General features: G+C 66.0%; 62 protein-coding genes and 2 tRNA genes (2 of these 64 running past the window's edge). 28 read left to right on the top strand and 36 right to left on the bottom strand.

The genetic code is table 11. The features are described 5' to 3' along the window. A protein-coding gene (locus tag MU553_RS06045) for a potassium channel family protein (RefSeq protein WP_247376742.1) crosses the window boundary here: on the top strand, positions 1-82 show its 3' portion. The gene continues 587 nt to the left of window position 1, outside the view; only the last 82 of its 669 coding nucleotides appear in the window; the start codon falls outside the window, past its left edge; it ends in the stop codon at positions 80-82. Between the two features lie 148 nt (positions 83-230). Here MU553_RS06045 and MU553_RS06040 read toward each other — a convergent pair whose 3' ends face one another. Beyond that, the gene (locus MU553_RS06040; RefSeq protein ID WP_247376739.1) at positions 231-1625 is read right to left on the bottom strand and encodes a glycosyltransferase family 2 protein; all 1395 of its coding nucleotides are present in this window, start codon (positions 1623-1625) and stop codon (positions 231-233) included. 179 nt (positions 1626-1804) lie between these two features. Here MU553_RS06040 and MU553_RS06035 point away from each other — a divergent pair, with 179 nt between their 5' ends. Further along, entirely contained in the window at positions 1805-2887 is a 1083-nt protein-coding gene (locus MU553_RS06035; RefSeq protein ID WP_247376737.1) for a putative sulfate/molybdate transporter, read from the top strand. Positions 2888-3009: 122 nt separating this feature from the next. Further along, positions 3010-3495, top strand: coding sequence for a DUF7384 family protein (locus tag MU553_RS06030; protein ID WP_247376735.1), 486 nt, complete (start codon positions 3010-3012; stop codon positions 3493-3495). 18 nt (positions 3496-3513) lie between these two features. Here the strand turns inward: MU553_RS06030 and MU553_RS06025 are convergent, their stop codons facing one another. The 6 genes from MU553_RS06025 to MU553_RS06000 all read right to left on the bottom strand — a co-directional run bounded on the left by MU553_RS06025 (position 3514) and on the right by MU553_RS06000 (position 7312). After that, complete coding sequence (locus MU553_RS06025) at positions 3514-3687, bottom strand: hypothetical protein (protein WP_247376733.1); 174 nt, start codon at positions 3685-3687, stop codon at positions 3514-3516. 97 nt (positions 3688-3784) lie between these two features. Continuing rightward, positions 3785-4432 carry a non-canonical purine NTP pyrophosphatase gene (locus MU553_RS06020; RefSeq protein WP_247376731.1) on the bottom strand — a complete coding sequence of 216 codons (648 nt, stop codon included), beginning with the start codon at positions 4430-4432 and terminating at the stop codon, positions 3785-3787. 149 nt (positions 4433-4581) lie between these two features. Then, the gene (locus tag MU553_RS06015; protein WP_247376729.1) at positions 4582-4854 is read right to left on the bottom strand and encodes a DUF5808 domain-containing protein; all 273 of its coding nucleotides are present in this window, start codon (positions 4852-4854) and stop codon (positions 4582-4584) included. A 346-nt stretch (positions 4855-5200) separates the two neighbouring features. Continuing rightward, complete coding sequence (locus tag MU553_RS06010; protein WP_247376727.1) at positions 5201-6850, bottom strand: bifunctional N(6)-L-threonylcarbamoyladenine synthase/serine/threonine protein kinase; 1650 nt, start codon at positions 6848-6850, stop codon at positions 5201-5203. 8 nt (positions 6851-6858) lie between these two features. Further along, the gene (locus MU553_RS06005) at positions 6859-6993 is read right to left on the bottom strand and encodes a 30S ribosomal protein S27ae (RefSeq protein WP_247376725.1); all 135 of its coding nucleotides are present in this window, start codon (positions 6991-6993) and stop codon (positions 6859-6861) included. A gap of 1 nt (position 6994) precedes the next feature. Further along, entirely contained in the window at positions 6995-7312 is a 318-nt protein-coding gene (locus MU553_RS06000) for a 30S ribosomal protein S24e (RefSeq protein ID WP_247376723.1), read from the bottom strand. Between the two features lie 211 nt (positions 7313-7523). Here MU553_RS06000 and MU553_RS05995 point away from each other — a divergent pair, with 211 nt between their 5' ends. Then, positions 7524-8141 (top strand): hypothetical protein, encoded by a 618-nt coding sequence (locus MU553_RS05995; RefSeq protein WP_247376722.1) that lies wholly within the window; start codon positions 7524-7526, stop codon positions 8139-8141. Here MU553_RS05995 and MU553_RS05990 read toward each other — a convergent pair. From MU553_RS05990 to MU553_RS05970, 5 genes are read right to left on the bottom strand one after another with little or no spacing between them, the layout of a single operon-like run. Then, on the bottom strand, positions 8138-8731 hold the full coding sequence (locus MU553_RS05990; RefSeq protein WP_247376719.1) for a GTP-dependent dephospho-CoA kinase family protein: 594 nt from the start codon (positions 8729-8731) through the stop codon (positions 8138-8140). The two genes, MU553_RS05995 and MU553_RS05990, sit on opposite strands and share 4 nt — an antisense overlap. A 4-nt stretch (positions 8732-8735) precedes the next feature. Further along, complete coding sequence (gene spt4 / locus MU553_RS05985; protein ID WP_345893365.1) at positions 8736-8936, bottom strand: transcription elongation factor subunit Spt4; 201 nt, start codon at positions 8934-8936, stop codon at positions 8736-8738. After that, positions 8936-9505, bottom strand: a complete 570-nt coding sequence (locus MU553_RS05980) for a DNA-directed RNA polymerase (protein ID WP_247376715.1) — start codon at positions 9503-9505, stop codon at positions 8936-8938. Before MU553_RS05980 ends, spt4 begins: the two co-directional genes overlap by 1 nt. Position 9506: 1 nt before the next feature. Then, on the bottom strand, positions 9507-9878 hold the full coding sequence (locus MU553_RS05975; RefSeq protein WP_345893362.1) for a PIN domain-containing protein: 372 nt from the start codon (positions 9876-9878) through the stop codon (positions 9507-9509). Positions 9879-9886: 8 nt separating this feature from the next. Continuing rightward, complete coding sequence (locus MU553_RS05970) at positions 9887-11119, bottom strand: translation initiation factor IF-2 subunit gamma (protein ID WP_247376712.1); 1233 nt, start codon at positions 11117-11119, stop codon at positions 9887-9889. A 187-nt stretch (positions 11120-11306) separates the two neighbouring features. Between MU553_RS05970 and MU553_RS05965 the strand changes: the two genes are divergently transcribed. The 3 genes from MU553_RS05965 (at position 11307) to MU553_RS05955 (ending at position 15606) form a co-directional block, all read left to right on the top strand. Then, on the top strand, positions 11307-12494 hold the full coding sequence (locus MU553_RS05965) for a substrate-binding domain-containing protein (protein WP_247376710.1): 1188 nt from the start codon (positions 11307-11309) through the stop codon (positions 12492-12494). Between the two features lie 106 nt (positions 12495-12600). Then, positions 12601-14586 carry a methyl-accepting chemotaxis protein gene (locus MU553_RS05960; protein WP_247376708.1) on the top strand — a complete coding sequence of 662 codons (1986 nt, stop codon included), beginning with the start codon at positions 12601-12603 and terminating at the stop codon, positions 14584-14586. A 48-nt stretch (positions 14587-14634) separates the two neighbouring features. Then, positions 14635-15606, top strand: a complete 972-nt coding sequence (locus tag MU553_RS05955) for a DUF5787 family protein (protein WP_247376706.1) — start codon at positions 14635-14637, stop codon at positions 15604-15606. Here MU553_RS05955 and MU553_RS05950 read toward each other — a convergent pair. Genes MU553_RS05950 through MU553_RS05940 form a run of 3 tightly spaced genes read right to left on the bottom strand, consistent with a single transcriptional unit; the run spans position 15603 to position 18764 of the window. Next, the gene (locus MU553_RS05950; protein ID WP_247376705.1) at positions 15603-16466 is read right to left on the bottom strand and encodes a DMT family transporter; all 864 of its coding nucleotides are present in this window, start codon (positions 16464-16466) and stop codon (positions 15603-15605) included. The two genes, MU553_RS05955 and MU553_RS05950, sit on opposite strands and share 4 nt — an antisense overlap. Positions 16467-16524: 58 nt before the next feature. After that, the gene (locus MU553_RS05945) at positions 16525-17349 is read right to left on the bottom strand and encodes an MBL fold metallo-hydrolase (RefSeq protein WP_247376703.1); all 825 of its coding nucleotides are present in this window, start codon (positions 17347-17349) and stop codon (positions 16525-16527) included. Between the two features lie 50 nt (positions 17350-17399). Beyond that, positions 17400-18764: an ATP-binding protein gene (locus tag MU553_RS05940; protein WP_247376701.1), complete on the bottom strand. Its 1365-nt coding sequence runs from the start codon at positions 18762-18764 to the stop codon at positions 17400-17402. A gap of 230 nt (positions 18765-18994) precedes the next feature. Here MU553_RS05940 and MU553_RS05935 point away from each other — a divergent pair, with 230 nt between their 5' ends. Together MU553_RS05935 and MU553_RS05930 are read left to right on the top strand one after the other, a co-directional pair. Next, positions 18995-20149: a thiolase family protein gene (locus MU553_RS05935; protein WP_247376699.1), complete on the top strand. Its 1155-nt coding sequence runs from the start codon at positions 18995-18997 to the stop codon at positions 20147-20149. A 481-nt stretch (positions 20150-20630) separates the two neighbouring features. Then, positions 20631-21644, top strand: coding sequence for a BtrH N-terminal domain-containing protein (locus tag MU553_RS05930; protein WP_247376698.1), 1014 nt, complete (start codon positions 20631-20633; stop codon positions 21642-21644). On the opposite strand, the gene MU553_RS05925 is transcribed toward MU553_RS05930, so the two are convergent. Further along, positions 21637-22296, bottom strand: a complete 660-nt coding sequence (locus tag MU553_RS05925; RefSeq protein WP_247376696.1) for a helix-turn-helix domain-containing protein — start codon at positions 22294-22296, stop codon at positions 21637-21639. The two genes, MU553_RS05930 and MU553_RS05925, sit on opposite strands and share 8 nt — an antisense overlap. A 228-nt stretch (positions 22297-22524) precedes the next feature. On the opposite strand from MU553_RS05925, the gene MU553_RS05920 reads away from it, so the two are divergent. Continuing rightward, positions 22525-22992, top strand: coding sequence for a PaaI family thioesterase (locus MU553_RS05920; protein WP_247376694.1), 468 nt, complete (start codon positions 22525-22527; stop codon positions 22990-22992). On the opposite strand, the gene MU553_RS05915 is transcribed toward MU553_RS05920, so the two are convergent. The 4 genes from MU553_RS05915 to MU553_RS05900 form a co-directional block, all read right to left on the bottom strand. Continuing rightward, positions 22989-24014, bottom strand: coding sequence for a DUF4352 domain-containing protein (locus MU553_RS05915; protein WP_247376693.1), 1026 nt, complete (start codon positions 24012-24014; stop codon positions 22989-22991). The two genes, MU553_RS05920 and MU553_RS05915, sit on opposite strands and share 4 nt — an antisense overlap. 55 nt (positions 24015-24069) lie before the next feature. Continuing rightward, positions 24070-25755 (bottom strand): aldehyde ferredoxin oxidoreductase C-terminal domain-containing protein, encoded by a 1686-nt coding sequence (locus MU553_RS05910; protein WP_247376691.1) that lies wholly within the window; start codon positions 25753-25755, stop codon positions 24070-24072. A gap of 299 nt (positions 25756-26054) precedes the next feature. Then, positions 26055-26126, bottom strand: a tRNA-Thr gene (locus tag MU553_RS05905). Positions 26127-26184: 58 nt separating this feature from the next. After that, the gene (locus MU553_RS05900; protein ID WP_247376689.1) at positions 26185-26910 is read right to left on the bottom strand and encodes a DUF7114 family protein; all 726 of its coding nucleotides are present in this window, start codon (positions 26908-26910) and stop codon (positions 26185-26187) included. Between the two features lie 61 nt (positions 26911-26971). On the opposite strand from MU553_RS05900, the gene MU553_RS05895 reads away from it, so the two are divergent. Next, entirely contained in the window at positions 26972-27655 is a 684-nt protein-coding gene (locus MU553_RS05895; protein ID WP_247376688.1) for an enoyl-CoA hydratase/isomerase family protein, read from the top strand. 93 nt (positions 27656-27748) lie between these two features. Beyond that, positions 27749-28411 (top strand): hypothetical protein, encoded by a 663-nt coding sequence (locus MU553_RS05890; RefSeq protein WP_247376686.1) that lies wholly within the window; start codon positions 27749-27751, stop codon positions 28409-28411. Between the two features lies 1 nt (position 28412). Here MU553_RS05890 and MU553_RS05885 read toward each other — a convergent pair whose 3' ends face one another. Continuing rightward, positions 28413-29267 (bottom strand): NAD+ synthase, encoded by an 855-nt coding sequence (locus MU553_RS05885; RefSeq protein WP_247376683.1) that lies wholly within the window; start codon positions 29265-29267, stop codon positions 28413-28415. 169 nt (positions 29268-29436) lie between these two features. Continuing rightward, complete coding sequence (locus MU553_RS05880; RefSeq protein WP_486860560.1) at positions 29437-30381, bottom strand: DUF4397 domain-containing protein; 945 nt, start codon at positions 30379-30381, stop codon at positions 29437-29439. Positions 30382-30716: 335 nt separating this feature from the next. On the opposite strand from MU553_RS05880, the gene MU553_RS05875 reads away from it, so the two are divergent. After that, positions 30717-30787: transfer RNA gene (locus tag MU553_RS05875), tRNA-Gly, on the top strand. A gap of 74 nt (positions 30788-30861) precedes the next feature. On the opposite strand, the gene MU553_RS05870 is transcribed toward MU553_RS05875, so the two are convergent. Then, positions 30862-31122, bottom strand: a complete 261-nt coding sequence (locus MU553_RS05870) for a hypothetical protein (RefSeq protein ID WP_247376679.1) — start codon at positions 31120-31122, stop codon at positions 30862-30864. A 343-nt stretch (positions 31123-31465) separates the two neighbouring features. Between MU553_RS05870 and MU553_RS05865 the strand changes: the two genes are divergently transcribed. Then, positions 31466-32662 carry a sensor histidine kinase gene (locus MU553_RS05865; protein ID WP_247376677.1) on the top strand — a complete coding sequence of 399 codons (1197 nt, stop codon included), beginning with the start codon at positions 31466-31468 and terminating at the stop codon, positions 32660-32662. 26 nt (positions 32663-32688) lie between these two features. Here MU553_RS05865 and MU553_RS05860 read toward each other — a convergent pair whose 3' ends face one another. The 5 genes from MU553_RS05860 to MU553_RS05840 form a co-directional block, all read right to left on the bottom strand. Further along, positions 32689-33135: a DUF8057 family protein gene (locus MU553_RS05860; protein ID WP_247376674.1), complete on the bottom strand. Its 447-nt coding sequence runs from the start codon at positions 33133-33135 to the stop codon at positions 32689-32691. Continuing rightward, positions 33132-33818: an RAD55 family ATPase gene (locus MU553_RS05855; RefSeq protein ID WP_247376672.1), complete on the bottom strand. Its 687-nt coding sequence runs from the start codon at positions 33816-33818 to the stop codon at positions 33132-33134. Before MU553_RS05855 ends, MU553_RS05860 begins: the two co-directional genes overlap by 4 nt. A gap of 105 nt (positions 33819-33923) precedes the next feature. Then, entirely contained in the window at positions 33924-34643 is a 720-nt protein-coding gene (locus MU553_RS05850) for an Nmad3 family putative nucleotide modification protein (protein ID WP_247376670.1), read from the bottom strand. A 36-nt stretch (positions 34644-34679) separates the two neighbouring features. Next, the gene (locus MU553_RS05845) at positions 34680-34949 is read right to left on the bottom strand and encodes a DUF7577 domain-containing protein (RefSeq protein ID WP_247376668.1); all 270 of its coding nucleotides are present in this window, start codon (positions 34947-34949) and stop codon (positions 34680-34682) included. A 491-nt stretch (positions 34950-35440) separates the two neighbouring features. Then, positions 35441-36349 (bottom strand): acyltransferase, encoded by a 909-nt coding sequence (locus tag MU553_RS05840; RefSeq protein ID WP_247376667.1) that lies wholly within the window; start codon positions 36347-36349, stop codon positions 35441-35443. Positions 36350-36537: 188 nt separating this feature from the next. On the opposite strand from MU553_RS05840, the gene MU553_RS05835 reads away from it, so the two are divergent. The 3 genes from MU553_RS05835 (at position 36538) to MU553_RS05825 (ending at position 38349) form a co-directional block, all read left to right on the top strand. Beyond that, complete coding sequence (locus tag MU553_RS05835) at positions 36538-36906, top strand: cytochrome c maturation protein CcmE domain-containing protein (protein ID WP_247376665.1); 369 nt, start codon at positions 36538-36540, stop codon at positions 36904-36906. Between the two features lie 61 nt (positions 36907-36967). Then, positions 36968-37672 carry an ABC transporter ATP-binding protein gene (locus tag MU553_RS05830; RefSeq protein ID WP_247376663.1) on the top strand — a complete coding sequence of 235 codons (705 nt, stop codon included), beginning with the start codon at positions 36968-36970 and terminating at the stop codon, positions 37670-37672. Continuing rightward, the gene (locus MU553_RS05825) at positions 37669-38349 is read left to right on the top strand and encodes a heme exporter protein CcmB (protein ID WP_247376661.1); all 681 of its coding nucleotides are present in this window, start codon (positions 37669-37671) and stop codon (positions 38347-38349) included. The genes MU553_RS05830 and MU553_RS05825 overlap by 4 nt, the downstream gene beginning before the upstream one ends. Here MU553_RS05825 and MU553_RS05820 read toward each other — a convergent pair. The 3 genes from MU553_RS05820 to MU553_RS05810 are packed head-to-tail and all read right to left on the bottom strand — an operon-like array spanning position 38346 to position 42350. Continuing rightward, entirely contained in the window at positions 38346-39506 is a 1161-nt protein-coding gene (locus MU553_RS05820) for a hypothetical protein (protein WP_247376659.1), read from the bottom strand. The genes MU553_RS05825 and MU553_RS05820 overlap by 4 nt on opposite strands. A gap of 1 nt (position 39507) precedes the next feature. Beyond that, positions 39508-41883, bottom strand: a complete 2376-nt coding sequence (gene ccsA / locus MU553_RS05815; protein ID WP_247376657.1) for a cytochrome c biogenesis protein CcsA — start codon at positions 41881-41883, stop codon at positions 39508-39510. Then, positions 41880-42350 (bottom strand): thioredoxin family protein, encoded by a 471-nt coding sequence (locus tag MU553_RS05810; protein ID WP_247376656.1) that lies wholly within the window; start codon positions 42348-42350, stop codon positions 41880-41882. The genes ccsA and MU553_RS05810 overlap by 4 nt, the downstream gene beginning before the upstream one ends. A 241-nt stretch (positions 42351-42591) precedes the next feature. Here MU553_RS05810 and MU553_RS05805 point away from each other — a divergent pair, with 241 nt between their 5' ends. The 4 genes from MU553_RS05805 to MU553_RS05790 all read left to right on the top strand — a co-directional run bounded on the left by MU553_RS05805 (position 42592) and on the right by MU553_RS05790 (position 45495). Then, on the top strand, positions 42592-43845 hold the full coding sequence (locus MU553_RS05805) for a c-type cytochrome (protein WP_247376654.1): 1254 nt from the start codon (positions 42592-42594) through the stop codon (positions 43843-43845). A gap of 38 nt (positions 43846-43883) precedes the next feature. Next, complete coding sequence (locus MU553_RS05800) at positions 43884-44576, top strand: cytochrome c biogenesis CcdA family protein (protein ID WP_247376652.1); 693 nt, start codon at positions 43884-43886, stop codon at positions 44574-44576. Between the two features lie 68 nt (positions 44577-44644). Beyond that, on the top strand, positions 44645-45376 hold the full coding sequence (locus MU553_RS05795) for a cytochrome c biogenesis protein (protein WP_247376650.1): 732 nt from the start codon (positions 44645-44647) through the stop codon (positions 45374-45376). Beyond that, positions 45376-45495 carry a CcmD family protein gene (locus tag MU553_RS05790; RefSeq protein ID WP_247376649.1) on the top strand — a complete coding sequence of 40 codons (120 nt, stop codon included), beginning with the start codon at positions 45376-45378 and terminating at the stop codon, positions 45493-45495. Before MU553_RS05795 ends, MU553_RS05790 begins: the two co-directional genes overlap by 1 nt. Before the next feature lie 16 nt (positions 45496-45511). On the opposite strand, the gene MU553_RS05785 is transcribed toward MU553_RS05790, so the two are convergent. Continuing rightward, a complete protein-coding gene (locus tag MU553_RS05785; protein WP_247376648.1) occupies positions 45512-45718 on the bottom strand; it encodes a hypothetical protein in 207 nt (68 codons plus the stop codon). Between the two features lie 89 nt (positions 45719-45807). Continuing rightward, positions 45808-46020 carry a hypothetical protein gene (locus MU553_RS05780; RefSeq protein WP_247376646.1) on the bottom strand — a complete coding sequence of 71 codons (213 nt, stop codon included), beginning with the start codon at positions 46018-46020 and terminating at the stop codon, positions 45808-45810. Between the two features lie 83 nt (positions 46021-46103). Between MU553_RS05780 and MU553_RS05775 the strand changes: the two genes are divergently transcribed. Next, positions 46104-47153, top strand: coding sequence for a CPBP family intramembrane glutamic endopeptidase (locus MU553_RS05775; RefSeq protein WP_247376644.1), 1050 nt, complete (start codon positions 46104-46106; stop codon positions 47151-47153). Here MU553_RS05775 and MU553_RS05770 read toward each other — a convergent pair. Continuing rightward, positions 47141-47362, bottom strand: a complete 222-nt coding sequence (locus MU553_RS05770; protein WP_247376642.1) for a hypothetical protein — start codon at positions 47360-47362, stop codon at positions 47141-47143. The two genes, MU553_RS05775 and MU553_RS05770, sit on opposite strands and share 13 nt — an antisense overlap. Before the next feature lie 83 nt (positions 47363-47445). Between MU553_RS05770 and MU553_RS05765 the strand changes: the two genes are divergently transcribed. Then, positions 47446-48498, top strand: a complete 1053-nt coding sequence (locus MU553_RS05765) for an aldo/keto reductase (protein ID WP_247376640.1) — start codon at positions 47446-47448, stop codon at positions 48496-48498. Positions 48499-48870: 372 nt separating this feature from the next. On the opposite strand, the gene MU553_RS05760 is transcribed toward MU553_RS05765, so the two are convergent. Beyond that, complete coding sequence (locus MU553_RS05760) at positions 48871-49224, bottom strand: hypothetical protein (protein WP_247376639.1); 354 nt, start codon at positions 49222-49224, stop codon at positions 48871-48873. Positions 49225-49318: 94 nt separating this feature from the next. On the opposite strand from MU553_RS05760, the gene MU553_RS05755 reads away from it, so the two are divergent. The 3 genes from MU553_RS05755 to MU553_RS05745 all read left to right on the top strand — a co-directional run bounded on the left by MU553_RS05755 (position 49319) and on the right by MU553_RS05745 (position 52036). Continuing rightward, complete coding sequence (locus MU553_RS05755) at positions 49319-50425, top strand: tRNA (guanine(26)-N(2))-dimethyltransferase (protein ID WP_247376637.1); 1107 nt, start codon at positions 49319-49321, stop codon at positions 50423-50425. Between the two features lie 32 nt (positions 50426-50457). Then, complete coding sequence (locus tag MU553_RS05750) at positions 50458-50691, top strand: hypothetical protein (protein WP_247376635.1); 234 nt, start codon at positions 50458-50460, stop codon at positions 50689-50691. 157 nt (positions 50692-50848) lie between these two features. Next, positions 50849-52036: an RNA-guided endonuclease InsQ/TnpB family protein gene (locus MU553_RS05745; RefSeq protein WP_247376632.1), complete on the top strand. Its 1188-nt coding sequence runs from the start codon at positions 50849-50851 to the stop codon at positions 52034-52036. 285 nt (positions 52037-52321) lie between these two features. On the opposite strand, the gene MU553_RS05740 is transcribed toward MU553_RS05745, so the two are convergent. Then, entirely contained in the window at positions 52322-52720 is a 399-nt protein-coding gene (locus MU553_RS05740; RefSeq protein ID WP_247376631.1) for a hypothetical protein, read from the bottom strand. Between the two features lie 244 nt (positions 52721-52964). On the opposite strand from MU553_RS05740, the gene MU553_RS05735 reads away from it, so the two are divergent. Beyond that, entirely contained in the window at positions 52965-53369 is a 405-nt protein-coding gene (locus MU553_RS05735; protein WP_379813773.1) for a hypothetical protein, read from the top strand. Then, positions 53366-53979 carry the 5' portion of a phosphatase PAP2 family protein gene (locus tag MU553_RS05730; RefSeq protein WP_247376629.1) on the top strand. 283 nt of this gene lie beyond the right edge of the window, so 614 of the gene's 897 nt are visible here — the first part of the coding sequence; the start codon lies at positions 53366-53368; its stop codon lies beyond the right edge, outside the window. Before MU553_RS05735 ends, MU553_RS05730 begins: the two co-directional genes overlap by 4 nt.

Raw genomic sequence — 53979 nt, 5'->3', positions numbered from 1 at the left:
CGACAGCGTCGCGATCATCGCACACCCGGATTCGCTGGCAGGCGTCAGAGAGCAACTGCGCGGCGAAGCCGCGGCTGCGTGACCTGAACGGACGATAGGAAAGGGTGGGGTGGGGTCAACAGTGTCCGGGCGCGCCGGGAGGATGGGAGACTGAGGCCGTCTGCTGCGCGCCCGTACTCCAGCAGACGGGAGGAAGCCACTTAAAATCGCGTCAGACAACCGTCATACCGTCAGTCAGAGGGTGACTCTGCGCTCTTGTTGCTGTTGTTCGCGCCGGCCTGCGAGTCGACGCGAGCCGTCGTCACGTAGACGCTCGGCCGACCGAACACGACCTCGTCCATGAACGAGACGACGTACACGACGCTCTGGAGCGCCAGATAGAACCAGAGGGTCGCCGGCGCGAGGTACTCGCGCCAGTCGTGGGAGAACCCGTCGCGGTAGTCCTGAACGAACACGCATCCGACCGCGAGGGCCGGCGTCACCGCCAGCAGTCGCCACAGCCACTCGCCGTAGGGCAGGTACGTGTCCGTGTTGACGCCGAACAGTTCCAGTCCGAGTATCGGGATCGTAAAGGCGACGAACACCGGAACGAGCGCGTAGAAGAACGTGAATGCCGAGTCGAGGCGAGCGATCGTGGAGACGTTTTCGCTGCGCGGGAGCCGAGTCAGGTACCGGAACGCGACCTGCATCCAGCCGCGCGCCCAGCGCTTGCGCTGGCTCCACCACGACTGGAGCGTCGCGGGGTTCTCCTCGAAGGTGACGATCGAGGGGTCCACGTGGAGGCGTTTGCCGTGCTCGTGGATCTTCGACGACATGTCGATGTCCTCGACCAGCACGTCCTCGTCGAAGTCGCCGAGTTCGTCGAACAGTGTCGCGCGGAAAAAGGCCTGCCCGCCGCCGAAGATGGTGAAGCCGCCGAACACTTCGCGCGCGAACAGATCGCCTTTCTCCGCGATGTGGCGTTCGACGGTCGCGTGCAGCGACAGCAGCGAGTCCTCGGCGTTGTCCCCGTAGCAGCGTCCCTTCACGCACCAGATGTCGTCGTCCTGCTGGAACCAGGCGACGGCGCGGCGGATCGCGTCGGGCTTGAACCGGTGATCCGCGTCGATGCTGGCGATGATCTCGCCAGTGGCGTACTGCAGCGCGTAGTTGGTCGCCTTGGCCTTGCCACCGCCGGGCTCGTCGCGCTCGACGGCGACGAAGCGATCGTCGTCTGCGGCGGCCGCCTTACAGATGGCTTCGGTGTCGTCGACGGAGTCGGCCTCGTAACAGAGGACGATCTCCAGTTTCTCGGCGGGGTACTCGAGGTTCCGACAGGCGTCGATGGTGGCCGGAAGGACCGCGGCCTCGTTGTACGCCGGGATGACGACGCTGACGTCCGGGAGTTCCGCCTGGCGGTCGAGTTCCGGTGTCGCTGGCTGCGCGAACGCTAACACTGCCGAGAGCAGTGCGCGACCGGTGAGTCCGAGGAGCGCAACGAGCAGCACGGTCGTCAACACTCGGATCCACGACGGCGCGAAAACCGCCGGCACGTATAACAGCCCCATGATACAGAGCGTCGCGGCGAGGTATCGGACCCCCTCCCGTATCGAGAACTGTTGGCTCTCTGCTGTCTCCACTTCCATGACCATTAGTGTATAGGTTATAGACAAGTATCTGGTGATTTAGGGAATCCATACCATCAGTATGTGGTTCCTTGGCAACGGAGACCGTTACAGCAGCTGAGACAGTTACGAGGGCGAGAGTCAGTAACCGCACGCAGTTACTGCGAAGATTGATTGCCGACGGTCACGATCCCACGAACGTGGCCGTCACGTCCCGCTTCGACTTCGATGGCAGGCTCGAACTGTCCCTCGGCGAGGTGACCGGTGCGCTAGGTGATTCAGTTACCGTCCTGCCGATCGTCGTCGCACTCGGGACGCTCACTCCGGTGTCGATCGCACACGTCTTTCTGTTCTTCGGGCTGTTCCAGATCGTCTGGGGAGTCCGGTACGGGCTTCCGCTGTCGGTCGAGCCGATGAAAGCGCTCGCGGGGCTGGCGATCGCCGGTGCGCTCACCTACGGCGAACTCGTCGCGGCCGGGTTGCTCGCGGGGACCGTTCTCCTGGTCGTCGGTGCGACCGGGACGCTCGGCTACGTCGAGCGCTACGTCGGCCAACCGGTGATCCGCGGCGTGCAACTGGCCGTCGCGCTCCTGCTCGTGGAAGCCGGCCTCGACCTCTCGATGGGACGGCCGTCGATGGCCGTCGCCGGCGGCGCCATCGCCGTCGTCATCGCTGCCGTCGGGTACTGGCGGTTCGCCGGCCTGGCCGTCCTCGGCGTCGGCACGCTCTGGACGCTAGTCGTCGCACCCCTGCCGGCGCTCTCGCTCCCGACCCTGACTGTGTTTCCGACGGGCGACCCCGCGTTCACGGTCGGGGCGGTCGAGGGAACGCTCGCGCAGCTCGCGATGACTGTCGGGAACGCGGCGGTCGCCACGTCGCTGTTGCTCGGCGACTTCTTCGACGCCGACGTGTCGGCCGACCGGCTCTGCCGGAGCATGGGCACGATGACACTCGCGGCCGTCCCGCTCGGTGGGTTCCCCATGTGTCACGGCAGCGGCGGGCTCGCCGGCAAGTACGCCTTCGGCGCGCGAACCGGCGGGGCGAACGTCGTCCTCGGCGTGCTGTACCTGGGCGCGGCCCTCGTCGCGGGTCTGTGGCTCGGCTTCCCGCTGGCGATGCTCGGTGCCCTGCTGTTCGTCGTCGCCGCGCAACTGGGCCGGGTCGCGGCCGACACCGACCACCCGGTGTTGGTCGGCGCCATCGGCGTCCTCGCGGTCGTGACCAACGTCGGCGTCGCCTTCCTCGGCGGCCTGGCCTACTGGCTCGTCACACAGCGCGCCTGACCGGTGGACTTTCCACCGTCCCGGCCGTCTCCCGACCATGACCTGGGCGGCACTGTTCGAGCGTGCGATCGACTACGAAACCGACGTCGAGACCATCCAGCAGGCGCTCGCGGAGCGACGCGATGACTGAGACGCCGCCGGACCCGAACCCGGCGCGGTTCGTCGCCGACGCCGACGTGCTGGCCGCGGACCTCCTCGTCGGCGGTCCCGCCCGCGAGGCGCTCGACCTGGCACGCGACCACTCCTGGGTGACGCTCGTCGCCAGCGACGCGCTCCTCGACGACGCCGCGGCGGTCATCGCACAGTGTTCGACGCCCAACCTGGCCGCCGACTGGCGCGAGCACGTCGAGACGCTCCGCGAGCCGGTCGACCAGCCCGAGGGCGACCATCCGGCGTTGGCCTCAGCCTACAACGGGGACGCGGTCCACCTGCTCTCGTTCGACGACCGCCTCGGCAGCGCGCAAGCCGGCGCGAGCCTCCGGAAACACATGGACGTCAGCGTTCGCGAACCGCGGGCGTTCGTGACGTTGTTCGATCCCGAGTCGCTGTACGAGGTAGTGGTCGGCGGTGAGTACCCCGGTCCGGACCAGGACGCCCGCGGAAACTGAGTTTCGTACTCGCCCGGGCTACTGCGGCCATTCGACGGCGACGAGCGCGTGCCCCGTGTCTTCCTGATGGACGGTAGCGATCGCCTCGATTTCGGCGCGGCCGATGGCCGTCTGTTCGAGAGTGCAGTCCTCGCACTGCACGAGGAACTGCTTCGATTCCTCTTTGTCCGAAGCCGGTTCACTCGTGGCCATATCGCTTGCTCACCGTCGTCTCCCTTGAGAGATGGCCCAAAAGGATTAGGCTCAGTCGACGGCCACGGACGAACCGCGTCTCGTCCAGTTCCAGTCGCTAGCGCTCCTGGAACCACTCCGCGAACTTCGCCAGCGCTCGCCCGCGGTGGGAGACGGCGTTTTTCTCCGCGGCGTCCATCTCCGCGAAGGTCGTTCCGTCGTGCTCGAAGATGGGGTCGTAGCCGAACCCGCCCTCCCCGCGGGGCGCGACGAGTTCGCCTGGGACGTACCCCTCGAAGATCTTCACCGGGAGGTCGCCCTCCTGGACCTGGTCGTCGGTCGTCGCCGTCGCGCGCTCGTCGGCCGCCTGGTCCTGTCCCCTCCGCTCGCGATTCACCGGTTCCGGCGTCGCCGCGAAGTCCTCGCCGTCGCAGTAGGCGATGACGCTCCGGAACGACGCCGACCGGTCCGATTCCATCTCGGCGAGCTTCCAGACGCGTTCGATCCCGAGCGTGTCCTCCGCGTACGCAGAGTACGGCCCGGGGAACCCGTCGAGGGCGTCGACGAAGAGTCCGGAATCCTCGACGATGACTGGCTCGTCGACGTGCCGATAGGCCTGGCGGGCGCTGTGGGCGGCGACGGCCGCGATGTCGTCGGCCTGGATCTCGGTGGTGTCGAAATCGAGCTGTCGGACCTCGGCGTCGGCCCCGAGGTACTCGCGGGCCTCCCGGAGTTTCCCCTCGTTGGTGGTGACGAACCGGAGCATACGCCCCGCTCGGTGTGGCGGGACAAAAGAGGCGTCGCTTCACGTGCTGCCGGACAGACTCGTGGGTCGTTCAGGACATCTCCCGGCAGATACACCTCGACAATCGGTTTCTACGCGGCCACCGGCTGTGAAAATCCTGTCCGGCAGTATCAGTCGACGATGACTTCGACGGGCTCGTCCTGTTCGGTCTCGCTGCCACCGTCGTCGCCGCCGCGCTGCTGCCAGAAGAGTGCGCCGGCGACCGCCACCACGATCCAGGACCGCCAGTTCGCGAGATTCAGCGTATAGCCGATGCCGAACGGCTTCTCGACGAGCATCCCTTCGCCCGGCCGCCAGTACGACGAGAGCAGGCGCTTGATGGACGGTCGCTCGAAGTTGTACGGCACGCCGAAGATCTCTCCGGACTGCGGTTTGTCAGCCATGTGTGCAGTTATGATTGGGCGCGTAATGAACGTTTGTCCCCCACTTTTTACAGCACGGGGGTGTCCTCGGCCTCAGGCCTGCGGGCACCCCCGTCTGCAAAACCTGTTCCCGTGAGCTTGCGAACGGGAGCTTGGAAGACGAGCAACGCGAGTCTTCCGGTGGACTAAAACACCCTCCAGACTAACTTCGTTCGTCTGGAGTGAACCGCGCCGCTCCGCGGCGCGGATGCTGGTGTGTTCACTCCACAACCTGTACTTATCACCAGTATCCGCGCGAGCAGAGCGGGACCGGAGGTCCCGCAGGCCCGTAGGACCGAGGATACCCGACTTGGAAAAAGATGGCGGGCTACTGATATCGACCGCGACCCTCGACCTCGCGCAGATGCGCGAGCACCGCCTCGTCACCGACAGCCCTGTACGCGTCCTCGGCGGCCTCCAGCAGCGTCTCGGGGTCGTCGGCCGTGCCCGCGAGCGACTGGGCGAACACGTGGAGGTCCATCGCGTAGTCCTCGACGTCGTCGGTGTAGTAGCCCAGTCCGAAGTCGATGAGATACGTGCGGTCGTCCGCGGCGTCGTTGCCGAGCCCGGCGACGCGGACGTTCCGCGTCGTCGGATCGCCGTGGACGAACCCGGCCTCGTGGATCGTCGCGAGGTGGCGACCGACGTTGCGAACCCGCTGCTCGGTCAGCGCCCCCCGCAGATCCGTCTCGCCGACGCGCTCGAAGACGATCGTCGCCTCCTGGGGATCGACGTCATAGATGGCCGGCGTCGGGACGCCGTGCTGGCGCGCCTCGCTCGTGAGCCGCGTCTCCTCGCGCGTGCGTTCGATTCGGAGTCGCTCGTCGAGCGCAGGATGGCGGTACGAACGCGGCACCCGCCGTTTGACGACCCGATCCGGTTCGATGGTGACCGTCGCCTCCGCGCCCTGCACCTCGTCCTCGTCGGTGACTGGCTGGGAGACCGATTCGCCCGACCGCCACGTCACTGGCACCTGGTCCGGGCGGAAGTTCGAATCGATCTGCGAGTCCTCGATCGCCAGCGTGTCGCCGGCCGCGTACATCTTCGCGCCCAGGACGGCGATCATCCCGGCGTTGTCCCGCAGGAACCGGTTGTCGGGCGCGTAGAACTGGGCGCCACGTTGGGCGCACATCTCGCCGAGCATCTCTCGCAACCGTTCGTTCTGGCCGACGCCGCCACCGAGGACGAGTTCGTCGCTGCCAGTCAGCGACAGCGCGCGCTCGGCGACCTCCGTCAGCATCGCGAAGACGTTCTCCTGTAAGGCGAAACAGACGTCTTCGATCTCCTCCCCGCGGTCGTACGCCTGCTTGGCCGCGCTCATGATGCCCGAAAAGGAGAAGTCCATTCCCTTCACGACGTACGGGAGGTCGAGGTACTCGCCGTCTTTGGCGGCGTTCTCGACCTTCGGCCCGCCGGGATGCGACCAGCCGACGTGGCGGGTGAACTTGTCGATGGCGTTGCCGACGCCGGTGTCCATCGTCTCGCCGAGGACGCGGTAGCGACCGTTCCGGTAGCCCAGAATGTGCGCGTTCGCGCCGCTGGCGTTCAGACAGACCGGCGAGGCAAAGCCCGACTGGTGACGACCGATCTCCAGGTGGGCGACCATGTGGTTGACGCCCACGAGGGGTACGTCGAACCGCTGGGCCACCGAACGGGCGGCCGTGCCGACGATCCGGAGACACGGCCCGAGGCCGGGGCCGCGCGAGAACGTGACGCAGTCGACCGGTGGATCACCGTCCTCGTGGGTGGGGTCCTCGGCCGCGAGGTCGCGAGCGTGCGCGAGTGCAGTCTGGACCACCTCGGGGACGTGCTCGCCCATGTGTTCGGCGGCCTCGCGCGGGTGAATGCCGCCGCTCTCGGGCTGGTAGGCGTCGGTCTCGATGAAAACGGACTCGTCCTCGGATTCCGAATCGCCTTCGCCGTCGTAGACGGCCGCGCTGGCCGCCCAGGCTGTCCCTTCGATACCGAGAACGCGCATCTAGGGGTCTATTTCCACTCGGTGTAGCTGCACCGACCGCAGTGGAGGCGGTCGCCGTGGTCGGCGAGGAACGCGTCGCCACAGCGGGGGCACTGCTCTTTCTCCGTGGTGCCGTCGTCGTCGTAGAACTCGTGGCGGGGCATCTTATGCCTCCTCTGCCTCTTCCTCGGCCTCGTCGGCGTCGGCCGTGATCTTGTTGCGCTCGAGCATGTGGTCCTGCTCGACGTCCTTTGCGTCCTCGGGCGAGTCGTAGACCTTCGCGTAGCCGACGGTCTTGCGCATCCCATACTTCGTGTCGAGTTCGTGGACGACGACCTCGTCGGAGTCCTTGTTCAGTTTCGCCGCGAGACTGTCGCGAACGGAGAGACGAGACGGCGTTGCGTCCTCGTGGACCATCTCGAACCGGACGTCGGTCCGGTGCAACATCGGGTTCTCGTCTTCCTCGATGATATCGATATCCATGGTTCGTTGCCCTTACGTCTCCGCGAAACGAGTAAAAGGATTTCGAAGGGACCGCTACACGTCGACAGTCGATCCGGCACCGTCCGTGAGGCCCCCGGGGAGCCACGGTTTTCAATATTGAGCATTGGTGCCATGCCACGCAGGTATCGGCCCGTTAGCGTCGACTGCAGGGATAACTGATACATATCATGGGTGATAACGTCCGGTATCGATGGGCAGGACCACGCACGGCTGGGTCGAATATCGCCACGTGGACTGGTCGGACGATCAGTTCGAGGGCGACGGCTGGCGCGCGCTCGTCAACCTCCAGGAGATGATGGGCGGCCGCGCGCCGTTCTCCGGGTATCTGTTCGGCGTCGAGAACGACGCGAAGTTCGAACCGATCGCCCCCGACCGTGGACTGCCCGACTCGATGAGCCGCGTTGCCCGGCTCGACTACGAGGACGTCTCGAGCGACGACGCGTCCTGGGTCTCGCTGCGCGAACTCGAACGCGCCGACTGGGACGCGGTGCCGGAGTTGACGGCGGTCACCACCCGGGAAGAGTGGGAGGCGGCCGTTCGTCGCACCGAGAAGTTCACCCCGCAGGGGCGGCTCGTCGAACGCGACGTCGATGCCTGGACGGAACTACCAGCGGACACCGTGGAGACGCTCGCGACCGAACAGACGATCCGGTACGACGACTACGTCTACCGCGTCGTCCCGAAGCGGCTGCGCGAACTGGCCACCTACGACTGGCCGACGCTGTGGTCCTGGCTCACGGAACTCCGCGACCGCTGGGAACTCGATTCAGAACACGTTCGGCTCGTCGTCTGGTTCGTCGAGGATTAGTCCGCGACGCCGAGCAGCGACCACAACCGGTCCGCGTCGCCGTCCATGCGACCGAGGAGGTCTCGCATTCGCTCGACTGACTCGCCAGTACAGGTGACCAGCACCATCCCTTCGTCGGGCTGTCCGTACACGACGCTCGCGCCCGTCGGCGCGGCGACGACGGCCGGCAACGCAGCCAGATCTTCTTCGCCATCGACGACGATCACCGTCGAGGTACCGTCCGCTGTGCCGTCGAGTGCCGCACGCAGCGCAGTCACCAGCGGTTCCGACAGCGTCGCTGCCGGATTCGAGACGTGTCGTTCCCGGTCGAACGCGTCGCTGTCGATCGCGTTCTGGATGTGATCGTCGACGGCCGAGCGTTTCGTCCGGCCGTCGACGAGCGCCACGTCCGGCGTCCGATCGGCCTGCATCAGGTGGTAGGTGACGATGTCGCCGACGGCGACGAGCGGCTCGGCGGCGTCGGCCAGGAGCGCCTCCGTGTCGGTGTAGATCGGGCCGACGGGCTCTTTGAGCTCTGAGCGGAGTGCAGCCTGCAGCTCGACGACGACCGCCGTCTCGTCGCCGTCCGCACTGGAGTGGTCGTCTGTCACGGCCTCAGCGGACTTTCAGGGCGTACTTGCCCGGTTCGGTGACCTGCATCTCCGAGGCGATCTCGCTCTCGTCGGGGTGGCTGATGATGACGTAGCCGGCCCAGTCCTCGGTCAGCGACGACGAGCCACACGCCACGCAGGCCTCTTCCTCACCGGACGACTGGACGCGGTGACACTCACGGCAGACGAGTCTATCGGCCATGATTACTCACCTGCAGTCGCCTCGCGCTCTTTGCGCTCCTCGTCGAGCCAGCCGTGCTTGCCGAGCCCGACCTGTTTCGCCGTCAGGCCGATCTTCGAGTCGCGGGGGTTGCGTTCGTCGATGCTCTTCGTGACGATGCGCGCCCGCACTGCGTCGCCCACGCCGAGCGTGCGATTCGAGTCTCGGGAGGCGAGCTGTTGGTTCTCCTCGTCGTACGCGAGGTACTCGTCGGAGATCTGGCTGACGTGGAGCAGACCGTCGACCGGTCCGATACCCACGAAGGCACCGAAGTTGACGACCTCGACGATCTCGCCGTCGACGACCTCCTGCATCTTCGGATCGAAGGTGAGTGCGTCGAACTCGGCCTCGTAGTAGACGCCAGGCTGGTTCGGCAGGACTGCACCTTCCCCGATGTCGTGCACCTCGATAACCGAGACGACGCTCCCGACGTCTTCGTCCATGCGTCCCTCCAGCTTGTCCTGGAGCAGGCGCTTGACGAGCCCGGGAGTTACGTCAGCGAGGTGCTCGGGCGGCACCTCGACCGTGTCGCGAAGTTTAACCCGTTTGTACATACTATGGTTGAGTGATGGCGAGTTTGTGCTGACCCCTTAAACCAATTACTGGAACGCCTCGTTCGAGGAGGCGGTCTCGCAAGGGGTGGTCTCTCGTGACGACGTAGTCACACTCGCCTGCGGCGGCGAGTTCGACCAGCGCGTCGTCGGCGTACGATTCCTCGTGCTCGAGTATCCGGCAGCGCTCGGTCGCCAGGTCGTGCCCGACGCTCGCTGCCGTCCCCTCCGCACCGTTGTTGCCGTCTGCGAGTTTCGCCAGCTCGTCGACGACGGCCCGCGGTGCGGCGAGGTCATCCGTGGTGAGCAGCCGATCGAGTTCCTCGAACACCCGCACGTTGCATTCGACCGGCATCATCAACGCGCTGGTGTCCATGCAGACCGTCATCCACGCAGCGTACCGACGCCGATCAGCCGCCAGCGCGCACCGACCCGGCGGTTGATGGCGATCTTGGCGCCGTCCTGGGCGCAGACCGGCCGCTTCAGTGCGACTTCACATTCGCCGGTGCGCGCGCTCGTGACCGATCCGACCGTCGTGGCCGTGCCGACCGTCAGCATGAGCGGTTCGCCGGTGCTGATCTCCTCGACTTCCTCCTCGACGTCGCCGACGATCCGTTCGAGCAGTTCCACGTCCATCGTGAACTGCTCGTGGACCGGCGGCAGCGTGCCGGGCGGGCCGGCGACCTGCCCCGCGAGGGCGTCGCCTTTCGTCAGCGACGGGTCCAGTCCCGTCCCGACGCCCAGGAGGCCGCCGGGCGAGGCTTCCTCGACGTCCTCGCCGCCGGCCTGGATCGACCTGACGGTCGTCTCGACGGGACGCCACTCCGTCTGGCCGCCTTCCTCGACCTCGCGGCCGGGACGGAGTTCGAGGTCGTCGCCAGCCTCGAGGCGGCCCTGCGTGAGGCTCCCGCCGAGGACGCCGCCCATCAGCGAGTCCCACGTGGTACCCGGGCGGTTGATGTCGAAGCTGCGCGCGACGAGCATCTGCGGATCTTCGCTCGGGTCGCGGTCGGGCGTCGGGATCTCCTCCTCGATGGCGTTGATCAGTACGTCCATGTTGACGCCCTGCTGGGCGCTCGTCGGGATGATCGGGGCGTCTTCCGCCACCGTCCCGGACACGAACTCCTTGATCTGTTCGTAGTTCTCGGCGGCCTGTTCGCGGTCGACCAGGTCGATCTTGTTCTGGGCGATGACGATGTTGTCGATGCCGATGATGTCCAGCGCCATCAGGTGCTCTTCGGTCTGTGCCTGCGGGACGGGTTCGCTGGCCGAGACGACCAGTACCGCGCCGTCCATCAGCGAGGCGCCCGAGAGCATCGTCGCCATGAGCGTTTCGTGACCCGGTGCGTCGACGAACGACACAGTCCGAAGCGGTTCGCTCGGCGAGCCGTCCGGACACTCGTCCTCGACCGTGTACTTGTCGGGTTCGTCGAGGTCAGGGCAGTGCCGGAACGTCGCGTCGGCGTAGCCGAGGCGGATCGAGATTCCGCGCTTCATCTCCTCGGAGTGCTGGTCGGTCCACTCCCCCGAGAGGGCCTGCACCAGCGTCGTCTTGCCGTGATCGACGTGGCCGACGAGTCCGATGTTCACCTCCGGTTGTCGGTGTTCGTCTGTCATTTCGGAAGTAATCTTATCGTGTCTTCGCCGCCTGCGGGTGATAAAGTTGCTGTTCTCCCTTCCGCAGTGACAACGGTCGCACCTGCCCCGCCACGGCGTCTGTCAGTGCTGTCGTCACCCGGACAGTCGGCCTGACGTGCAGAGAAATCAACAAGACGAAATGACAGCGCTGAAAACCTCACTGCTGATGTCCGATTCACCTCCAAATCGGCGCGAGTTCCTGCGCGCGACGGGACTCGCGGCCGCCCTGACCGGCATCGCCGGCTGTGTTCAAGACCGTGCGCCCGGCACGGCCGAACCGAACAGCACGACAGCAACGGACGAGCCAACTGCCACCGCGACGGCCCCCGAGAGCACAGACGCACCAACCGCAACGGAGACCGAGGTCGAAGAGACCACCGAGGCGGAGACGACGGAAGAAGAACCCACCGAGTCGATCCCCCCGCTCACGGCGGACGGGTCCTCCACGATCTACCCGATCGCGAACAAAGCGGCATCCTACTGGAATTCGAACGTGCCCGCTGACGACCGAGAATACTGGCCTCACGCCGAGTACGGCATCGAGACCGACGAGAACCTCGCCGACTACTGGGCCGGAAAGAATGGTTTCGAACCGACCGGCGAGCGCTCGACGCCGCCGTACGTCGTCAACGTGGGGTTGAGCCACTCCGAGAGAGGCGTCAAGAGCGTCCAGAAAGGCCGCGTCGACATCGGGAACTCCTCGGCGCCCGTCGCGGCCGAACTCCCCGACGCCGATCAGTCCACGCTGGATTCGTTCGTCGATCACGTCGTCGCCGTCGACGGCCAGCCGATCGTCGTCTCCCGCGAGATCTACGACGCCGGCGTCACGAAGCTCACCGGCGACGAACTGAAGAAGATCTACACGAAGGAGATCACCAACTGGAGCGAACTCGGCGGCCCGGACAGGGAGATCCAGGCCATCGCCCGCGCCGAAGGCTCCGGGACCGACACCGCGTTCCGCGCGAACCTCTACGGCGATCCCGAGGCACCCATCGAACCCGACGTCAGGAAGGAGATGAACCAGCAGGTCAAGCAACTCGTCGAACAGTCCGACAACGCCATCGCTTACCTCGCGCTCGCGTTCGTCGAACCCGACGGCCCAGTCCCGCCGGTCGCCCTCGAACTCGACGGCACGACCTACGAGTACGGCGAGAACCTCGGGGCCAAGGAGTACCCGCTCAGTCGCGACCTCCACTGCTACACGTGGAAGGACACGTCCAAGAAAGAGGCCGCCTTCCTCGACATGGTCCTCTCGGAGTTCGGACAGGATACGTTCGTCGCCGACAACCACTACCTCACGCTCCCCGAGAACCGGAGAGCGACTCAGCGCCGACGCCTGCCGAGTCGGAACTGACGGCCCAGCGCCACCGATTTTCGCAGCGTGACTCTGTCGGTAGATATACGTGCCACCACACACCATTATGCGACCATATTGTCATATACTCGACTATATTTCAACAATGAACTATCGTGATAAAATCAAGTCGACGCTCGCCCGCTTGCGAGGCGCCGCGGAGCCACGGGCGGAGAGCCGTCGCGACGAGGGAGCCGGAACCGTGACGCCAGTACCGGACGGTGGCCAGATCCCGGGGTCGGAGGACGGGCCGGCGTCGCTGGACGAGATCGGGCTGCGAGCAGGGGTCGACGACGAGCAGTTGCTGTCGGCGCTCGGTCTCGACGTCGCGGAGATGGACTGGCGAAAGGAGTTCGTCGGCTTCGACGACGGCGACGCAGAGCGGCTGGCGGAGCTGACGCCCCTGTTCGAGGACGTCGCCGACGATCTCGCCGACCACTTCTACGATCACCTGGGCCAGTACGAACAGACGCTCGACGTGCTCGACCGCTCGGACCGGTCGGTCGAGCAGCTCAAGTGGACCCAGCGCCGGTACCTGCTGAGCCTGGGTGACCATCCGTACAGGCCAGGTGGGACCGCCGGCTACGGGCGGGAGTACTTCAAGCAGCGGGCGGTCATCGGGAAGCTCCACGAGCGCCTGGACATGCCGCCGAAACACTACATCGGCATGTACCAGCACTACCACGAGCAGATCGTCGGTGAACTGTTCGACCGGCTGGAAGCCGAGCTCGGCGACTCGGACGACGACGCGGCCGCCCTCGAGCGGACGCGCGACCAGCTCCAGTCGTTCCTGCGGATCACGAACGTCGACATGCAGATCGCGATGGACGCGTACCTCCAGTCGGGCGAGCAGATCTGGGTCGACGCCCTGGAGGAACTCCTCCAGCCGGTCATCGTGCTCGACCGGGAGGCCGAGATTCTCCTGTTCAACGAGGCGATGGAGGAGCTGACGGGCGTCACCGAGGCGGAAGCCCGGGAGATGCCACTGTGGGAAGTGTATCGAACCGACGAGACCCACGACACGAAAACGACGATGCTCGAAGTGGTTCTGGAGAGCGAAGACCCGGTCCGCGAGCAGGAGTTGGAACTGCTGACCCACCACGACGAGCGGCGAAACGTCGTCCTGTCGAGCGTCCCGCTGTACGACGACCACGGCGCCCTCGTCGGGGGGACCACCGTGATCCAGGACATCACGGATCTGCGCCAGCAGGAAGAAGAGCTCGAACGACGCCAGGAGACGGCGGCGGAGATGAAAGCGGCGATCGCGGAGTTGCGCGACGCCACGGCCGCCGTCGCCGACGGGAGCGACGAGATCGCCGACCTCGCCGACCAGCAGCGCGACGACGTCGAACAGGTGGCCAGCGAGGTCTCGAACATGAGCGCCTCGATCGAGGAGGTCGCCGCCAGCGCTGAGCAGGTCCGCGAGACGAGCCGTGACGCCGCGTCTCTCGCCGACGACGGCCGTGAATCCGCCGACGAGGCCCGCGAGCTGATGACCCGACTCGACGCGGACCGCCAGGGAATGCTCGACAAGGTCGAGAACCTGCAGGACGCCGTCGCGGAGATCGGCGACATCGTCGACATCATCGACGACATCGCCGACCAGACGAACATCCTGGCGCTGAACGCCTCCATCGAGGCCGCCCGCGCCGGAGAAGCCGGGGAAGGCTTCGCCGTCGTCGCCGACGAGGTCAAGCAACTCGCCGAGGAGTCACAGGCACAGGCCGCCGAGATCGAAGCGCTCGTCGAGAGCGTCCAGGCCGACACCGCGGACACGGCCGAGAGCCTGCAGAACACGGGCCAGCGCATCGGCGACGGCGTCGAGCGCGTCGAGGCGATCCTGTCGAAACTCGACGAGGTCGTCGCCGCCGCCCAGGAGACGGCCGAGGGGATCGAGGAGGTCGCCGACGCGACCGACGACCAGGCGTCGAGCACCGAAGAGGTCGCCGCCATGATCGACCAGACGGCCACGCAGGCCCAGGACGTCGCCGACGAGATCGAGGACATCGCCGACGCGGCCCAGTCGCAGTTCGCCCAGGCCCAGACCATCGAAGAGGGAATGGAGGAGCTCGCGGACGAGGGCGCCGAGTAACCCGCCCGGAGCGCGAGACTTTTGCGCGCACCGTCCCTGGTCTCGCCCGTGCAGGAGTTCGCCTTCGAACTCGCCCTGGCGGCCCACCTCGAAGCGGACGGCGAGGCCATCGTGAGCCGCCAGCTCGGCACCGCAGTCCGCGGCCGGCGCATCATGGACCTCGTCCTGGTCGACCCCGGCCCGAAATTCGCCGAGCGCGCAGCGATCACGCCCGATCGGATTCCGACCCCCGCGATCGAGAGCGACGTGGGCACCGGTCGCTTCCGCTACTGGAAAGACGCGTTCGACCGCCATCCCGACCACGCCGAGTCGATCGTCGAGCGGGCGGTGGACCTCGGCTTCTTCGAGCGCGAACGCCGCCGCGGCCGAACGTACGTCCGCCAGACGGCACGGTACCCCGAGGACTGGTTCGGCCGCCTCGTCGGCGTCGAGAACAAGCCGGACCTCGCCCGGCCGGGCGATCTCCAGACCCAGCTCCAGAAGGACGTGAGCCTCGGTCTGCTCGACGCGGTCGTCCTCGCCACGGAGTCGTACGTCACCGGCGCACACCTGAACCGCATCCCCGAGGAAGTCGGCGTCTGGCGGTTCGATCCCGAGAGCGGCGACCGGGAGGTGCTCCGCGAGCCGACGCCGCTCTCCCCCGACGAACCCGGTATCGACATCGTCGAGGAGCGGACCGCGCGGACTGACGTCGAAGTCGTCAGCGCCGCCGAGAAGGCCCGGTACCGCCGTCGGGTGGCCGAGCGCGCCTACGGGAAAGGCTGGCGGACCTACGAGTTGCCCGCGTGTGCCGAGAGCGAGGCCGGCGAGCGGTTCGGCACCGCGTGTCTGCCGTTCTGTCGGTGGAAGGGCCGGCTCGTCGACGCGGCGAGCGAGTGCGGCCCCGACTGTGCGGGGTTCGCGGCGGCCGAAGCGCCCGACGTGGACCTGGTTGCCGAGCGGGACCGACGACAGCCCTGGGACCCAGATCCCGAGGGCCGCCAGCGGCGCCAGTCCGGGCTGGACCGGTTTCTGGATTAGAGCGCCAGCCAGACGCCGACCATCACCAACCCAGCGCCGACGAGACGGCGCCCCACTCCTTGTTCCCCGAACAGCGCCCCGCCAGCGAGCACCGTGAGCACCAGTGACACCCGGAGGACGACCGTCGCCTTGGCGGCCGCGACCAGCGCGAACGCGGCGAAGATGAGGACGCTCCGGAGCGTGGTCATCGCCCCGAGCGCGAGAAAGCGCCGCTGGCCGAGCGCGCGCGTCGGCAGGGTGCCGTCACGGCGTCTCAGCAGGACCCCGAAGGCCAGCGCCATCTGGACGTAGAGCAAGAACGTGAACAGCAGCGACGGCACCCGGACCACGACGAAGCGGGCGGCGACGGAGGCGACGGCGTACAGCCCGGCCGTCCCGAGTGCCAGCAGCGGCCCCGGTTCGGTGACCCGGGCCAGCGGCGAGGAAAGCGATTCATCGGCGAGAATGACGTACCCGCCCAGGGTGGCGGCGAAGGCGCCCAGGATAACGCTGGGGCCGAACGCAGTGGCCAGCACCAGCGGTTCCAGCACGGCGACCAGCAGCGGCGTCGACTGCCGAAGCGGCGAGACGACCGAGAGGTCCGCCTGCGTCAGTGCAGTGAGAAACGCGTACAGCGCGAGGACGTTCGCGACGCCGGCGACGAGCGTCCCGGCGACGACGGTGAGGGTTACCGAGACGGGCTGCGTAGAGAGCACCCAGAGTGCGACCGGAAACAGGAGCAGACTACCGAGGATCGACGTGACGTAGCTCAGCCGGAGCGCGTCGACGTCGGCGGTCAGGTGCTTCTGAAGCGTCTCGTAGCCCGCCTGGACGACGGCGCCGGCGAGCGCGACGGCGACCCAGAGGTCGACGAGTGTCATCTATCCGACTGCGAGCGTGCCGCTGTCTTCAGTGTCCCGCACTCGTTCAGCAGTTGCGTCACAACTCGTAGCGCTCGCCGTCGACGGCCAGCGGGTCCTCGAACGCCTCGTCGGCGGGGACGTAGTGCGAGACGTGGACGACCCGCGTGTCGGCGGCGTTCAGTTCCTCGCCGAGGGATTTCGCACCCTCGATGGTCATGTGTTTGGTGCCGAAGGTGCGCGGCACCCCCGAGTCGTCCTCGTGTTTCCCGCCGTAGGGGTGGTGTTCGGACATGTGGGCGGGGACGATCCCGTCGGCGAGCAGGAGGTCGGCGCCTCGCAGGCGCTCGCGGGAGGACTCGGGAATGCCGAAGCTCGTGTCGCCGGACAGCGAGAGTTTCGCGCCCGTCTCGGGGTCTTCGACGACGAGCCCGTAACAGACCAGCGGCGGGTGGTCGACGGGCAGGAGCGTCACCTCGAAGCCGCAGGTCTCGAACGGCTCCAGCGGCGTCTGGGGGTGCGCGGTGATGGCGTCGAGGTAGTCGAAGCGGCGTTCGACGGTGTCGGCGACGCTCTCCGACGTGTTGGGGTCAGTCTCGTCGGCGGCGTACACCGGGAGCGACGAGAGCAGGCGGTACGCGTTGCCGAGGCCGTCGAGGTGGTCGAAGTGGATGTGGGTGATGACGGCGGCGTCCGGGAGGTCGACGTCGCGTTCGAGGAACTGGTATCGGAAATCCGGGCTGGCGTCGACGAGCAGGGACTCGCCGGTGCGCTCGTTGTGGACGTGGACGGAGTAGCGCGTGCGCTCGACGTCGTGCTCGCGAGCGTACTCGCAGGTGTCACAGGAACAGCCTGCCGTGGGCGTCCCGGTCGTGTCTCCCGTTCCCAGCAACGTGACCTGCATCGTTCACGGAGTGATTCCCCGTGGAGAAAAAGCCCTCCCCTCAGAGTGGTTCAGTCGTGTGAGTGGTCGTGTGCTTCGCCGTCGTGACTGTGGTCGTGTGACTCGTCGTTGCCCGCACCGGAGATGTCGCCGCCGGCGACCAGGGCGTCGGCGTCGCCGTCGATCATGTCCAGGTTCTTGAGGTTGTCACGTTCCTCGAAGTCCGCGACGGCGTCCTCCAGGTCCTGCTGGGTGAGCGTCGTGCGCTCCTCGGTCAGCGCCGAGAGCACGGCTTCCCGGAGCACCAGGCGGAGGTCGCTGCCGGTGAGGCCCTCGGTGATCTCCGCGAGCGTGTCCGGGTCGAAGTCGATGATCTCCATGTCCCGGGTGACGACCTGGAGGATGTCCGAACGCATGCTGCGGTCGGGCTTGGGGAAGTTGACGATCTCGTCGAAGCGTCGCCAGGCCGCGGCGTCTAACTGATCGGGGTGGTTGGTCGCGCCGATGAGCAGGACGTCGTCGTCGATGAGGCTGATGTCGTCGATGCTCTTCAGGAGCGTGTTGACCGCCCGCTTGATCGCCGCGTGTTCGTCCGAGGAGCGGGTCTTCGCCACGAAGTCGAACTCGTCCATGAAGAAGATACAGGGCGCGAGCCGCCGGGCGACCTCGAAGGACTTGTCGACGTTCTTGGCAGTCTCGCCGAGGTACTGGCTGGTGATCATCGAGAGCTTCACCTCGACGAACGGGAGTTCCAGGTCGTGCGCCAGCGCGCGGGCGACGGACGTTTTCCCGGTGCCCGGCGGCCCGACGAACAGGAGCTTCCCGATCTCTCGGAGACCGATCTGTGCGAGGTAATCGCGGTGTTCGATGGCTTTGACGATCTTGTGGATCTCGCCCTCCTGGTCGGGCGTCAACACGAGGTCGTCCATGGTCATCTCGACTTCCTCGGGCGCGCGGATGTCCACGAGGTCGAGCATCTCCTCTTCTTCCTCCTCGTCGAAGTACTCCTCGAGGAGACTGTCGATCCAGGCGCGGTCCGCGCGGGCCGGTCGGTTCACCTCGCGGGCGGCCTCGTGGCTCACGTCGAACTCCTCGCCGTACGCGGCCGCGAGGGCGGGGTTCGCGCGGATGCGATCCTCGTCGGCGCGGTCGAGGAACCACTCCTCGGCCAACTCCTGGTCGGTGAACTCAATGTCGCCCGAGAAGTCGTCGCGCTGGGTGAACATCAGGTCCCCCACGGCGTCCCAGGGACGGTCCACGTCAGTCGCGTCGGCGGCCGTCTGGCCGGTCGCCGACAGCGGCCGCTCGATCCGGCCGTCCGTCCAGAACACCTGCCGGTAGGCCGGCGGCAGGTCGTCCTCGTCCAAGTCGCGGTCCCCATTGTACACTGCTGTCGTCAGCAGGAACTCGACAACGTCCAGCTCCGGGTTACTCATTCCCAACTCGGTTACCGCGCGACGGATATAAGCCCCCCGGACTCGATCGCAGGTGTGAGAGACAGCCACCCACACAGGAACATCAGTTGTTAACCACACATCTCACAGAGTTAACAACCACAAAGCGGCGGTTGTCGTCCCCACCGGGAGGTCGGACGGGCGAGACAACTGTTCGTGCAGGTGTTACCAGTTCTACGGCATTTAACATCGTGGACCCTGATTGGGTGTGTATGGCAGAGAACACACCTGTTGTCGTGCAGGCTTACCGAACCCCACAGGGCAAAGAAGACGGCGTCTTCGCGGACGTGCGCAGCGAGGACCTGTCGATTCCACTGATCAACGAGATGCTCGCCGAGACCGGTCTCTCCGGCGAGGACGTCGACGATCTCATCTGGGGCTGTGCCCAGCAGCGCGACGAACAGGGCAACAACATGGCCCGCGTCATCGCGCTCCTGTCCGACCTGGGCGAGTCCGTCCCCGCGACGACGGTCAACCGCTGGTGTGCGTCCTCGGCGCAGTCGATCATCTCGGCCAGTGACGCAATCCGCGCCGGCCAGCGCGAGTGCATCATCGCCGGCGGCGTCGAGAGCATGTCCCGGGTCAAGATGGGCCAGAACACCCCGAACGTCCACCCGAGCATGAACGAGGACTACAACGTCGCGGAGCTGGACATGGGGATGACCGCCGAGAAGGTCGCCGAGGAGTACGACATCTCCCGCGAAGAGCAAGACGAGTACGCCGCTCGCAGCCAGCAGCGCGCCGTCGCGGCCACCGAGGAAGGTCGCTTCGACGACGAGATCATCCCGATCCAGGGCCACGACGAGGACGGCAACGAGATCACCGTCGAGGAAGACGAGGGACTCCGCCCGGGGACGACCGCCGAGAAGCTGGCCGAACTGCCGACCGTGTTCAAAGCGGACGGGACCGTCACGCCCGGCAACGCCAGCCAGGTCTCCGACGGGGCGGCCGCGACGATGATCACGAGCAAGGAGTTCGCCGAAGAGCACGACCTGGACGTCCTCGCCGAGGTCGGCGGCAACAACGTCGCCGGCGTCGACCCGACCGTCATGGGAATCGGCCCGGTTCCCGCGACCCGCGGCCTCTGTGAGCGCACGGGCCGTGATCCGGAGGACTACGACCTCGTCGAACTCAACGAGGCCTTCGCCTCCCAGTGTTACTACTCACAGCAGGAACTCGGCTTCGACGACGACATCTTCAACGTCAACGGCGGCGCCATCGCCATCGGGCACCCGCTGGGCGCCTCCGGTGCTCGCCTGCCCGTGACGCTCATCCACGAGATGAACAAGCGCGACGCCGAACTCGGCCTCGCCACCGAATGCGTCGGCTTCGGCCAGGGCGCTGCGATCGAGTTCCGACTGCCCTGAGCAGCGACCCAGTGCACTCTTTCTCCTGACGCGCCGGCACCGACGAAGAGCGCCGAACGAAGCACTCCCAGTGACCGGGGCCCTACGCTAGGAACTGCGTATGCCGCGCTCGGCCCGATAAGCAGGTCTTACGGTCGCGGGGTCGGCGCGAGGGGACGCCCAATCGATACATAACTACGGCACTGGCGCGGGTGGATAGCACTGGAGGTGGATACACGAGCAGTGTTCGCTCGCGCACCGACGCTTCACCTACTCCCCGAACTAGCATCACCGACGCGTCATCCGAGCGTCGTCCACGACCACCCGTCACGTCCGCAGCGCTCCGCCGCGCTGCCAGGATACCCTCGTCGTCGCTCATGACCCATCGCGGCGCTCGGGTCCCCGGCGATGCCCATCTCTCCCCCTTCCACACGTTCAACGACCGCGAGCGGCGACTGTCAGGCGGCAGCACGGTTATAGTGACCCGCATTCCACCACCAGTATGCACCGCGTCGACGGATTCGAGCACCGGCCGGGCAACCACTGTGGGTCGACCTCCCTCCGGAACCTCGCCGACTACTACGGATGGGGATACGACGAACTGACCTGTTTCGGCCTCGCGTCCGGCCTCGGCTTCACCTTCTTCGAGCTGCCGGAGAGTCCGCATCGCGCCTTCTTCGGTCGCCCGCTCTGGCTCGAACGCGCCTTCTTCGAGCAACTCGCCATCGGACACGACCACCGGAGCGGACAGGACTGGGCCGACTTCCTGGCGTCGCTCCGGACGCGGATCGACGAGGACGACCCGGTCCTGGTGTTCACCGACATCTACTATCTGGACTACTATCAGACGGACACCCACTTCGCTCCCCACTCGCTGCTGGTGATCGGCTACGACGAGACCGAAGAGACGGTGCTGCTCGCCGACAGCGAGTTCGAGACGCCACAGGAGTTACCGCTGGCACGCCTCCGCGCGGCGATGACCTCCGAGTACATGCTGCCGGACACCACCCGCTCGCTGGTCGTCACGGAGCCGAAGCCGAACAGGACGTTCGCCGAGGCGGCGCCGACGGCTATCGCCCGGACGGCCAGATACATGCTCTCGCCGTCGGCGGTCGACCGCGAACTCGGCCCCGGCACGCACGGGCTGGCGGGGATTCGCGCGTTCGCCGACGAACTCACCGAGTGGACGGCCTTCGACGACCCGCAGTGGACAGTCAGGTTCGCCTACCAGAACGTCGAACGCCGAGGCACCGGTGGCGGCTGTTTCCGGCGGATGTACGCCGAGTTCCTCGACGCCGCGGCCGAAGCCGTCCCGGCGGTTCCGATGGCCGCGGCCGACGAGATGGCCGACGTCGCCGCCGACTGGACGGCGGTCGGCGAGACGCTCAAAACGGCCAGCGAGTGCGACGACGCCGACGCGATGGCTCCGTATCTGGCCGAGGCGGCCGACGCGGTTCAGGAGTTGGCCGACCGCGAACGGCGGCTGTTCGAGGACCTGCTGGCGGCGGTCAGGTGACGGTCGCGGCGATGATGCGGGCCTCGATGCGGTTGAGGTGTTCGCCGACGGTGCCGACGGTGCAGTCGCACGCGTCGGCGATCTCCTCGTAGGTGGCCTGGCGGGGCACCTCGTAGTAACCGAGTTCGACGGCGGCCTCTAACACCTCGCGCTGGCGCTCTGTGAGGGTGGCGATGGCGCGGCTGTCGTCCGGCTGGAACGTGCCCATCTCGGTCGCTTCGGCCTTGATCGAGTCCGGGACGTTGGCGAGCGCTTCCTGGATGTTGTCGTCGCTCCCGATGACGGTGACGCGGAGCCACCCCTCGCTGGTGAACTGCAAGGGCAGGTCGAGTACGAGACGGTACTCGTCGAGCAGTTCCAGGAGCCCGACGGCGGGGTCGCTGTCGTCGAAGTGGACGTAGGCGTAAAAGCCCGAGTCGCCGGGGATCAGCTCCCAGTCGAGCGCGCTGGGATGCTCGTCGAACACCGATTCGGCTGCGGACTCGTCGCCGCGGAGGCCGACGAGGACGATCCCGGTCTTGTCTTCGCGGAGACTGATGTACTTCAGCTGCTCCGGCGAAAGGTCGGGGTGCTCTTTGAGTGCCGCGATGATCGGGTGGAAATCTCGCTCTTCCAGCGGGATGAGCGAGAAGGTGAAATAGCGCATCGTCATGTGCGTGTCCCCACTCCGGTCGGTCGCTGCTGTGCTGGCTGCGTGGCGATACCTCGTGCTGACTGTCGGGTACGAGACGCGTTCGATGATGTCATGCTCTCTGCGTATCGTGGCGAAACGACAGTCGGTCCCTTTTCCCCCAGGCCCGGCAGCGCGGCCCGCCACGACGTGTGGTGTGACACCGTATGTGTTCTGAACCCTTATTTCCCGGTGGTCACATGTTGCTGCATGGACGTTACTGAGATGTTCTCGTATATGCCCTTCACGGACCTGCTCGGCATCGAACTGACCGAAGCTGCCGACGGGTACGCGGCGGGACGTGTCACGATGCGCGAAGAGTTGTCGTCGGTCCCCGGTGGCGACGTCGCCCACGGCGGCGTGACCTACTCGCTGGCCGACACGGTCGGGGGCGCCGCGGTCATCTCCCTCTCAGAGGACGTCTCGCCGACGATCGACATGCGGATGGACTACCTCGCGCCGGCCACCGACGACCTCGTCGCCGAAGCCGAAGTGCTGCGCATGGGCGGGAGCGTCGCCGTCGCCAGCATCGACGTCTGGGACGTCGAGGACCACCACGTCGCGACGGCTCGCGGCGTCTACAAGACGGGCGGTGACAGCGAGAACACGCCGTGGCTCGACGGCGACGGCGTGGAGACAGCGGCCGAAAACCGAGACACGGCCGGGAACGGCGACTAGAGCTCCCAGAACCGTCGGAACCCGCCGAGGTCGATCGAGAAGTCGAAGACGAAGTAGAGCGACTGGACGGCTTCCGGAACGACGTAGGGGATTTCGCGGGTGCGCGTGTTCCCCGGCGCGATCTGCTTCCGCCGCTTGAGCGCGTTCGGGAGCGCTTCGCGTGCCGCAGCGTCGATCCGGAAGGCTTGCCCACGGTCGTCTTTGAGGCTCGTGTGGCTGATCTGGCGGACGAGTTTCGGGGCGTCGGCCCCGTTTTCGATGCTCAGTTTCGGGATCACGTACACCCGTCCGTCGCCGGCGGCGCCCGCGCCGTCGATCGACTGGACGATGCGGAAGTCCTCGAGCGTCACGGACAGGCCCTCCTGGGTGACCGTCTCGCCCACGTCGTAGGTCACCACGTCGAGCGTCTGCTCGAACCGCGTGGCGAGTTCGACCGACTCCCCGAGGTCGACCGTCACTCGATCGAACGAAACCGAGGGCGTCTCGAACGTGAACACGGCGCTGGCACTGCTCGGGTCGGCCGGCGCCTGGAACGGAACCGAACTCCAGACGACTTCGCCGGGCGCGAGCTGTTCGTAACTGACCTCGGCGCCGACGTCAGTGCCGAACCGCCAGTGGCGATACGTCTCCCCCTGCTCGTCCTCGAGGTGCATCCGCATGTTGCTGAAGGAGATGTACTCGCCGACGGTTCGGTTCTTGATGCCGAGGTCGAGCATGAGCAACTCTTGATCCAGCCCCTGGGCCGATTGCCGCTCGAACCCCCTGACGACGAGGGCGAGTTTCTCGTCGGCGACGATCTCGCCCACCGTCGCCGTCGGTTCGGCCTCGTCGACCGTCGTGTACTCGACGGGCGTCTCGGTCTCGGTGGGTGCCGGTGCGTCTCCCCCTCGATCCTCCTGGCTGAACGGCCGGTTCGTCGGCGTGGACGAACCGCCACCGGAACAGCCGGCGAGCGCGAGGGTGCCGAGCGCGGCACCCGACTGGAGCAGTCGGCGACGTGAGAACGGCGTCTCTGCGGTCATGTGGCCGGCCGTAGGAGAACACTCCGTATAAGCTTCCTGTAACAGAGCGAGGGGCTCAGTCGCCGGCGGCAGACGAACCAGCGATCTTCTCGTCGGGAACGGTGCCGTCGGCGTTCCAGCCGCGCTGTTCGTAGTAGTTCGACAGCTCCGCCGCCAACCCCTCGATCTCGTAGGGGAGCGACTCGTCGTCGGCGCGGTCTCTCCCGCGCTGGTTGTTGAAGTGCCGTTCGAGCTCGACGATGCGGCTGCCCACGTCCATGAGCCGGTCGTACTCGGCCTGGAACAGCGCTTCCGTACGCTCCTCGGTCATGTTCGAGAAGGAGAACTTACAGAGGACGCCGCTGTCTTTGACCGCGTTGAGGTTCTCGTGTTCGATGAGCGTCGCCGATTTGCCGTCGACGCCCTCCTTCGGGAGCGCCTCGTTGGGCGCGACCAGGGGATACTCGAGGTTGTACATCTCGGCGTACATGTGGTCCGCACCGCGGTTCGAGGTCGCAAACGACAGCGCCTGGCCGTTCAGCGTGCGCCCGTCGTGCGCCGAGAACTCCATGCCTTTCATCGTCCAGTTCTCCACGCCCAGGTCGTCGTGGATGCGGTCGATTCCCTCAGCGAGCAGGTCGCCCTCGTCCTCGCGGTAGGCGATCTTTTCGACGAGTTCGAGCAGCAGGTCGTCGTTGCCAAACTCGTCGTTTGCGGCGAGATAGGCGGCGATGGTGTCCCCACACGAGATGGTGTCTAGCCCGAGCTGGTCGCACTTGTCGTTCGCCGTCATGATCGAGACGAAGTCGTCGACCAGCGCGTTCGACCCGAACGCCATCACCGTCTCGTACTCGGGGCCTTCCGTCGTGAACCCGGTCTCCTCGTCTTTCGTCGGGAGTTTGCAGGCGAACGCACACGACGAGCAGGTGCCGTTCTCGTACTTGTGGTCGATGACCGCCGACGAGCCGATCGACTCCATCCGGTCGAAGGACTGCTCCGCGAAGTACTTCGTCGGGATCGCCTCGACGGCGTTGGCGTACGACGAGACCGACACCGTGCCGGCGTCTTTCATCGGGCTATCGGAGGTCGCCGCTTCCTGGTGGACCGCGCGCGTGATCTCCTCGTCGAGGTCGTACTCCGGTCGGGAGTCCCCGTCGAATGTGACGAACTTCACGCCTTTCGCGCCGAGGACGGCGCCGAGGCCCCCGCGGCCGAACGCGCGCGACTCGGAGGTGATGATCGCCGCGTAGCGCACCTCGTTCTCGCCGGCCGGCCCGACGATGGCGGTGTGCTCCATCCCGAGGTCGTGTTCTGCGTCGACGTACTCGACGACCTCGTCGATCGTCGCTCCGTCGAGGTTCGATACGTCTTCGAACGTAACGCAATCGTCCCAGACGTGGACCCCGACGAGGTCGTCGCTCGCCCCCGTGATCTCGACGGCGCCGTAGCCCGTCTCGACGAACGGCCGGGACATGTACCCGCCCGCGTTCGAAGAGAGCAAGCCGTCGGTCAGCGGCGACAGTCCCGTACAGTTCATCCGCCCGGTGAAACTCATCGTCGCCGTCTGGAGCGGTCCCGTCGCGAAGACGAGCCGGTTGTCCGGCCCGAGCGGGTCAGCGTCGAACGGAATCCGGTCGTGCGCGAGTTTCGTCCCGACCCCTCGACCCCCGATGAACGACTGGAGGACGTCGTCGATGTCTTCTTCCGTCGTCGTTCGATCCCCGACGTCGATACTGAGCAGCGGCCCTTTCCCGTGAATCATTACCAATCATGTCAATGTATGCCGAACTAATAAATCGACGGCAAGTATTTTCAGGATAGTTATTACAGCGTTAGCGATCGCGGGCGTCGGTTGAGAGCAGGTAGCTCCCGCGCCGCACGTGTACTCTGACGGACGGAGATGAAACTCCGCGTCGTTGGTTCGTGAAAAGAGCCTAGGCCGGAATTTGAACCGGAGGAAGACTCGCTATGCTCGTCTTCCAGGAATTCAAATTCCGCTCGGCACACACGCTCACCCTGGGGGACGGAGATACAACTCCGTTCCATATCGTTCGCGAGAAGAGCCTAGGCCGGAATTTGAATCCGGGGTCTCGTCCTTACCAAGGACGCGCTTTACCGCTAAGCTACCCAGGCATACCGTCGTTGTGTCCGCAATACACGGTAACAGGAGATTGTCTTTAGGCGTTTCGATTTAGTGGTCGGCCGAGGTCCGCGCTTCACCGGTCGGCGAGGCGTCGGTTCCGACGAGGCCGTCGAGCCGGTCGCGGACGGCCTCGGTGAGCACGGCATCGGCCGGTGGCAGCCCGGTCCCGGCGTCCGCGAGGTCGGTGACGAACTCCCGGAGGTGGACCGGTGCGCTGCCGCCGGCGGCGGTCGTGCCGGCGACGACGGCCAGTTCGAGCACGTCGGTTTCGAGGTTGTGGTCCAGCGTCGGGTCGGCGGTCTCGCGGCGGACGGTCTGGTCGCGGCCGAACGATCGGACGACCGAGACGGCGGCGTCGGCGGCTTCCGTCCGGGCCAGCAGGTAGAACCCCCGAGCCACGAGGATGTCGGCGACGAGAACGTCCACGTCGGCGGCGGCGGCGCGTCGCGACTTGCCGTCCGAATCGGGTCGGTCGGCGGTGACCGGGACGGCCTGCCAGGCGCCGGTCGACTCGCCGGTGTCCCAGGGGCTCTCGTGGGCCAGTGCACGGGTCAGGCGCAGGCCTTCGTAGATGAGCTGTACGCCGGCAGCGCGGTCGTCGATGCCCTCGGAGCCGATCGCATCGTCGACGGCCGCTGCGCTGAGAAGCGTGAGCGCCCCGGGGGCCATCGAGCCGGCCTCGACGCGCTGCTCGATGCGCTCGAAGAGCCGGGCGGGGTCGACGTCATCGACTGCTTCCAGCGCCGCTCGCCGGACCGCAGCGGCTTCCTCCATTACCGCGACCTAGCGGCGGGAAAGGCAAAGACCTTTGGAAACGACCGACCAGGAGTGTCCAATGCTTGCCACGACTGACGAGGAGTCCCTTCGGGTGATTACGCTCGACCGCCCCGACCGGCGGAACGCGCTGACCCCCGACGGACTGGACGCACTGCAAACGGCCGTAACCGAGACCGACGCCCCCGTGATCTACCTCCGGGGTGCCGGCGACGCCTTCTGTGCCGGTGCCGATCTGGACGTGGTCGCGGACCTCGACGGGGAGGCGGCACCAGCCTTCGCCGAGCACGGGCAGGCGGTCGCGCGGGCCATCGAAACCAGCGACAGCGTCGTCGTCGCTGGCGTCGACGGCCCGGCGCGAGGCGGCGGCGTCGAACTGGCACTGGCCTGTGACCTGCGCGTGGCGACCGAACGCGCGACGTTCGCGGAGACCGGCGTGACGCTCGGACTGTTCGGCGCCTGGGGCGGCACGGTTCGATTGCCCCGCGTCGTCGGCGAGGGCGAGGCGATGGACATCGCGCTGTCCGGACGCGTCGTCGACGCCCAGGAGGCGCTGCGCATGGGACTCGTCTCGCGCGTCGTCGACGACCCGAAAGCCGTCGCCGAGTCGCTGACCGACAACGACCACGCCGCACTCTCACTGCTGAAAGACCGGATGCGGGATACCGCGGCGCAGGAGACTCAGGAGGCCCGCGAGGCCGAAACGTTCGCGACGCTCATCGAGCGGGCGGATTTCGACCGCTGATGACCGATGAATCCCGCAGCGAGGGAATATCACGTGAACCGAAAGGATTGAATCGTAGACTCGCCAAGCAATTGAGACGACAAGGGAGAGCACATGCCGGATTGTAACTACTGTGCGGAGTCGTTCGCCGACGAGGACGCCTACCTGGAGCACCTGCACGCGGCGCACGACGAGGGGGAACTCAGCAGAATCGACAGGCGACGCGTCGAACAGCACGTGGGTGACGACGGCGGCGAGTTCCCGACCGGGCCGGTCGTCCTCGGCGGGTTGCTCCTGTTCACCGTCGGCGTCATCGTCTACGTGACGTTTTTCGTCTGGGGCGGCAGCAGTGCCGCGACCACACCGATGGGTGACGTCGCACAGACTCCGACGAACGTGGGCGACGTCCACGAACACGGCCACATCAACGTCACCATCGACGGACAGACGCTCGATTTCAGCCAGCCCAAGTTCCAGAAGCCACAGCAGTACCCGGGATTCCACTTCGAGGCCGGCGACGGGTCGGCATGGCACGTCCACGCGAAGGGCGTCACCCTCGAGTACGCGATGGCGACGCTGGGCATCGACGTCACCAGGAGCACGGTGACCTACGACGGAACGACCTACCGCGACAGCGATCCCGGGACGAACGTCACGGTCCAGGTGAACAACGAGTCCGTCAATCCGGCGACGTACGAACTCGAAGGCGTCGGCCCGGACAGCGGCGAGGGCGGCGACTTCGTCCGCATCCTCGTCGAAATGAACGAATCGGCGTAGCTCAGTACAGCGGCTCGGGGCCTGGGGGGACCTGCCGTTTGTGCGCGCTGCGTTCGTACAGTTCGCGGACGTGCTCGATCAGGTCTTCGTCGACGTCGAGCGTCCGGACGGTCGCGGACGTCGAGAGCGGTCCGTCGACGTGGAGTGCGAGGATCGAATCGAGCGTGTCGTAGTCGACGCCGAGTTCCTCCGCGTCGGTCTGCCCCGACCACATCTCGGCGCTGGCGGTCTTCTCGGCGAGGTCGTCCTCGACGCCGAGGTGTTTCGCTAGCTGGCGGACCTGCTGTTTGTACAGGTTGGCGATGGGGTGACAGTCCACCGCGCCGTCGCCGTACTTCGTGAAGTAGCCCACGAGCGCCTCGCTGCGGTTCCCCGTCCCCAGGACCAGGGCCTGCCGACGGTTCGCCGCGAAGTAGTTGAGGACTGCCCGCGTCCGCACGCGAAGGTTCCCGACGGCGGTCTTGAGGGGATCACTGCTCGTGTCCGCGTCCGCGTTGACGCTCGGGACGGCCGTCAGCATTGCGTCGACGATGGGTTCGATCTCGATGACGTCGTAGGAGATGCCCAGCGTCTCGGCGACGCGTTCGGCGTCGCTCATGTTCCGGTCGCGGTTGACTTCGCTCGGGAGTACGAGTCCGTGAACGCTGTCGGCTCCGAGCGCCTCGACGGCCAGGTACGCAGTGGTCGTGCTGTCGATGCCCCCCGAGAGCCCGAGAACGGCTTCCTCGACGCCCGCGGCGTCGAGTTGGTTCCGGATGAACGCGACGATGTGTTCGCGATGGCGTTCCAGTTCAGCCGCCGACAACGAGAGATCGAGTGGCTCGCCAGCGCGCTCGACCGAACTCGATTCAGACATGCCGACGGCTACGTCCGGGAGGGACTATACGCTTTCCATCCGGGGAATTACGCCAACATTATCGCACAATCGTCGCAAGAATCGGAAGAGCGTCCACTTACTGGAAAAAATGGCGGCCGTTCGGAGATGCGCTATCGGCGGTTGCCCTCGCGACTGCAGGACGCTGCTTTCACATCGGCGGGCCTTGGCCCTGGCCCTGTCCGGGCTGATCGGCGGTCTCGTCTTCCAGGACGAGGACCCGGAACGTCTCGTTGCCGGCGGCCTCGTCGGGGTTGAGGTAGCCGGTCGCGATGCCGGTGTAGGCCTGTCCGCCCTCGACGGAGACGTCGACGGTCGTCACGACCTCGCCGTCGTTGTTCGCCGTCGCCGGACGGACTTCGAGGGTGTAATCGCCCGGCGGGACGGTCTCGTAGTCGGTCGCGTTGCCGAAGCTCACGTTGTCGAACAGCACGTCACCGCTCTCCGCGACGGTCACGTCGACTGTCGGCGCGTCGGGAGAGAGGTGTGCGAGGCGGACCATCGCTTCGTCCTCACCCGGTTGCGCGTCGTCGGCGAGCAGAACCGGCGTGAAGGCGCGTTCCGCGCCGGGGGTGACTTCACCCGCGGCAGCGATGGTGTACTGTCCTGGTTTGACCGGGATGTCCTGCTGGAACACCACGTTGGTGGCGTTGCCAGCTTCCGTGATCGTGACGTTGTGCATCCCGGGCTGGAGCTCGACGTAGTCCGTCGCGTTCCCGAACGCGAGGTCTTCGACGGCCGGTTCACCGTCGACGTAGATGTCGACCGGCGGCGCGTCGGGGGACGCGTGAACGAGCCGGACCTGTGCCTGTCCCTGTGACTGGTTCTGCGCCTGCGATTGGTTCGGGGTCTGTTCCTGTGTGGCCGCCACTGCGCCACCAGCGATCGCGATGCTGCCGATCGCGACCGTTGCCAGCGTGAGCGCCACCAGTTGTACTGCAGTCAATCCTCTGTTTTCGCTGCCAGACATGCACCGCACACATTGGCCGACAGCACCTTCGTTATGAGTGAGGTATTCCAGACCGCCAGACGGCGCCCAGTGAACGGTCACTGGAAAGACTGGATTTCCGAAAAATCGTAGCAACGTGCCCCGCATCCGACAGGGGCCAGGAGAAACGAGTGCGACAGCGACCGGTCCGTATGTCCACCGAGTTCGTCCCCGTCCCGGAGTATCGGTCGCTATCTCGACGCTAGTGGGTAGGTTACCGAAAGCGAGCGCGCGTTTCGGCGGGCTTTCCAGACAGCGCTCGCCGGCGATCGCGTGGCCGGAAGCGCTACGTTCAAGTGCCGCGGTCGGATACGGATGGAATGAGCGCCGGTGTCCTGCGGAGCGCGGCGACGCAGGGCTCGGGGCGCGAACGAAGTGAGCGCGCCGGTGTTGAGACGGACGAAGTCCGTCGATGCTCGGCGCGAGTGAGCAAAGCGAACGAAGCGCCGGTGGTCTAGTGGTAGGACATGAGCTTCCCAAGCTCATAGCCCGGGTTCAATTCCCGGCCGGCGCATCCTGCAAGGAACGGCCCGCGAGTGACGAGTACCGCTGTCGCTCACCGAGTCGCCGCCACGGACTGTGTTCCGGTCACCCCTGCCGGCGAACGAACAGACCGGTCGCGATGGTGACGCCGGCAACGACGCCGGCGGCTGCGGCCGGTCCCGTCACAGCGGGGAGTCCCTGCTGAGACGCGGACGTCGATGCCGGCGGTGCGTCTGCGGCGCTGGCTGCGGTCGCCGGTGGGACCATCGTTCTGGTCGTCTCGTCGGTGGTGTTCGCAGCCGTCACGGCGGTCGCGTTCCCGACGAGCAAGCCGGTGACGAGCAGCGCGAGAACGAGCGCTGTCACTGCCAGTGATCGAACTGATTCGGTCGAAACGACCGGCGATTCCCCTACTCCGGACTGCGTGCTGGAACGGTTCATTGTACCCCCCGGAAGCGCCCCGTGTTGTGCGTCGACGGTCGTCGACTGCACCCCCCACAGGTCCGAGACTTCCGTCTGACCGGTACGTCTCGAATGCGTCCTTGTAAGCGTTTGCCGCTGTTTTCATAATCTAATATGTGAAATAAACAAAACCACATGTTATCAAACTGGACCCATCTACAGAGACGACGATCGGTTTCGTCGCAGAACCTACCGGACTGAAACGGGGCCGAGCACAGTTGTGTTTGCTGAGGATCATGATGATTCGATGATTATATTACACGGTAGCGGAAGTTACGCACAGGCGATGGACTGGGAGGAGTTCGTCGAGGAGGGGGTGGACGAGACGCTGTTCGAGTGGATCGTCCCGATGGTGAGCCTGATGTTGCTCGGGCTCATTACGGGGTTCGCACGGTTACACGTCGCAGAGCCGTTCTTTTTCGTGGTGGACCTGCTGTTGCCGGCGCTGTTCGTGATGCTCATCGTGTGGCAGGGGCTGCAGCTCCACCAGTCGGACCTCGCGACGGGACAGCGACGGACGGTCGCGGTCTGGTACGCGCTGGGGATTTACACGATGCTCGGACTCGGCGGCTGGACGGTGCTGCTGGAGATACTCGGTCAGTCACGGGTGCCGATGAGCGTCGAGATTCTGACGCAAGTCGTCGCGGGCGGCTTCTTCGGGCTGTTGGTCGGGACGGCACAGGTGCGGTCCCAGCAGAACGCCCAGAAGGCGACGGAGGCGAAGCTCGAACAGGAGTTCCTCGAACGCCAGCAGGAGACAAACGAGGTGTTGAACCGAATCCTGCGCCACCACCTGCTGAACGGACTAACGGTCATCCGCGGGCAGACACAGGTCCTCGAAACCCACGTCGACGAGGACGGCGAGGAGTACGTCGAGACGGTGATCGACCAGGCCAGCGAGATGGCAGACACCATCGAAGAGATCCGGACGATTACCCGGACGCTCACCGAGGATCCGGAACTGCTCCCGGTCGACCTGGCGTCGGTCCTCGACGCGGAACTGGAGCGAGCGCGGCGGAACTACCCGGAGGCGACGTTCGAGGTGAACGGGACGGACCCGGAGGGCATCGCCGTGGAAGCCAACGACCTGCTCGGGCGGGCGCTGGCGAACGTCCTCAACAACGGCGTCGAACACAACACGGCCGCCGAGCCACACGTCGAAGTGTCGCTCACCGAGCGTGACGACGAGGTGGTGGTGGCCGTCGCGGACAACGGTCCCGGCGTGGCCGACGACCGCAAAACCGAGGTGTTCGAGGCGAGCGAACGCGGAATGAACAGCGACGGCGAGGGACTCGGTCTGTTCCTGACCGCGTCGATCGTCCGGCAGTACGGCGGCGAGTCCTGGATGGAAGACGGAGCGCCGCGAAGCGCTGCAGGCAGTCAGCCGCAGGCCGACGAACACCGGACGGGGAGCGTCGTGAAGCTGTCGCTCCCGAAAGTCTGAATTGACGGCCAGTAGCAGGCGAGCGGTTATTCGAGGAAGTCGGGAAAATCAGTCTGTTCCGGGTCCGGATCGGGGCGGTCGATCGCTTCGGTCCGGTCGGCGACGGCGGAGGGGAAATCCGTCGCGCGGTCGGCGGCGTCTTTGAGGAGCTGTACGGTGTCGACGTCCCACTCCTCGTCGAGACCGATCAACTCGGCGTCGAACTCGTCGGTGAGGAGTCGTCGCCAGAGTGTCATCCCGCGTGCGTCGGTCTCCTGCATTCGTTTCGCCGTCTTGCCTTTTCCTTCCCTGTAGGCGAGTTCGACGATGCTGGCGTCGTAGTTCGTTCCCATCTCCGCCTGGACCGCCTCGAACTCCTCCTCGTTGGGTTCGCCCATCGAAGCGGCGACGCCGAGCGCGAACGCGCGGACCATGGCCTCGTCGCGGTCGAGCGAGTCCCAATCGGGGTCGAACTGTTCCTCGTAGAGGCTCATCGTTTGACCTTCTCGTCAGGGTACACGCGGAGACCGTTATCCGAGAAGTCGATCTTGTAGATGTCACAGTCGATGGCCGTCCCGCGCATCTTGATCGTCTGTACGCCTCGCGTCATGCCGCCCGACTCCATGTAGTTGTGGAAGAAGATGACGCCGTGCGCCAGGTAGTGCTCGTCGGCGTAGGAGGTCGGGTCGGTCATCTCCGAGATGAGGAGGATGGTCGTATCCGTCTGTTTCAGCGCCGAGAGAAAGCCGGTGATCTCGTCGGACATGTCCGAGAAGAAGTGCTGGAGGAGCATCGTCGAGTCGATGACCGCCCGATCGATCCCGTTGGACTCGATGAACGCCGCCAGCCGATTGGTCAGGCCCCCTTCGGTCCCGAACTGCGTGATGGTCCGCTTGCCGGCCTCGGTGACGAGATTGAGAAACTGCACCCGATCCGACCGCATCACCTTCTCGAAGCCGAAGTCGAAGTTTCCCATGTCGTGGATGAGTTCCTCTTTCGACTCGTGCATCGTCACGTACAGGCAGTTCTGGCCGTTCCGCGCCCCGTCCGTGATGAACTGCGAAGAGAACGTGGTTTTCCCGCTCCCCGGCGGGCCACTCACCACGTACAGCCGTTGCGCCGGGAGACCGCCCTCGACGAGTTCGTCGAAGCCCGGGACGCCGGTCGAAACTCTCATGCGCTCAACATACCCGCGTCCGACCATAGTTGTTTGCTTCTTGTTCTCACGTTTGAGAACGCAACCGACAGACGGCGGCGGGGTCGCTTCGATCCGGGGGTTCCGTCAGTCAGCGAAACACGCGTCGAAAGAGTGAGTCGCTCGGATTGAGTGGAGGTGCTCGGTCGCCTCGGCGTCGAATTTCATGGGCCGCCGCCACCACGGTCCCTTCCCGGAGTCGCTCGACAGCTCGGTGACCAACTGGTTCGCGTCGCTCCCGGCCGTCCGCGTGCTCAGCGGAATCGCCGTGTCGTAGAGCCCGGACCCGTCGGGGTCGCCCGTCACGAGGACGCGCGCGTCGAACTCGCTGCGCTTGACGTGAGCGTTGTTCGCGTAGGGAGCCCGCTCGGCCGCCGCCAGCTCGCGATACTCCTCGCCGGTGATGGCGTCGCGAGCCAGGCGGAACTGCCCGATGAGGAAGGCGCCCCACTCCGGCGGTGCCCAGTCAGGGCGGTCCGCACCGGTCGCGAGCGTCGCGTAGAACAACAGGTAGTCGCCCGCCGAGAGCTTCGAGAGCGGACTGGCTTTGATCCCGTGTTCGTCGCCGTAGGTGTAGCGTTCACAGCGTGGATACTCGGCGAACTCCGGATCGAGGTGCACCGGCGCGTCCCGGTATCCGTCCGGCAGCGACGTTTCGAGGTCGAGATCGGCGTAGGTCGGGACCGCGTCGCTGGTCGGTTTCGACTCGGGAATGGGGACGTACTCGAAGGAGCCGTCGGAAAAGAGCGGCCCGCGGACGCCGGGCTCGTTGGTGTTGGCGGCGACGTTGATCGCGACGCTCTGCATACCCGCACTCCGACGAGTGCAGGGAAAAGCGACTCGCTACCGCAGCGGCGAAACGCACTGTTTGCAGTATCGATACGTGGCCGCCTGCTCGTTGAACGCACCGCAGTGTTGGCAGTACAGACCGTCCTCCGTGGCCCTCCCGCCGGTCTGATCCCGCTTCAGTCGGTCCCCTGCCGCGTACCGCTCGCCGGTTCCAGGCGAGGGCTGCTCGACCGATGGCTCGCTGTCCCGGAAATACCGGTACACCAGCAACTGAAGGAGACTGAACCCCACGATGTACGCCACGATCCAGGTCCAGACCTCCATGGCGTGGTATACGTTGTCACAGTACTTGGGTCTGTCCCCCCACTTTTTACAGCACGGGGGTGTCCTCGGCCTCCGGCCTGCGGGCACCCCCGTCTGCAAAACCTGGACTAACACTGCCGGACGACTCGCTCACTTCGTTCGCTCGCGTCCGGTGTCATCATGAGTGACCAACGGAAACGAACGAGGGCTCGGAAAACGCGGAGTGTCTTCAGGCGAACCGGCGCGCCAGATGCTAGCGTGCTCACTGTGTGTGCCCACTGAGCAGTGAAGACTGCCAGCATCCGCGAACGAAGTGAGCGGTTTACCGGACGCGAGCGACCGCAAGGAGCGAGCCGTCCGGCTTTTTTAGCGTAGATTTTTTGCACGAGTGGTGCCCGCAGCGCGTCAGCGTGAGGACACCCGAGTGCAAAAAAGGTACTCTGTACTGAGCAAGCAGAGAACCGGAGTTCGAGGTTCGGGAGAAGAGAAGGCGACAGATCGGACCTGCGTCCTCAGGCGTCCGGCGGCTGGAGGTCGCGCTTGAATTCGTCGAAGGTGTCGAGATTCTCGGGCACTTCGTACTCGACGCGCCGCGCCTCGCGGTTGTCCTCGTTGGCGTCTTCGATCGGTTCGGCGACGCTCTCCCAGCCCTCTTTGACGGCGACGGATTTCGCGGGCTGACCGGCGGCGATGTGGTGGGCGGGGACGTCGCTCCCGGCGATGGATTTGGCCGCGAGAATGGAGTTCTCGCCGAGTTTGACGCCGGCGCGGACCATCGAGTCGTAGGTGACCCGGACGTCGTCCTCGATGATGGTGTGGTAGTTGTCGATGTGGGTCTGGTCGTTGACGTCGTGGTCGTGGCTGTAGACGTGCGCGTTGTCGGAGATCGAGACGCGGTCGCCGACGGTGAGTTTCCCGCGGTCGTCGAGGTGCACGTCGTCGTGGACGACGACGTTGTCCCCGAGTTCGATGTTGTGGCCGTAGGTGAAGGTGATGCCCTTGAACAGGCGGAGGTCGTCGCCGGCCTCGGCGAAGAGGTGTTTGGCGAGCATCTGGCGGAAGCGCAGCGCGAAGGCGATGTTGTCGGCCATCGGCGTGGCGTCGAACTGCCGCCAGAGCCACTGGAGGTACTTCGATTGCCGGAACTCGTCCTCCATCGCTTCGACCTCGGCGTAGTACTCGCTTTCGAGCGTCGCGTTGCAGGGGTCGTACCCCTGGAGGCGAACGCGCTCGGCAGGCGAGACGTCGCCGCCGTCCTGCCAGCGCTCGTACGCCTCTCGATCGCCGTGCAGATCGACGAGCACGTCCTCCACGACGTCGCAGGTGCTCTCATCGCTGGAGAGTCGCTCGTCGACCTCCGTGAGGAACGCCCGGAGCCCCTCCTCAGCCAGGGGCGGCAGCGAGACGTGGCGCTTCGTCATGTCCCTTCGATAGACCGGCCCAGTGATAGTGGTTTTCGTTGGCTGCGCCGCCATTACCGCGAGGTAACCGAACGGTTCCGGACCGATAGCGGGCGTCGTCCCACACAAGGACAGTTCTGCCAATCGTGTACACGGCTCCGGACGAGCACGGAAGATTGAAACACGTTCGCCAACAGGGACGACATAACGTGCAGCGAAAGTTCAAACTCGTCGTCGCAGGCGTGGGCATCGCACTCTTGTTCGGACTGCTCACGACGACGTCAACCGCGACGACGCAGTTCGTTTCGCCGACGGAACTCGACGAGGGCTCCCACGCCAGCGACCGCGTCAACCTCGAAGGCCGCGTGGCGAATCTCAGCACCGCCGGTGACCGCATCACGTTCAGGGTGACCGACGGGAACGCGTCCGTCCCGGTCGTCTACGAGAAGACGATGCCCGAGACGATGGCGAACGGCCGCATCGTCGTCGCGAAGGGCGTCTACGAGGACGGCCGACTCGACGCCCGCCAGCTCTCGGTCAGGGCACACGAGGGGTCCGAGCGCCCCGACGACACGTGACCGTCCCGGGGTTTCGAGCCGCTGACGAGGGCCGTTCGAGTGGCAACCGTGGTGGTCCGGCGTGACGCGGCTCGCCGTCGACGGGCTCTCCAAGCGGTTCGGCCAGTTCGACGCGCTCCGCGCGGTCGACCTCGAAGTGAGTGACGGCGAGTTCCTCGGCCTGTTCGGACCGAACGGGGCCGGCAAGTCGACGCTCATTCGCCTGCTGTCGACGCTCGCGACGCCGACGGAGGGGACGGTACTGCTCGACGGCGAGCCCCTCGGCGAGGCGTCAGACGCCGTCCGCGGGCGGCTCGGCGTCGTCACCCACGACACGATGCTGTACGACGACCTGACCGCTCGCGAGAACCTCCGGCTGCACGCCCGCCTGCACGGCGTCGACGCCGACCGCTGCGAAACGCTCCTGGATCGCGTGGGGCTCGCCCACCGGGCCAGCGAGCGGCCGAACGCGTTCTCCCACGGCATGCGCAAACGGCTGTCGTTCGCCCGCGCGCTGCTTCACGATCCGGACGTGCTCTTGCTCGACGAACCGTACGCCGGCCTCGATCAGCGCGCGGCCGCGACGCTGTCGGACGTGCTCACGGACGTCAGCGACCGGCTGGTCGTCATGGCGACCCACGACTTCGACCGGGGGTTCGAACATTGCGACCGGGCCGTCGTCCTCGACCGCGGCCAGGTGCAACTCGACGCGCGGGCCGACGAGTACGCCGACCACGGCGCTTTCGAGCGGGCTTACCGCGAGGCCGTCGGACTGGAGGGAACATGAGCGCCCAGACGTACCTGCGAGCGATGTGGACCATCGTCCGCAAAGACCTGCTCGTGGAACTCCGCTCGAAGCGCGTGTTCGCCACGTCGCTCGTGTTCTCCCTGCTCGTCGTCGTCGCCTTCGCCTTCGGGTTCGCCAAGTCCGTCTCCGATCTCACCGTGCTGGGCCGGGGCGCGCTCTGGATCGCGTTCGTCTTCGCGGGCACCATCTCGGTCACGCAGGCGATCACGGCCGAGAACCGCGACAGCGCCATCGACGGGCTGTTGCTCGCACCGGTCGACCGCACAGCCATCTACTTCGGCAAGGTCGCGAGCAACACGATCTTCGTCGCGAGCGTCTCGCTGGTGACGCTCGTGGCGATCACCGTCTTTCTCAACTACCGGCCGCCGGCGACGATGCTGGCGGCGCTCGCGGGAACCATCCTGATCGCGTCGCTGGGCTTTTCGGCCGTCGGCGTCGTGCTCTCCTTGCTCGCCGCGCAGTCGAACCTCCGGACGTCGCTCGTCCCCATCTTGCTGGTGCCGCTGGTCATCCCCGTCCTGCTGGCCGGCGTCGAACTCACCCGCCTGCTGAGCGTCGGCGGCGACCCGTCCGCGTGGCTGCGGCTCCTGGTGGCCTACACCGGCATCATCCTCCTCGCAGGAATGGTCGTCTTCGAGGCCGTCGTCGCTGACTAGACGGTTCGGTACGCCGCGATGCCGACGACGACGACGGCGAGCAGGCCGGCCACGAGCGGGCCGGCCGGGAACTGCGGCATCGAGCCGCTCGACTGGTCTGTGCCGCCTGCGCCCGGCAAAGTCACCGAGATACCGTCACCAGGAGCCAGCGCGTCCGCGCTGGTCAACATCGGGACAGGCATCCCGCTGGCGTTGCGGAGGCGCAGGTTCGACGAGTGATTGACGGCGGCGGGATCGAGTCCCTGCAGGACGACCGCGAGCGAGTCCGTCTCGTGTCGCACCGACTTCGAGACGGTGCCGTCGGCGAGCGTGTACTGGACGGAAGTGCGGATCGTCGATCCCGACGACAGCGACGCGTTCACCGCCAGCCCGTCCGCCGTGCGCCGGTACTGGAGTCGCTGCCCCTCGATCGACACCGATTGGACGGTCGCCGAGTCCGGAAGGCCGACGTGTATCGGGCCGCGGAACGGCTGGTTTCCAGCGTTCTGCAGGCGGATGGTCTCGACGACGCGCGTGGTCGAGCCGTTCTGGATCGGCTGGACGATGTGGCTGGCCGGGTTCCCGCCAGTCGCCGTCAGAACCGCTTCGTCCGCGGTCGGCGGGCGAACCGTGAGCCGTGCGTCAGTGGCGTTCTCGCCGGTCCGGAGCACGTAGCGATACGGAGCACCGTCCAGCCGAGCGTTGAGGCGGTACGTCCGGTTGGGTTGCAACTGATCGAGCGCGAGCGCACCGTCCGGTCCGGTCTGCAGCTGTGCCACGGACGGCCCGTTCGGCGAGGTGACGGTCACGGTCGCGTTCGCAACGGGCGTGCCGTCTGGGCGAGCCAGCCGAGCCGACAGCCCGGCCGACAGCTCGAAGTCGGCGGTCGGCTCCTGGACGACCGCGTAGTGGCGCAGGCCGTTGTGGTCTAGCTCCACGGCGTACAGCGGCGCGTCGGTCACGTCGGCCGCCCGATACGAGCCGTTCTCGACGGCGGTCGTGACCGGTTGACCGGCCCGCTCGAAGTTCCCGTTCAGCGGCGTGACCGTGACCTGGTCGCCCTCGGCGGTCCCGTTGTCGACGGAGACGGTGCCGGTCACCGGGGCCGCGGCGGCGACGCCGGTGACGGTAGCGAGACAGGCGAGCGCGAGCAGTATCGTGAGCAGCGAGCGTGACATGTTAGTCTGAAGTCGTGGGGTCGGAGTCAGTTTCCGCAGCCGGGGCGAGCGGGCGCGTCCAGACGCCGTGTGCCGGGTCGAACAGGAAGATCAGCAGCATGCCGACCAAAAGCGACACGATGCTGAGTCGCAGCGGCGTCATGAGCGGGATGCGCTTGACCGTGAGCGAGGCGGTGTCGCCCTGGACGGCCGCGATGACGTACGTGTCGTACGCCAGTCCGCGGTCGATCAGGACGTCACGGGTCTGCATGCCGCCCTGGCGGGGATACCGCCGCTGGGCCGCTTGCCCGACCGCGACCTGCCGGTTGCCCTCGATCACCGCGAGGTTGACTGCCTGGACGCGAACGCGCTCCAGGCCCAGCGAGTCCGGCGGGGACGCCGTCGTCCCGACGTTCGTCGGATCGGTCACGACCACGGCGTCGGTCTGGGGAACGTAGTTCCACATGACGGCGCCGCGCGCGACGATGGCGTCACCGCGAGCGTACGCCGGGCCGGCGGTCCCGTTGGGCGACGTGACGCCGACCCAGATGCCCGAGTCGTCGAGCTGATACACCGTCGCCCGCGGCCCCTGGCGCATGTCCGTGACGGTGCCGTGGACAGCCTGTGTCGTCCCGTTGGTCGCAGCCCCGCGCTGCTGGAGTTCGGTCGTCGAGAGCGCGACTCCCTCGACGTTCGGGTCTTCCGGCAGCGAGTACGTCTCGAAGCCGAGCGCCTGTACCGCGTACGGCGAGTTCGGCACGTCGACCTGGCCGCCGTTCGCGCCACCACCGCCGACGATGACCGACGCCTGGCCAGTGAACAGGTACGTGAACGCCAGCGAGAAGACGAGGACCGCGACGCCGACGTGGACGAGCATCACGCCGGTCTGTTTGAGTTGGGTCCGGCGCGGTGCACCGGGAATGCGGTCGAGCGCCCGTTTCACCACCGCCATGAGCACGTACGCGACCGGCGGGAACGCCGAGAGCGCGCTCAGCTGGCCGACGAGCGCGTAGAAGCCGCTCGCCTCGGTCCCGGCCCCGAGCTGCCAGGCCGGCGAGGGCGCGTACAGCGCAGCGACGACGGTCGCGGCCGCGAAGACGCCGAGCCCGGCGAGGGCGCGGCGCTTGCCCTCCACGTCGAAGTCCATGTAGAACCCCAGCAGGAGCATCGTGAGCAGGGTGACCGGGTAGCTCCAGCGGTTGTAGTAGCGGGCGGTGACCTCCACCTCGATCCCGGTCGCGAGGTCACGCAGCACGGGGAAGGTGAGTCCCCACAGCGAAATGAATGCGAGCAGCCCCAGCGCGAGGACCGCGCCGTGGAGCAGCGTCGAGCGCGTCAGCCACTCTCCGTCGTCGGTCGCGTCGTCTTCCTCGCGCAGCAGCCAGAAGCCCAGCGGGAGGCCGACGCCGAGGACGGCCGTCGCGCCCACGAGAAGCAGCATGCCCAGGCCAGCGCCGTTGTCGGCGAAGGAGTGGACGCTCCGGAAGACGCCGCTGCGGACGACCGTCGTGGTGTAGACGACGAGCGCGAACGTCGACGCGACCATCGCGGGCGCGAGCACGGAGTACCGGTCCCCGGGCCGGTAGTTCACGACGGCGTGCAGCGTCGCCGTCAGGAACAGCCACGGGATGAAAATCGCCGTCTCGACGGGGTCCCAGGCCCAGATGCCGCCCCACCCGAGCACAGTGTACGACCAGAGCGCGCCCAGCGCCAGCGCGGCGGTCAGGAACAGCCAGGCCGCGCGGAGCCACCTGGTGACAGAGCCGTTCCACGTCCTGAACAGCCCCTCACCGCTCCGAACGAGGCCGACGAAGTGGGCCACGCCGATGGCGAACGGCATCGTCAACAGCGCGTAGGCGATGAACATCAGCGGCGGGTGGATGGCCATGTACGGGTCGATCAGCAGCGGGTTGAGGCCGTTGCCGGTCGTCGGGACGCCCCCGGAGACGACCGTCGAGACGTGCGTGAACGGGCTGTCCAACAGGAGCATGGTCCCGAAGTAGGCCACCGCGCCGGTGGTGAGGGCGGCGACGAGCCGCGATGGCGCGTCCGCGAGCCCGCGACGCCAGGTCGCCCAGGCGACCACGAGCGAGGCGATCGTGGCCCACAGGAGCAGGGAGCCGGCGTTGCTCGCGTAGACGCCGGTGACCCGGTACAGCAGCGGCAGGTAGTCCGCGGTGTTCTGCCAAACGTACGCGTTCGTGTAGTCCGTCGTGACGAACTGATACGTAAGCAGCGACAGCGCAGCGACGAACAGCCCCGATCCGCCCGCCACCAGCCGGATTACGTATGCATCGAAGCGGTCGTCGCGTCGAACGTATCCGACCGCGAGCAGGACAGTCGCGACGAGCGACAGGAGGGTCCCGCCCGCGAGAACGGCGGTCCCGAGGGTCGTCATTCGCCCATCCTCCGTTCGGCCTCGTCGAGGTTCGAGAGGAACTGCTGGCGTTCGACGTAGCCGTTGATCTTCACGAGCTGGTCGCCCTGCGGGTCAGTCGCGACGAGCTGGGGCGGGTAGTCGGCGTTGTACTGGTTCGCGAGGCGCGACGTCTGCGGGTCGTCGGCGTCTAAGTTGACCGCGACCAGGACGAAGTCGTCGAGACGGTCCTGGACGGCGGGCTTCGAGTAGACGTTCCGATTGTAGTCCTCACAGTAGGTACACCACGTCGTCCAGAAGTAGACGAGCATGGGCTTGTCTTCCTTCTCGGCGATCGATTGGGCCTTCTCGTAGTCGGTGTGCCAGGCCGTGTCGCCGTGATAGGAGTACGATTCGTCACGCAACACCGGCGCCGTGTTCATCGACGTGTAGCCGATGGCGAGTGCAGCGACGAAAAACACGACCGTCAGGACCTTCCGCGCGTTCATCGAACTGCTCGGGCCTCGGTGTCCGGCGAGTAAATAACCCTCGACTGCTAGTCGGAGATCCGTCCCAATACTCCGAAATATTCGCACACTGACACAGTCGAACCGCTCGAACGACCCTCACAGAGCGGTGCCATGGAAATAATTATGAGGGAGGTCTGTAAACACCCATTCGATATTGTAACGTTTCTACTATGCTGGCACGAATTCAACACAAGTCGGGCAGTTTCGAGGTGAGTACAGTATGAGTTGGCTCACACGCCGGCACATGCTGGCAGCAGTGTTCGCGGTCGCGCTCGTCGCGCTCGCGGGCTGTGGCAGTGCGCCAACGAAAGACGCGTTCAACAACACGGCAGCGCCGGGCAGCGGTGCTGGCGTCGGCGGTGGCGGCGGACCGACCGACCTCCCCGCCCAGTGGAACGACTCGAAGGTCTACGACCAGGACCTGCGCACCGGTGAGCAGAAGGACAACTTCCGCTACCGGAACGCGACCGCTGGCGAGCAGGTCAACTTCGTCCCCAAGCAGATGAACGCGTCGACGCTGCCGAGCAACCCCATGGAGCGCGAACTCGTCAAGCGTGGCCGGGAGATCATGGCCAACACGTCCGAGGAGATGCCGAACCACGTCGGCAACAACCTCTCGTGTGCGAACTGTCACGGCGGCGGTGACCTGCCGACGACCCAGGGCATGGTCGGGCAGGACATCGACATGATTCCGTTGGTCGGGACCGCCGCGAGCTACCCCGAGTGGACCAACCGGACCAGCCGGATGCGCGACATGCGCCAGCGCATCATGGGCTGTTTCATGCGGAGCATGAACTCGCCGGACTCCCCGGAGGGCATGCCCGAGTACACGAGCCGCGAAGTGCAGGCCATGGAGGCCTACATGGAGTGGCTCGCCCAGGGCCAGCCCACCGGGAGCAAACCGTACTGGCAGCACCTGAACAAGCCGACGGGCGACGAGAAGGTGCCGATTCCGGAGGTCAACCCGGTGCGCGGTGCCGAGCTGTACCTCGAGAACTGCGCGTCCTGCCACGGCGCTGACGGGCAGGGCATCGAGGGACAGTACCCGCCGCTGTGGGGCAACGGCTCCTACAACGACGGCGCTGGCATGGGCCGGATCTACACCTCCGCGGCGTTCATCCGCGAAGCGATGCCGTACGGCTACGCCCACCAGGTGTCCGACTGGCGCGACGTCCAGGACATGGCGGGCTACATGAACGCTCACGACCGGCCGCACCTGCCGCGCCAGCCCAAAGACTGGTCCGAGGCCGGTGCGCCGGACGAGGCAGTCTACTACGAGCGCGTCCAGGAACGGTTCGGCTACGACAAGAACCCGATGACGCACAAGCTCGAACTGGCTGGCATCCCGACCGACGACACGCCGCTCAACGAGAGCATGATCCCGTCCGACGTCGACCGGTACGACCAGCCGCTCCGCAACGAGACCGCCGACAACCAGAACAGCATCGCTGACGCGATGGACGGCGGGAACTGACGACAGCCACTTCTTTCAGCCACCATTTCGTTTCGAGCATGGTCGACCTCCCGAGCGCAACGGCGGTGTTTCTGGCAGGGATACTGACGATTCTGACGCCCTGCTGTCTGCCAATGTTGCCGCCGCTGCTGGCCGGCGGCGTCGGCCACCGCCTGCGCCCGGTCGGCATCGTCGCCGGCAGCGTCGTCTCCTTTACCGCCGCTGGCGTCGCCACCGGCGCACTCGGCTCGCTCGACCCCGACGCCTTCCGACTCCCCTTCACCGTGCTCATGATCGGGTTCGGCGCAGTGATGGTCGACGACGACCTCAACGCGATTTACGAGCGGTACGCCTCGCGCGTCGCCGGGCGTGCCACCTCGCTCTCGACGACGCTGGAGCGCGGGTCCCATCCGCTCGCCAGCGCCGTCGCACTGGGCCTGCTGCTGGGCGTGATCTGGCTTCCCTGCGTCGGCCCGGTCCTGGGCGCGGTGCTCGCGTACGTCGGGACGACCGGCGACCTCGTCCGGAGCGGCGCGCTGCTGTTCGTCTACGGCACCGGGTTCGGGCTCCCGCTGCTCGTCGTCGCCTACGGCGGCAAGCGGAGCGGGCAGTGGCTGCGCGACCGCGTGCTGACCGAGGATCGGCCAGCGGTACTCAGGCGCGTGGCCGGCGGCCTGCTCGTGCTCACCGGCGTGTCGATGTTGTTCGAGATCGACAAGCTCGCGATGACGGTCGCCAACGGAGTGGTCTGAGTGACTGCGCGACCCGAGGTGAAAAGCGTTAAACGGCCCGTCCCATTACCACGACAGAGAATCTCACAATGAGTACAATATCGTCGGCGCTGGCCCGCGTCATCCGCCTGGCCCACTGGGTCATGTGGAGCCGGACAGTGCGGTGGGGCACGCTCGCGTCCGGCGTGCTCTCGCTGGTGCTGGTGTTCGGGCACGCGTCCGACACGATGTACGGCGTCAAACACGGCGCGAACCTCATCGCCTACTGGCACATCCCGCTGGCCTGGGTGGCGGCGCTCGCGATGTCGGTGACGTTCGTCGGCAGCGCGCTGTACCTGCGCTACGACGGCCAGTTCTGGAACCGACTCGCCCACAGCGCCGGCGAGATCGGCTACCTGTTCGCGACGCTGACGCTCATCACCGGCAGCATCTGGGGCCGCGTCATCTGGAACTCCTGGTGGGAGTGGACGGACGTCCGACTCGTCACGTTCCTGGTCGTCTGGTTCATCTACGCCGGCTACCTCGTCGTCTACGGCGCGACCGAACACGGCGGTGACGACACCTACGCCGCCGTCTACGGTGTCCTCGGGTTCGTGACGGTGCCGATCTCCTACCTCTCGACCCGACTGTGGACGCCGACCTTCCACGAGACGACGCTGGCGAACCCGAACGTGAGCGCCAACATCGATCCCACGACGCTCATGGTGTCGCTCGCCGCCGCGACCTTCCTCTACACGTACCTCATGGCACTGCGCATCGAACTCCACGAAGTCGAAGACCGCATTCGCATGACACAGCCACGCAACGGAGGTGACCGCTGATGGAACCGCTACTACTCGTCGGCTACACGACCATTTTCGGCCTGCTGTTCGGCTACATGCTGCGCCTGCAGCGCCGACTCGACCGCCTCGACCAGCAGGTCCGCGATCGGCAACAGTAGGGCAGTCCGGGACGGTCTATCCGTCGGCCAGCGGTTCCTCGGAGATACTACCGTCGGCGTAGGTGAGGGCAACAAGCGCGATGACGGCCGTCGGAACGAGCGCGAAGACGAACAGCAACGGTCCGGCCATTTCTGAGAGGAAGAGAACGGTCACTGCGAGGCCGAGCATGGCCGAACAGAGGACGATCAACGCGTCGAGGCGACGACGGTGAGCGGGGTGCATATCGGCGATACGTTGTGTCGGTAAAATAAACCATGCACAGAAGAGTACGAACAGCAGCCACGACTGCCGTTCAGGCCGGAGTAGAAACGTCAGAGCTCGGATTCAGCTGGCTCGGTCGTCTCCCAGAGGACGGAGAACTGCACATACCAGTCGGCAGCCTTCGCGATACCCACGGTAAACACGAGCCATCCCACGAGAAAGAACACGGCATCGCGATACAGGGCTGAACTCACGAGGTACGCGAGGATCGCTGCGCAGATGACGATCAGGGCGTCGAGCCGACGACGGAGGGCAGGGTCCATGAGACAAACGACAACGCAGTGACTCGAATTCTTTTCGGAACCCGACACCGGACTTTACCCACCAGCGGGGCAAACGAACGAGTATGCGTACCGACGAGGACGTCGAGACGAGCGGCGAAACCGGACGGAGTTCGGCAGCGTCCACGCTGCAACGGGTGTTCATAAATTCGACCGAACGCCGCCCCCGCATGCCCTGGCGACTCGCGCTCGGACTGGTCGGCTTCGGCGTCGTCCTGTTTCTCGTGGGGCTGGCGTCGACCCTGCTCCCTGAACCCGGCCAGTTCGGCGGCCCGTACCTCCCCGCGCTGTACGGCACGCTCCTGTATCTCGTACTCACCGCTGTGCTGCTGGCCGCCCTCCTCGGACTCAGTTACGTCATCGACAGACGGCACCTCACCGATCTGGGCCTTCGGCTCGACGGCCAGTGGTGGCGCGACTGCGCGTTCGGCCTCGCGCTCGGCGTCGTCCTCCCGACGGCGGTGTTCCTGGTCGAACTCGCCTTCGGGTGGCTCACCGTGACGGGCCTGTTCCGAACCAGCGAGAGCGCGCTGCTCGGGTTCGGATCGGCCCCGCCGTGGTTCGCCGTCCTGCTCGTCGTCCTGTTTTTCGTCGGCGTCAGCGTCTTCGAGGAGTTGATCGTGCGCGGCTATCTCCTGACGAACATCGCGGAGGGGCTGGCCGGGTTCTGGCGGATCGGGACCCGCGCTGCCATGGTCATCGCGACGCTGGTGACCGCCGGTATCTTCGGCGTCCTCCACGCGTCGAATCCCAACGCCACCGCCCTCTCGGTGGTCAACATCACGCTCTTTGGCATCCTGCTTGGGCTGGGTTACGTGCTGACCGATCGCCTGGGGGTGCCGGTGGGGATGCACCTCACCTGGAACGCCACCGTGGGCGCGGTGTACGGGTTCCCGGTCAGCGGGATCACGGTCGGCGTGACCGTCATGGAGACGGAGACGACGGGTCCCGAACTGTTCACGGGCGGTGCGTTCGGGCCGGAGGGCGGCCTCGTCGCGCTGCTGGCACTCGTCCTCGGGCTGGCGCTGCTCTGGTGGTGGGTCCGCCGGGCGTACGGCGACGTGGCGCTCCGGGACGCCGTGGCGACGCCGACGCTGCGCGATCAGTCGTCCTGAGCAGACGCGTCGGCGGACTCGCCGTCCGTCGGCTGCCCCGAAAACTGGACGAGTGCGCCGGCACCGATTCCGAGGACGAACGCGGCGCTGCCGACCAGCAGGAAGCCGTTGGCTCCCCAAGTGAGGAGTGCGATCGCCAGGAGCGCACCGAGGATCGCACCGAGCAGCGTGACGACGAGATCCAGTCGGCGCGCGAGGGCGTCGTTCATACGCTGGCGTGCGCGTGGGAGGGATACAAAAGTTTCCAGCGCGGACCGTGTTCGCTAAGTGGCCTGCGTCCCAAGCGGCGGACATGAACTACCGCGAACTCGGTTCGTCGGGTATCGAGGTCTCAGAAGTCGGCTTCGGTGCCTGGGTCGTCGGCACGGACTGGTGGGGCGACCGCTCCCGCGACCAGGCGATCGACATGGTCCAGCACGCCCTCGAACAGGACATCAACTTCTTCGACACCGGCGACGTGTACGGCCACGGCGACTCCGAGGAACTCATCGGCGAGGCCTTAGACGAGTACCGCGACGAGGCGGTCGTCTCGACGAAGGTCGGCTACGACTTCTACAACAACCCCCAGGCCGGCCACGGCGAACTCCCCAAGCGCGTCGATCCCGAGTGGATCCGCACCGCGCTCGACCGCTCGCTCGAGAGGTTGGAGATGGACTACGTGGACATGCTGATGCTCCACAACGCCAACGTCGACGAGGTCACCCCCGACGTGCTCGAAACCCTGGACGAACTCCAGGAAGAGGGGAAAGTCGAGGCCATCGGCTGGGCGCTCGGCCCCTCGATCGGCTGGCTCGCCGAGGCCACCCAGTCCGTCGAAGACGAGTTCGACGCGGTCCAGCTCGTCTGGAACATGTTCGAGCAGGTGCCCGGCCGCCACGCCATCGAGGAGGTCCGCCGCCTCGACGCCGACACCTCCGTCCTGCCGCGCGTGCCACACTCGTCCGGACTGCTGAACGAGCAGGTCACGCCCGACACGGAACTCGGCGAAGGCGACCACCGCGCGCACCGTCCCCAGGAGTGGTACGAGACCGGCTGGGAGAAAGTCGAGAACGTCCGCTTCCTCGAACGCGACGGCGAGCGCACGATGGGCCAGGCTGCCATCCAGTACCTCCTTTCGTTCGACGAGGTCGCGACCGTCACGCCCACGTTCCGCACCACCGACGACATCGACGAGTGGGCCGGGGCACCCGACACGCCCGCGCTCTCCGAGGACGAACAGGAGCGCGTCGAGGAGCTCTACGAGGACAACTTCGGCATCGACCGCGACGACGGGATGGACGCGCTCCGCTCGTCCGTCGGCGGCGCTGACCTCGAAGACACCGGCATGAAATCCGCCGGCGACTGACGCCACCTGTCGACTTCGTTTTTGGGTAGCCAGTCCAGCCGACGCGACGGCTCCAGGAGTCAGTCACGACCAGCGGAAACTGGGGAAGAAGACGCCCCGACACCCACCGCACTGGCCCGGGAGGCCCGAATCGTGAGCACCAGGGCGCCCGTGTCACCATTTTGACGGGAAGATGATAAAGGGGACAGACCGTTCAGTTCGTTCAGTCCGTTCACCGACGCGCCGTCCGCCCTTTCACCGCCCGGGCAGTGTTTTCACGCTCTGCAACGACCAGTATGGTCCCGATTCCGCCGTGAGGTGACGGCCGTCTGTCGGGGAGATTTCCCACGAGGGTACTATCCGAGCGTTCCGATCACCGATGGGAAGACGCAGTCACAGGAACTCGCGGACGTCCGAATACCACATGTCGTGGTGGTCGGCGGCGTCGATCGCCTCGGCGATCTTGACCGCGATGGTGTGCCAGCAGAGTTGGGTGGGGTCGTCGGCGTCCAGGTTGTACTCGGCGTCGGCGCAGTTACAGGAGCCGTTCTCGACGATGTACTCGTCGTCGTAGCCGACGACCACGGTGAAATCGCGGTACTGCTTGACCCGGCGCTCGGCGACGGCGTCGATCGCTTGCGTGCCGCGCTCGCCGTGTAGCGAGATGATGCGATCGACGGCCTCGGGCGTGAGTTCGCCGGCGGCTTCGAGGGTCGCTACCCACTCCTCGACCGGGGTCACGAACATGTCGTTCGAGTAGGAGTGAGAAAAGGAGTTCGGTGCACACGGCACAGCGAACCGAGAGCGTACGGCTTAACGCACCGGGGATGCGAGAGGAGGTATGCTCGTCGAGGAGGGGAACGTCGAAGTCGATGTCCCGAGCGAGGCGACCGACGGGAAAGAGGACGGGGTGTTCTACAACCCCGAGATGGAACTCAACCGGGACGTGACGATCGCGACGCTGCGCGCCTACCGGGACGGCGACCACGGCCCGGCCGACTCGTATCTCGACGCGACGGCGGCCAGCGGCGTCCGCGGCGTGCGCGCCGCCGCCGACGGCTGGGACGTGACCACCTGTGACATCGATCCCGACGCCGTCGCGCTGGCCGAGGAGAACTTCGCGCGGAACGACCTCGCCGGCGACGTTCGCCACCAGGACGCGAACGTCCGCATGCACCAGCAGCGCTACGACGTGGTCGACGTCGACCCGTTCGGGACGCCGGTCCCCTTCGTCGAGGCCGCCAGTCGGGGGACACGCGGACTGCTCTGTGTCACCGCCACCGACACCGCGCCGCTGTGTGGCGCTCACTTCATGAGCGGCGTCCGCAAGTACGGTGCCGTCCCCCGGAACACCGAGTACCACGCCGAGATGGGGCTGCGCGTTCTCCTCTCGTCGCTCGTCCGCACGGCCGGACGCTTCGACGTGGCCGCTCGGCCGGTGTTGAGCCACGTCACCGACCACTACGCCCGGACCTACCTCAGCGTCTCGGAGGGCGCGAAGGCCGCCAACGACCTGTTCGACGAGTTGGGCTACGTCGACCACTGCCAGCACTGTCTGTTCCGGCGGGCCGACCGCGGCCTCATCGCCGACCCCATGGACGAGTGTCCGCACTGCGGCCACCACCTCCAGACCGCCGGGCCGCTGTGGCTCGGCCCGGCCCACGACGCCGCGTTCGTCGACGCAGTTCGCGAGCACGTCACCGAGGAGATGGGGACCGCCGACCGTGCGCGGGACCTGCTCGCGACCATCAGCGACGAACTCCACCGCCCGATGCACTACGACCAGCATCGGCTCTACAAGCGGTGGAACGAGTCTGCAATCGGCATGGACGAGTTCCTGGAACGGTTGCGGGACGCAGGATTCGAGGCCTCGCGGACCCACTACGGGGGGACGACGTTCAAGACGACCGCCGACGTCGCGGAGATCGCCGACGCAGTGCGGGAGTAACGAACAGGGAGAACGAAAGTAGAGACAGTCCAATGGTGGAGATCGTCGTTCCGTGGTTCCTCGCCATCCCGCTCGCCGCGTTCGGAGCGGTGTGGATCTATCGCGATGCCAGCAAGCGGAACATGGACACTGCGGATATGTGGGCCGTCGGATTCTTCATCGGGTTCTTCTTTCCACCCATTATCGGTGCCGTGCTGGTTTACGCCTATTATCTGCAAAAGCGGAACCGCGGTGGTGGGTCCGCAGACGGTGTCTCGACTCGATAAGTCCCCGTTTACAGAGATACAAGGAGAAAGCCCACGACTTCAGTCGTGGGATGAATCCGCCGCTCCGACAATCAAGCCACTCTCGATAGCAGCCAAACGGTTGGTGGAAGCACAGCTTTAAGCTAGTTCAAGCCGATAATCAGCATACAGCGAACCGATGCTTCGAGAGGTCACGACCACTGTTCGCATCCGGCTCCATTCACTCACTCAACGCAAAGAGTCCCTTCTCTCACGGGAATACAGTACGTTTCAGACTGCTGTTCAGGATGCTACCAGTGATGTGAACCTCTATTCTGCCACAAGTCAACAGGCAGACAAGGTTCGCTCGAACAAGAATCCACGAACAGACACCATGCAACCAGTCGTTCTCCGTAATGACTGCATCACCATCGAACACGACGAAGATACGGTTCTGTCCGACTGGTGGTTCAAAGTTCCCGTCTATGACCCCGACCGAGGGCAGGGGAACAGTATCTGGTGTCCAGCAATTGTCCCCGACAAAGATGAATCGCTGATGCGAGATGAGTATCTCAGTGATTCCGAACTTGTCTACAAAAACGGTGACTGGTACGTCCACCTCGTCTGTACACGGTCTGTGACCGTCAACGAGGAATACAATGACGTACTTGCCGTCGATATGGGTGCGAAGTGGATCGCTGTCAGTACCTTCTTGTCTGACCGCGATGCTGAGTTCCACGGCAAGCGTGTTCGTGACGTTCGAGAACACTACAAGCAACTCCGCAAGTCCATCGGGAACGCGAAAGTCAGACAGGGCGCTCAGGTCATCCAACGCCTTGGAGACAAAGAATCTCGAACCGTCGAAGACGCGCTCCACAAGACAGCAAACGAGATCGTCGCTCGTGCCAGAAAGCGCAACGCCGTGATCGTCTTTGGAGACATGACGGGCATTCGTTTCGACAGCGACGAAGGCCGGTACGTGAACGACAAGACCCACAAGATGCCGTTTGCGAAGATGGCGAATTTCCTCACGTACAAAGCCCATCTTGATGGACGAGAGTGTCTCCCTATCGAGGAATACGACACGTCTGTAACGTGCTGGCGATGTGGCTCACAGAACACGAACCGCGAGGTTCAGGGACGCATTGAGTGCCACAGCTGCGGTCTGGACGATAGTGCAGACAAGAACGGTGCTTCAAATATCGGTCAACGAGCCGTCGGTAAGGATATTGAAAGCCCGCTATCGACGGCGGGGGCTGTCGTGGCTCAGCCCGAAACGCAGATCAGACTCGAAGGACTCGACGATGAGATAGAATCTGCGAACTCCCCAGATGACGTGGGCCTAACCTTCAGTGAAGGAAGCCCACGAGTTCACTCGTGGGAGTAGTCACATTGTGGCTAGCGCCCGTCCGAGAGCCCGTGACCGTACTCAAGAGTTGCCCCATCTGCGGGTCGGATGGCCCGTTTACCGGCTCAAAGGAAACTGGCTGTGCGAGTCCTGTGCAGATCGCGCGCCAGACGCGCTCGCACAGACGCTGTCGCAGTAGTTCTAGAAAGCATCCGCGAGCGCCGGCGGCGCGAGCGGTTCACGCGCCCGGAGGGCGCGCCTTTTTTGGTCCAGATTTTTTCGGCGAGCGGTGCGCTTCGCGCACCCGAGCCGAAAAAAGGTGGTCTACCAGCCTTCTTCCTGGATCTCGCGGCCGATCTGGATCGTGACGGTGAGGACGTAGTGGACGATGCGGTAGACGGGGCGCAAGAGCAGGTTGAACACGCCGATGAGGCCGACGACGCCGCCGAGCGACTGGAGTTCACCGGGTGACGCGCCGATGACGAGCCCGGCGGCCGACACGATGGCGGCGATGGTCGGGCCGAGCCAGAGGCCGGAGAGATACGCGTTGTAGTCCTCGCTGAACTGCCAGGCGTAAAACAGGGTAAAGGCGAGCACGATCATCCCGACGACGACGCCCGGGGTGGCCGGCAGCCCCAGGAAACCAAGCGGAATGAGCAGGACGGCCGCGAGGATGAACACGGCCGAAATCCGGAGGATACCCCGCTCGTATTTCTCGTCCATACAACAGTATCCCACGGCGGCCCCTAATGTGTTTTCGGTGTCGGACAATTGTCGAGTCGAGTTGACGTGACGGTGGCCGGACAGCCCACGGATACTTGGGGCCGAGCACCCAAGACGACCCGTGTCACGAACCGCCGTGGTCGGGGGCGTCCCGACCCCCGGGTGGGCTGACCGGAAGATCGCAGGCGACTCCAACCGGCAACTACAACAGGAATGGCAACGATATACTTGGCAACAACCGAGTATGACCGACGAGCAAGGGGGGTCGCCGGACCCGACGGCCGGGAACCGAGACGTCACCGAGGAGCTTGCCGAACTCCGCGCGGACATGGAGGAGTTCGAGGAGGAAATCGAGGATCGAACAGTCCACCGTGACGAACTCGAAAGCGAGCTGAAACGCTACGTCCGCGGGCGCGTCCGACGGGGCCACGCCACCGGGTGGGGACCGTACCTGGTCCTGTTGTACGGGACGGTGATGACCCTGGGGGCGTTCTACTTCCTGAGCGGCGGCTGGGCCATCCTCGCGATGGTCGTCATCTGGCTCTCGACGCTCGGGCTCTACACGCTGATGGTCCTCGTGGGGATCGGCGTCACGGCCGCAGGCGTGCCCGGTCGCCTGCGTGATTTCGTCCACGACGTCCGGCAATGAGTCACGGCACCGGCGTGATCTCCGTCGTCCAGGACGTTCTGGGGCCGCTCGTCCCCGTTTTCGCGCTCGTCACCCAACTGGGCGACGTCTGGTTTCTCTTGCTGTTGCTCTCGACGCTGTTCCTCGCCGACGGACGGGTGCCCGGGTTCCACGACCGCATCGATCGGTGCGCCGTCGCCTACGTCGTCGCACTCGCGATCGGCGGCCTCGCGCTCACCGTTGGACTGAAACTCCTGATCGCGTATCCGCGCCCGCCGGCTGGGGCGGTCAACGGCGGGTGGCTTCCCGGGCCTTTGTTCGACCTTTACGTCGGCGTGACGGCCGCCGAGGGGTACGGCTTTCCCAGTGGGCACGCGTTCGGCGCCACGGTGGTGTACGGTGGCCTCGCGCTCGTCTACGGTGACTCGGTCTCGCGACGACGACTGCTCGGTGCGGGCGTCCTCGCCGGGATCGTGGGCTTTTCCCGCGTCGCCATCGGCGTCCACCACCTGCTCTCAGTCCTGGGCGGGTTCGGGCTGGGCGTGGCGTACCTGGCGCTCGCGACGAAGGCGACGGACAACGGGCGGCAGGTCGGGATCGCCTTCCTGCTGGCCGTCCTCGCCGGCGTCTT

It is taken from the genome of Halorientalis brevis (genome assembly GCF_023077655.1).
Note: the sequence above shows the minus strand (reverse complement) of the source record. Positions and strands in the feature narration are given on the sequence as shown.

What these genes read in the sequence shown, in the direction of transcription:
- MU553_RS06005 (WP_247376725.1), bottom strand. Translation starts at nt 6,993, where the DNA reads ATGCCCCGCCACGAGTTCTACGACGACGACGGCACCACGGAGAAAGAG.
- MU553_RS05920 (WP_247376694.1), top strand. Translation starts at nt 22,525, where the DNA reads ATGGACGTTACTGAGATGTTCTCGTATATGCCCTTCACGGACCTGCTC.
- MU553_RS06010 (WP_247376727.1), bottom strand. Translation starts at nt 6,850, where the DNA reads ATGCGCGTTCTCGGTATCGAAGGGACAGCCTGGGCGGCCAGCGCGGCC.
- MU553_RS05760 (WP_247376639.1), bottom strand. Translation starts at nt 49,224, where the DNA reads ATGTTCGTGACCCCGGTCGAGGAGTGGGTAGCGACCCTCGAAGCCGCC.
- MU553_RS06015 (WP_247376729.1), bottom strand. Translation starts at nt 4,854, where the DNA reads ATGGCTGACAAACCGCAGTCCGGAGAGATCTTCGGCGTGCCGTACAAC.
- MU553_RS05775 (WP_247376644.1), top strand. Translation starts at nt 46,104, where the DNA reads ATGCGTACCGACGAGGACGTCGAGACGAGCGGCGAAACCGGACGGAGT.
- MU553_RS05910 (WP_247376691.1), bottom strand. Translation starts at nt 25,755, where the DNA reads ATGATTCACGGGAAAGGGCCGCTGCTCAGTATCGACGTCGGGGATCGA.
- MU553_RS05995 (WP_247376722.1), top strand. Translation starts at nt 7,524, where the DNA reads ATGGGCAGGACCACGCACGGCTGGGTCGAATATCGCCACGTGGACTGG.
- MU553_RS05960 (WP_247376708.1), top strand. Translation starts at nt 12,601, where the DNA reads ATGAACTATCGTGATAAAATCAAGTCGACGCTCGCCCGCTTGCGAGGC.
- MU553_RS05895 (WP_247376688.1), top strand. Translation starts at nt 26,972, where the DNA reads ATGCTTGCCACGACTGACGAGGAGTCCCTTCGGGTGATTACGCTCGAC.
- MU553_RS05965 (WP_247376710.1), top strand. Translation starts at nt 11,307, where the DNA reads ATGTCCGATTCACCTCCAAATCGGCGCGAGTTCCTGCGCGCGACGGGA.
- MU553_RS06000 (WP_247376723.1), bottom strand. Translation starts at nt 7,312, where the DNA reads ATGGATATCGATATCATCGAGGAAGACGAGAACCCGATGTTGCACCGG.
- MU553_RS05800 (WP_247376652.1), top strand. Translation starts at nt 43,884, where the DNA reads ATGGTCGACCTCCCGAGCGCAACGGCGGTGTTTCTGGCAGGGATACTG.
- MU553_RS05750 (WP_247376635.1), top strand. Translation starts at nt 50,458, where the DNA reads ATGGTGGAGATCGTCGTTCCGTGGTTCCTCGCCATCCCGCTCGCCGCG.
- MU553_RS05740 (WP_247376631.1), bottom strand. Translation starts at nt 52,720, where the DNA reads ATGGACGAGAAATACGAGCGGGGTATCCTCCGGATTTCGGCCGTGTTC.
- MU553_RS05950 (WP_247376705.1), bottom strand. Translation starts at nt 16,466, where the DNA reads ATGACACTCGTCGACCTCTGGGTCGCCGTCGCGCTCGCCGGCGCCGTC.
- MU553_RS06020 (WP_247376731.1), bottom strand. Translation starts at nt 4,432, where the DNA reads ATGCTCCGGTTCGTCACCACCAACGAGGGGAAACTCCGGGAGGCCCGC.
- MU553_RS05925 (WP_247376696.1), bottom strand. Translation starts at nt 22,296, where the DNA reads ATGACGATGCGCTATTTCACCTTCTCGCTCATCCCGCTGGAAGAGCGA.
- MU553_RS05900 (WP_247376689.1), bottom strand. Translation starts at nt 26,910, where the DNA reads ATGGAGGAAGCCGCTGCGGTCCGGCGAGCGGCGCTGGAAGCAGTCGAT.
- MU553_RS05780 (WP_247376646.1), bottom strand. Translation starts at nt 46,020, where the DNA reads ATGGACCCTGCCCTCCGTCGTCGGCTCGACGCCCTGATCGTCATCTGC.
- MU553_RS05745 (WP_247376632.1), top strand. Translation starts at nt 50,849, where the DNA reads ATGCTTCGAGAGGTCACGACCACTGTTCGCATCCGGCTCCATTCACTC.
- MU553_RS06040 (WP_247376739.1), bottom strand. Translation starts at nt 1,625, where the DNA reads ATGGAAGTGGAGACAGCAGAGAGCCAACAGTTCTCGATACGGGAGGGG.
- MU553_RS06030 (WP_247376735.1), top strand. Translation starts at nt 3,010, where the DNA reads ATGACTGAGACGCCGCCGGACCCGAACCCGGCGCGGTTCGTCGCCGAC.
- MU553_RS05850 (WP_247376670.1), bottom strand. Translation starts at nt 34,643, where the DNA reads ATGCAGAGCGTCGCGATCAACGTCGCCGCCAACACCAACGAGCCCGGC.
- MU553_RS05765 (WP_247376640.1), top strand. Translation starts at nt 47,446, where the DNA reads ATGAACTACCGCGAACTCGGTTCGTCGGGTATCGAGGTCTCAGAAGTC.
- MU553_RS05805 (WP_247376654.1), top strand. Translation starts at nt 42,592, where the DNA reads ATGAGTTGGCTCACACGCCGGCACATGCTGGCAGCAGTGTTCGCGGTC.
- MU553_RS05770 (WP_247376642.1), bottom strand. Translation starts at nt 47,362, where the DNA reads ATGAACGACGCCCTCGCGCGCCGACTGGATCTCGTCGTCACGCTGCTC.
- MU553_RS05915 (WP_247376693.1), bottom strand. Translation starts at nt 24,014, where the DNA reads ATGACCGCAGAGACGCCGTTCTCACGTCGCCGACTGCTCCAGTCGGGT.
- MU553_RS05975 (WP_345893362.1), bottom strand. Translation starts at nt 9,878, where the DNA reads ATGGACACCAGCGCGTTGATGATGCCGGTCGAATGCAACGTGCGGGTG.
- MU553_RS05970 (WP_247376712.1), bottom strand. Translation starts at nt 11,119, where the DNA reads ATGACAGACGAACACCGACAACCGGAGGTGAACATCGGACTCGTCGGC.
- MU553_RS05885 (WP_247376683.1), bottom strand. Translation starts at nt 29,267, where the DNA reads ATGTCTGAATCGAGTTCGGTCGAGCGCGCTGGCGAGCCACTCGATCTC.
- MU553_RS05840 (WP_247376667.1), bottom strand. Translation starts at nt 36,349, where the DNA reads ATGACGAAGCGCCACGTCTCGCTGCCGCCCCTGGCTGAGGAGGGGCTC.
- MU553_RS05865 (WP_247376677.1), top strand. Translation starts at nt 31,466, where the DNA reads ATGATTATATTACACGGTAGCGGAAGTTACGCACAGGCGATGGACTGG.
- ccsA (WP_247376657.1), bottom strand. Translation starts at nt 41,883, where the DNA reads ATGACGACCCTCGGGACCGCCGTTCTCGCGGGCGGGACCCTCCTGTCG.
- MU553_RS05940 (WP_247376701.1), bottom strand. Translation starts at nt 18,764, where the DNA reads ATGAGTAACCCGGAGCTGGACGTTGTCGAGTTCCTGCTGACGACAGCA.
- MU553_RS06025 (WP_247376733.1), bottom strand. Translation starts at nt 3,687, where the DNA reads ATGGCCACGAGTGAACCGGCTTCGGACAAAGAGGAATCGAAGCAGTTC.
- MU553_RS05880 (WP_486860560.1), bottom strand. Translation starts at nt 30,381, where the DNA reads ATGCGGGGCACGTTGCTACGATTTTTCGGAAATCCAGTCTTTCCAGTG.
- MU553_RS05980 (WP_247376715.1), bottom strand. Translation starts at nt 9,505, where the DNA reads ATGTACAAACGGGTTAAACTTCGCGACACGGTCGAGGTGCCGCCCGAG.
- MU553_RS05755 (WP_247376637.1), top strand. Translation starts at nt 49,319, where the DNA reads ATGCTCGTCGAGGAGGGGAACGTCGAAGTCGATGTCCCGAGCGAGGCG.
- MU553_RS05935 (WP_247376699.1), top strand. Translation starts at nt 18,995, where the DNA reads ATGGCAGAGAACACACCTGTTGTCGTGCAGGCTTACCGAACCCCACAG.
- MU553_RS05785 (WP_247376648.1), bottom strand. Translation starts at nt 45,718, where the DNA reads ATGCACCCCGCTCACCGTCGTCGCCTCGACGCGTTGATCGTCCTCTGT.
- MU553_RS05795 (WP_247376650.1), top strand. Translation starts at nt 44,645, where the DNA reads ATGAGTACAATATCGTCGGCGCTGGCCCGCGTCATCCGCCTGGCCCAC.
- MU553_RS05735 (WP_379813773.1), top strand. Translation starts at nt 52,965, where the DNA reads ATGACCGACGAGCAAGGGGGGTCGCCGGACCCGACGGCCGGGAACCGA.
- MU553_RS05930 (WP_247376698.1), top strand. Translation starts at nt 20,631, where the DNA reads ATGCACCGCGTCGACGGATTCGAGCACCGGCCGGGCAACCACTGTGGG.
- MU553_RS05945 (WP_247376703.1), bottom strand. Translation starts at nt 17,349, where the DNA reads ATGCAGGTCACGTTGCTGGGAACGGGAGACACGACCGGGACGCCCACG.
- MU553_RS05845 (WP_247376668.1), bottom strand. Translation starts at nt 34,949, where the DNA reads ATGGAGGTCTGGACCTGGATCGTGGCGTACATCGTGGGGTTCAGTCTC.
- MU553_RS05890 (WP_247376686.1), top strand. Translation starts at nt 27,749, where the DNA reads ATGCCGGATTGTAACTACTGTGCGGAGTCGTTCGCCGACGAGGACGCC.
- MU553_RS05810 (WP_247376656.1), bottom strand. Translation starts at nt 42,350, where the DNA reads ATGAACGCGCGGAAGGTCCTGACGGTCGTGTTTTTCGTCGCTGCACTC.
- MU553_RS05860 (WP_247376674.1), bottom strand. Translation starts at nt 33,135, where the DNA reads ATGAGCCTCTACGAGGAACAGTTCGACCCCGATTGGGACTCGCTCGAC.
- MU553_RS05790 (WP_247376649.1), top strand. Translation starts at nt 45,376, where the DNA reads ATGGAACCGCTACTACTCGTCGGCTACACGACCATTTTCGGCCTGCTG.
- MU553_RS05825 (WP_247376661.1), top strand. Translation starts at nt 37,669, where the DNA reads ATGAGCGCCCAGACGTACCTGCGAGCGATGTGGACCATCGTCCGCAAA.
- MU553_RS05855 (WP_247376672.1), bottom strand. Translation starts at nt 33,818, where the DNA reads ATGAGAGTTTCGACCGGCGTCCCGGGCTTCGACGAACTCGTCGAGGGC.
- MU553_RS05820 (WP_247376659.1), bottom strand. Translation starts at nt 39,506, where the DNA reads ATGTCACGCTCGCTGCTCACGATACTGCTCGCGCTCGCCTGTCTCGCT.